The sequence below is a fragment of the Microbispora sp. H10670 genome, assembly GCF_014161385.1.
GTDB classification, from domain to species: domain Bacteria; phylum Actinomycetota; class Actinomycetes; order Streptosporangiales; family Streptosporangiaceae; genus Microbispora; species Microbispora triticiradicis.
In genome coordinates, this window is the sequence record NZ_JABBWW010000014.1 from 57,370 (window position 1) to 115,040 (window position 57,671).

The 57,671-nt window shown below is 74.1% G+C and carries 36 protein-coding genes (2 of these 36 only partly in view); 27 read left to right on the plus strand and 9 right to left on the minus strand.

Translation table 11 applies throughout. The features are described 5' to 3' along the window. Both HHX33_RS20340 and HHX33_RS20345 read left to right on the plus strand, forming a co-directional pair. Window positions 1-784 carry the final stretch of a sensor histidine kinase gene (locus HHX33_RS20340; RefSeq protein ID WP_182875994.1) on the plus strand. Its footprint begins 1,775 nt before the window's first position, so only the last 784 of its 2,559 coding nucleotides appear in the window; its start codon lies beyond the left edge, outside the window; it ends in the stop codon at window positions 782-784. Beyond that, window positions 781-1,449 (plus strand): response regulator, encoded by a 669-nt coding sequence (locus HHX33_RS20345; protein WP_111697433.1) that lies wholly within the window; start codon window positions 781-783, stop codon window positions 1,447-1,449. The genes HHX33_RS20340 and HHX33_RS20345 overlap by 4 nt, the downstream gene beginning before the upstream one ends. A 36-nt stretch (window positions 1,450-1,485) precedes the next feature. Here the strand turns inward: HHX33_RS20345 and HHX33_RS20350 are convergent, their stop codons facing one another. Next, window positions 1,486-2,100 carry a TetR/AcrR family transcriptional regulator gene (locus HHX33_RS20350; RefSeq protein ID WP_182875995.1) on the minus strand — a complete coding sequence of 205 codons (615 nt, stop codon included), beginning with the start codon at window positions 2,098-2,100 and terminating at the stop codon, window positions 1,486-1,488. Between the two features lie 84 nt (window positions 2,101-2,184). On the opposite strand from HHX33_RS20350, the gene HHX33_RS20355 reads away from it, so the two are divergent. Then, window positions 2,185-3,129 (plus strand): alpha/beta fold hydrolase, encoded by a 945-nt coding sequence (locus HHX33_RS20355; protein WP_220502007.1) that lies wholly within the window; start codon window positions 2,185-2,187, stop codon window positions 3,127-3,129. A gap of 11 nt (window positions 3,130-3,140) precedes the next feature. Here the strand turns inward: HHX33_RS20355 and HHX33_RS20360 are convergent, their stop codons facing one another. The 4 genes from HHX33_RS20360 to HHX33_RS20375 are packed head-to-tail and all read right to left on the minus strand — an operon-like array spanning window position 3,141 to window position 12,435. Beyond that, the gene (locus tag HHX33_RS20360; protein WP_182875996.1) at window positions 3,141-3,293 is read right to left on the minus strand and encodes a hypothetical protein; all 153 of its coding nucleotides are present in this window, start codon (window positions 3,291-3,293) and stop codon (window positions 3,141-3,143) included. 48 nt (window positions 3,294-3,341) lie between these two features. Then, a complete protein-coding gene (locus HHX33_RS20365; protein WP_182875997.1) occupies window positions 3,342-4,043 on the minus strand; it encodes a 4'-phosphopantetheinyl transferase family protein in 702 nt (233 codons plus the stop codon). Between the two features lie 20 nt (window positions 4,044-4,063). Beyond that, window positions 4,064-5,260, minus strand: coding sequence for an FAD-dependent monooxygenase (locus HHX33_RS20370; RefSeq protein WP_182875998.1), 1,197 nt, complete (start codon window positions 5,258-5,260; stop codon window positions 4,064-4,066). Window positions 5,261-5,262: 2 nt separating this feature from the next. After that, a complete protein-coding gene (locus HHX33_RS20375) occupies window positions 5,263-12,435 on the minus strand; it encodes an amino acid adenylation domain-containing protein (protein ID WP_220502008.1) in 7,173 nt (2,390 codons plus the stop codon). A gap of 240 nt (window positions 12,436-12,675) precedes the next feature. Here HHX33_RS20375 and HHX33_RS20380 point away from each other — a divergent pair, with 240 nt between their 5' ends. From HHX33_RS20380 to HHX33_RS20455, 16 genes are all read left to right on the plus strand, one after another. Beyond that, window positions 12,676-19,065, plus strand: coding sequence for a type I polyketide synthase (locus HHX33_RS20380; RefSeq protein ID WP_182875999.1), 6,390 nt, complete (start codon window positions 12,676-12,678; stop codon window positions 19,063-19,065). A 28-nt stretch (window positions 19,066-19,093) separates the two neighbouring features. Beyond that, window positions 19,094-27,730, plus strand: a complete 8,637-nt coding sequence (locus HHX33_RS20385; protein ID WP_182876000.1) for a type I polyketide synthase — start codon at window positions 19,094-19,096, stop codon at window positions 27,728-27,730. Further along, window positions 27,727-29,097, plus strand: a complete 1,371-nt coding sequence (locus tag HHX33_RS20390) for a cytochrome P450 (protein WP_182876001.1) — start codon at window positions 27,727-27,729, stop codon at window positions 29,095-29,097. The genes HHX33_RS20385 and HHX33_RS20390 overlap by 4 nt, the downstream gene beginning before the upstream one ends. A 620-nt stretch (window positions 29,098-29,717) precedes the next feature. After that, entirely contained in the window at window positions 29,718-31,142 is a 1,425-nt protein-coding gene (locus tag HHX33_RS36255; protein WP_259402668.1) for a cellulose binding domain-containing protein, read from the plus strand. A 324-nt stretch (window positions 31,143-31,466) separates the two neighbouring features. Further along, window positions 31,467-34,298, plus strand: coding sequence for a glycosyl hydrolase family 95 catalytic domain-containing protein (locus HHX33_RS20400; RefSeq protein WP_259402669.1), 2,832 nt, complete (start codon window positions 31,467-31,469; stop codon window positions 34,296-34,298). Window positions 34,299-34,351: 53 nt separating this feature from the next. Beyond that, window positions 34,352-36,319: a multicopper oxidase family protein gene (locus HHX33_RS20405; RefSeq protein WP_182876003.1), complete on the plus strand. Its 1,968-nt coding sequence runs from the start codon at window positions 34,352-34,354 to the stop codon at window positions 36,317-36,319. 105 nt (window positions 36,320-36,424) lie between these two features. Beyond that, window positions 36,425-36,859, plus strand: coding sequence for a hypothetical protein (locus tag HHX33_RS20410; RefSeq protein WP_182876004.1), 435 nt, complete (start codon window positions 36,425-36,427; stop codon window positions 36,857-36,859). Further along, window positions 36,856-37,770, plus strand: coding sequence for a V-type ATPase subunit (locus tag HHX33_RS20415; RefSeq protein ID WP_182876005.1), 915 nt, complete (start codon window positions 36,856-36,858; stop codon window positions 37,768-37,770). Before HHX33_RS20410 ends, HHX33_RS20415 begins: the two co-directional genes overlap by 4 nt. Then, on the plus strand, window positions 37,757-39,175 hold the full coding sequence (locus HHX33_RS20420) for a V-type ATPase 116kDa subunit family protein (RefSeq protein WP_182876006.1): 1,419 nt from the start codon (window positions 37,757-37,759) through the stop codon (window positions 39,173-39,175). The genes HHX33_RS20415 and HHX33_RS20420 overlap by 14 nt, the downstream gene beginning before the upstream one ends. Further along, entirely contained in the window at window positions 39,139-39,492 is a 354-nt protein-coding gene (locus HHX33_RS20425) for an ATP synthase subunit C (RefSeq protein WP_182876007.1), read from the plus strand. Before HHX33_RS20420 ends, HHX33_RS20425 begins: the two co-directional genes overlap by 37 nt. After that, window positions 39,489-39,725 carry a V-type ATP synthase subunit F gene (locus tag HHX33_RS20430; RefSeq protein WP_220502009.1) on the plus strand — a complete coding sequence of 79 codons (237 nt, stop codon included), beginning with the start codon at window positions 39,489-39,491 and terminating at the stop codon, window positions 39,723-39,725. Before HHX33_RS20425 ends, HHX33_RS20430 begins: the two co-directional genes overlap by 4 nt. A 124-nt stretch (window positions 39,726-39,849) precedes the next feature. Continuing rightward, the gene (locus tag HHX33_RS20435) at window positions 39,850-40,383 is read left to right on the plus strand and encodes a hypothetical protein (protein ID WP_182876008.1); all 534 of its coding nucleotides are present in this window, start codon (window positions 39,850-39,852) and stop codon (window positions 40,381-40,383) included. Further along, window positions 40,371-42,047, plus strand: a complete 1,677-nt coding sequence (locus HHX33_RS20440) for a V-type ATP synthase subunit A (protein WP_220502010.1) — start codon at window positions 40,371-40,373, stop codon at window positions 42,045-42,047. Before HHX33_RS20435 ends, HHX33_RS20440 begins: the two co-directional genes overlap by 13 nt. Next, complete coding sequence (locus HHX33_RS20445; protein ID WP_182876009.1) at window positions 42,044-43,417, plus strand: V-type ATP synthase subunit B; 1,374 nt, start codon at window positions 42,044-42,046, stop codon at window positions 43,415-43,417. The genes HHX33_RS20440 and HHX33_RS20445 overlap by 4 nt, the downstream gene beginning before the upstream one ends. Continuing rightward, window positions 43,414-44,046: a V-type ATP synthase subunit D gene (locus HHX33_RS20450; protein WP_182876010.1), complete on the plus strand. Its 633-nt coding sequence runs from the start codon at window positions 43,414-43,416 to the stop codon at window positions 44,044-44,046. The genes HHX33_RS20445 and HHX33_RS20450 overlap by 4 nt, the downstream gene beginning before the upstream one ends. A gap of 115 nt (window positions 44,047-44,161) precedes the next feature. Continuing rightward, window positions 44,162-44,395 carry a DUF1918 domain-containing protein gene (locus tag HHX33_RS20455; RefSeq protein ID WP_182876011.1) on the plus strand — a complete coding sequence of 78 codons (234 nt, stop codon included), beginning with the start codon at window positions 44,162-44,164 and terminating at the stop codon, window positions 44,393-44,395. Window positions 44,396-44,447: 52 nt separating this feature from the next. Here the strand turns inward: HHX33_RS20455 and HHX33_RS20460 are convergent, their stop codons facing one another. Beyond that, a complete protein-coding gene (locus tag HHX33_RS20460) occupies window positions 44,448-47,084 on the minus strand; it encodes a GNAT family N-acetyltransferase (RefSeq protein WP_182876012.1) in 2,637 nt (878 codons plus the stop codon). Between the two features lie 132 nt (window positions 47,085-47,216). Between HHX33_RS20460 and HHX33_RS20465 the strand changes: the two genes are divergently transcribed. From HHX33_RS20465 to HHX33_RS20480, 4 genes are all read left to right on the plus strand, one after another. Next, window positions 47,217-47,774, plus strand: coding sequence for a hypothetical protein (locus HHX33_RS20465; RefSeq protein WP_182876013.1), 558 nt, complete (start codon window positions 47,217-47,219; stop codon window positions 47,772-47,774). Window positions 47,775-47,809: 35 nt separating this feature from the next. Continuing rightward, the gene (locus HHX33_RS20470) at window positions 47,810-51,442 is read left to right on the plus strand and encodes a WD40 repeat domain-containing protein (protein ID WP_182876014.1); all 3,633 of its coding nucleotides are present in this window, start codon (window positions 47,810-47,812) and stop codon (window positions 51,440-51,442) included. A 65-nt stretch (window positions 51,443-51,507) separates the two neighbouring features. Next, window positions 51,508-52,116, plus strand: coding sequence for a ClpP family protease (locus HHX33_RS20475; RefSeq protein ID WP_182876015.1), 609 nt, complete (start codon window positions 51,508-51,510; stop codon window positions 52,114-52,116). Continuing rightward, window positions 52,113-52,703 carry an ATP-dependent Clp protease proteolytic subunit gene (locus tag HHX33_RS20480; protein WP_182876016.1) on the plus strand — a complete coding sequence of 197 codons (591 nt, stop codon included), beginning with the start codon at window positions 52,113-52,115 and terminating at the stop codon, window positions 52,701-52,703. Before HHX33_RS20475 ends, HHX33_RS20480 begins: the two co-directional genes overlap by 4 nt. Window positions 52,704-52,706: 3 nt before the next feature. Here HHX33_RS20480 and HHX33_RS20485 read toward each other — a convergent pair whose 3' ends face one another. Both HHX33_RS20485 and HHX33_RS20490 read right to left on the minus strand, forming a co-directional pair. Then, entirely contained in the window at window positions 52,707-53,078 is a 372-nt protein-coding gene (locus HHX33_RS20485; protein ID WP_182876017.1) for a helix-turn-helix domain-containing protein, read from the minus strand. A 74-nt stretch (window positions 53,079-53,152) separates the two neighbouring features. Continuing rightward, the gene (locus HHX33_RS20490; RefSeq protein ID WP_220502011.1) at window positions 53,153-53,761 is read right to left on the minus strand and encodes a class I SAM-dependent methyltransferase; all 609 of its coding nucleotides are present in this window, start codon (window positions 53,759-53,761) and stop codon (window positions 53,153-53,155) included. A 172-nt stretch (window positions 53,762-53,933) separates the two neighbouring features. Between HHX33_RS20490 and HHX33_RS20495 the strand changes: the two genes are divergently transcribed. Beyond that, entirely contained in the window at window positions 53,934-54,533 is a 600-nt protein-coding gene (locus HHX33_RS20495; protein ID WP_220502012.1) for a TetR/AcrR family transcriptional regulator, read from the plus strand. Between the two features lie 109 nt (window positions 54,534-54,642). Continuing rightward, window positions 54,643-55,338: a VOC family protein gene (locus HHX33_RS20500; protein ID WP_182876020.1), complete on the plus strand. Its 696-nt coding sequence runs from the start codon at window positions 54,643-54,645 to the stop codon at window positions 55,336-55,338. Window positions 55,339-55,378: 40 nt separating this feature from the next. Here the strand turns inward: HHX33_RS20500 and HHX33_RS20505 are convergent, their stop codons facing one another. Beyond that, entirely contained in the window at window positions 55,379-56,872 is a 1,494-nt protein-coding gene (locus tag HHX33_RS20505) for an AAA family ATPase (RefSeq protein ID WP_182876021.1), read from the minus strand. Between the two features lie 198 nt (window positions 56,873-57,070). Between HHX33_RS20505 and HHX33_RS20510 the strand changes: the two genes are divergently transcribed. Together HHX33_RS20510 and HHX33_RS20515 are read left to right on the plus strand one after the other, a co-directional pair. Next, window positions 57,071-57,445 carry a cyclic nucleotide-binding/CBS domain-containing protein gene (locus HHX33_RS20510; protein WP_182876022.1) on the plus strand — a complete coding sequence of 125 codons (375 nt, stop codon included), beginning with the start codon at window positions 57,071-57,073 and terminating at the stop codon, window positions 57,443-57,445. 83 nt (window positions 57,446-57,528) lie between these two features. After that, window positions 57,529-57,671, plus strand: partial view of a glycoside hydrolase family 65 protein gene (locus HHX33_RS20515; protein ID WP_259402684.1) — the start only. Its footprint extends 2,224 nt past the window's final position; only the first 143 of its 2,367 coding nucleotides appear in the window; it begins with the start codon at window positions 57,529-57,531; its stop codon lies off the right edge, out of view.

Below are 57,671 nucleotides of genomic sequence, written 5' to 3' on the forward strand. Positions count from 1 at the left end.
CGCCGCGGAGGCCGCCGTCGCGCTGCGCCAGCGGCGGCTGCGGGAGGAGGCCGACCAGGCCAGGCCGCTGGCCGAGGCCGACCGGATGCGCACGGCGCTGCTCGCCGCCGTCGGCCATGACCTGCGCACGCCGCTGGCGTCGGCCAGGGCCGCGGTCGAGAGCCTGCGCACCACCGGCGTCGACTGGTCACCGCAGGACCGGGAGGAGCTTCTCGCGACCGCCGACGAATCGCTGATCAAACTGAACCGGCTGGTGGACAACCTGCTCGACATGAGCCGCCTGCAGGCCGGCGTGCTGGGGCTGGCGCGTCAGCCGGTCGCCCTGGAGGAGGTGGTGCCCCGGGCGATCGACGACCTCGGGCCGCCCGGCGTCCGCGTCGACGCGGACGTCTCCGTCGAGCTCCCCGAGGTCGTCGCCGACGCCGCCCTGCTCGAACGGGTCCTGGTCAACCTGCTGTCCAACGCGGTCCGGCACAGCCCGCCCGAGGAGCGCGTCCTCGTCACCGCCAGCGCGTACGGCGACCAGGTGGAGGTCCGGGTCGTCGACCGCGGCCCCGGCATCCCCCGTGAGGCCCACGACCGGGTCTTCCTGCCGTTCCAGCGGCTGGGCGACCGGGACAGCCACACCGGCGTCGGGCTGGGCCTGGCCCTGTCGCGCGGGCTCGCCGAGGCCATGGGTGGCACGCTGGTCCCGGAGGAGACACCCGGGGGAGGTCTCACCATGATCCTCACCCTGCCCGTCTCCGCGCCGGCGCCGGCCGCACGTCCCGAGGAGCTCGCTTGACCCGTGTCCTGGTCGTCGACGACGAGCCGCAGATCCTCCGGGCGCTGCGGATCAACTTGGTCGCCCGCCACTACGAGGTGGCGACGGCCGCCGACGGCGGCACCGCCCTGCGCCAGGCCGCCGAGTTCAATCCCGATCTGGTGCTGCTCGATCTCGGCCTGCCCGACCTCGACGGCGTGGAGGTGATCCACGGCCTGCGCGGCTGGAGTGCCGTGCCGATCGTGGTGCTGTCCGGCAGGGCCGGAAACCAGGACAAGGTCGACGCGCTGGACGCCGGCGCCGACGACTACGTCACCAAGCCCTTCCACATCGAGGAACTGCTGGCCCGCATCCGCGCCGTCACCCGCCGGACCTCCGTACCCGAGGCCGAGACGGCGCGGGTCAGCGTCGGCGACCACGTCGTCGACCTGGCCGCCAAGACGGTCTCGGGAGACGTGCGCCTCACCCCGACGGAGTGGCGCATCCTGCAGATCATGCTGCGCAACCCCGGAAAGCTGATCAGCCAGCGCCAGCTGCTGACCGAGGTGTGGGGGAGCACCCACGTCAGGGAGACCCACTATCTGCGGCAGTACCTGGCGCAGTTGCGCAAGAAGCTCGAACGCGACCCCGCCCGCCCGGTCCACCTCATCACCGAGCCCGGCATGGGCTACCGCTTCACCCCCTGACCGCCGGGCGGGTCCTGGGGGTACGGGCCCGGAGCGTCACGCCGGTCGGCGTACGAGGCCGAGATGGTCGAGGTGGTAGGAGATCGCGGTCGTCGCGTTCTCGGCGGTGCGTTGACCGAGCAGAACTCCGGTGCCGAGTCCTGCGGAGAGGGCGAGCAGGATGGCGGCCTCGGTGCGGGGGTCGCGGTGCGGGGGCAGGGTTCCGTCGCGCTGGGCGCGGCGGAGCTGGTCGGCGAGGAAGTGCTCCACGGCGTCGGGGGCGCGAAGGAAGGGCTGGTCGGCCAGGGCGGGGTCGGTGGCCGCGTGGACCGCGTAGGCGGTGTACACGAGGTGGAAGGTGCGGCTGTCCTGGTCGGCCGGGAGCGCCTCGGTCAGCACGGCCTCGATGATCGTCCGGGGGTCGTCGGGGGCGTCGGCGTCGCGCACCCGGGTCTGGATCCGTTCGCGTTGGCGCCCGGCCAGGTAGTCGAGCGCGGCGAGCAGGAGTTTCTCCTTGGTTTCGAAGTAGTACTGCACCAGGCGCAGGGAGACGTCCGCCTCGGCCGCGACCGACCGCATGGTGACCGCGTGCAGGCCCTGGCTGCCGGCGATGCGGAGCAGCGCCTCCAGGATCTGGGTGTGCCGTGTATCGCGGTCGGCCAGTTTCGGCATCGCCCGTCCTCTGTGATCCCGGAAAAGTTTGGTACATGTGTATTATCTCTTTGATACGCCGGTATCAAAGATTGGGGAGGCGGCGTGACCAGAACCAAGGTGGGGCGGTTCACCGGCGAGGAGGCGAAGGAGGAGTTTCTGCGGGCGTACGAGCAGGCCATGGAGCTGTGGCCCCGGCCCCGTCGGGAAGCCGATGTCGAAACCAGCTTCGGCATCGTCCACGTGCACCGCTACGGAACCGGCGAGGGCGATCCCGTCGTTCTGCTGCACGGCGCCGGTGCCAACGCCGCCACCTGGTACCCGCAGGTCGCCGCGCTGGGCGAGCGCCACCCGGTGATCGCGGTCGACACCATCGACGACCCCGGGCGGAGCGTGCAGCACACGGTGGTGGCCGGCTCGGCCGGCAACGCCCGGTGGGTGAACGAGGTGCTGGCCGGGCTCGACCTGCGCCGCGTGCACCTGGTCGGACTCTCCTACGGCGGCTGGCTGGCCCTCAACCAGGCCGTCCACGGACCCGAACGGCTCGCCTCCGTCATCCTGCTGGACCCGGGCGGCGTGAGCAGGGTGCCCGCGAAGTTCTTCCTCAACATGATCGCCGGAGCCCTGGCGATGCTTGCCCCGCGCCGGTTCCGTCCGCGGCTCGGACGGCTGCTGGCCAACGCCGCGCTCATGTCACCCCCCGAGCTGATGAAGCCGATCATGATGGGGTATCGCACGTTCGGACCCACCCGCCCGCCGGCCCGGCCGTTCACCGACGAGGAGCTGCGCGCGGTGTCCGTACCCACATTCGCGCTGCTGGCCGGACGCAGCGCACTGCTGGACGTCTCCGCCGCCCGGCGCAGGATCCAGAACCTCATCCCCGCCGCGCAGGTCGACATCCTGCCCAAAGCCGGGCACGGACTCCCACTGGAGTTCCCCGACCTGGTGAACCAGCACATTCTCCGCTTCATCGACGCCCAGACCCCGGACGCACAGACCCCGGCGAACGAGCGACCCCAGGTCGATCTCCGAGAGCCGCCTCGTTCCTGAGACCTCCCGCGTCAGCCGGGGAAGAACTGCGGCCCCTCGCCCCAGAACGAATGCCACAGCGCCGCCAGCAGCCAGAAGACGCCCGCGCCGATCGCGACACCCAGCACGAGGACGAGAACGATCAGTTTGAGGAACGCGTGGGGAGATCGCCGGGAGACGGCCACGCCCTGATCTTCGGTTTCGCAGGAGGAACGGTCAAGGCTCGGCGGCGATCAGCGCTGGGCGAGAGCGACCGCCGCCGTGTAGCCGTCGGGGACCTCCACGTCGTCGACGCGCCACCCGGGCGGCTCTCGCCGGGGATGGAGTCCGACCCCGACGTAGTCGGCGGACAGGTCCCTGGCGAGGCCCGTGCCGAGTCCTTTGAGGTAGGCCTCCTTGCGGGTCCAGAGGCGGCCGAACGCGGCGCGCCTCTCACCGGGCGGAAGGACCGAGAGCTCGGCGGCCTCGGCGGGGTGCAGCCTGGGCACGATCCCGTCGGCCACGCGAAGCTCGGGGAGCCGCTCGACGTCCACGCCGACCGGCACCCCGGCGACGGCGAGCAGCACCAGCCCGTCGCTGTGGGAGAGGGAGAAGTGGAGCGCCGCGTCCGTCACGACGGGCCGGCCGTGCGGGCCGCCGCACAACGGGCAGGGCGCCCGCGTCAGCTCGATCTCCCCCGGGGCCCTGCCGAGACAGGCGCCGAGGAGGCGGCGCAGCGCCACGTGCGCGACGACGTAGCACTCGCGGTTCCCTTTGTGGCGGAACTCGGCCGTCCGCCTCCGCTCCTCCGCGTCCAGCACGAGGGGAGCCGCGTCCAGGGCCGCGTGACGATGCGCGGCGGCGCGCACGAGCCAGAGACGGGGCTCCTCGTCCGGCGCGGGAAGCGGCCCGGGCCCCTCGGGAGCGAGCTCACGCGGCACCAGGCTGTATGACACCGTGCTGTCGGACACCTGGGTCATCGGCCGGCCCCGGCGGGCACGGACGCCCGCGTCGGGAGATCGGCGGACATCGACGTCTCGAAGGGCTTGAAGAGCACGGACTTCGGGGCGAACCGCATGAAAGCGTCGCGGATCAGGCGCGGCACGGGCCGCTCCTCCTGCTCGATCGCGCTCATCGCGTGCGACCTCTCGACCAGCCACCTGATGTGGGCGCGGCGCCGGTCCTCGTAGGCGCGCAGGGCCCGGACCGGGTCGCCGGAGCCGGCACACGCCTGGGCGAGAACCACCGCGTCCTCCACGGCGGAGCTCCCGCCCTGCACCAGGCTGGTCATCATCGGGTGCGCCGCGTCGCCGAGCAGGGTGACCGGGCCCTCGCCCCAGCGCTCAAGGAACGGGCGGTCCTGGGCGGGGACGGGGATGACGGCCTCGGGCTCGGTGGCCTCGATGGCCGCCGTGACCTCCTCCGCCCACCCCTGGTAGGCCCGCAGGATGTCGGCCTTGGTGCCGTTCCACTCCCGGGCCGCCTCGGGCGTCATGTTCCTGGTGCCCCACCAGTAGGCGTTGCCGTGGCCGATGTCGTGGAGGCCGAAGCGCTGACCTTTGCCCCAGTAGTGCCCGTTGAATCCCCTGGTCAGCCGGGGATGGGCGAACCGGGTGACGGCCAGCCAGCAGACGTAACCGGCCTCCCGGACCGGTTCGGGGCCCGTCAGCTGCCGCCTGATCGCCGAGTGGATCCCGTCGGCCCCGATCAGCAGGTCTCCGTGTGCCTCACGGCCGTCCGCGAAGCGGACGCGTACGCCGTCCGGCCCGGCGCTGAAGCCGGTCGCGACGGCGCCGAGGCTGATGGGACAGTCCCCGGCCGCTTCGAGCAGCGCCGCCTGCAACTCGCTCCGGGAGATGCAGACACTGGGCGCTCCCAGCTTCGCGCAGTTCTCCTTGTACGGCAGGACCCGGAGGGTGCGCCCGGCCGTGGTCATCATCTCGACGTGCTCGATCACCTGGCCGCGATCCTCCAGGCCGAGATCGATGCCGAGCGTGCCCAGGGCCCTGATCGCGTTGGACATGATGGAGAGCCCGGACCCGACGGCGCGCAGCTCGCCCGCGCGTTCGTAGACCTCGACCTCCATCCCGATCCTGCGCAACGTGACGGCGGCGGCCAGACCACCGATTCCCGCCCCGACGACGACGGCCTTCGGCCGCGGAGAACCACCCATGATCATCGCTCCTGGTCAGGTCGGGTCAGCGCCGCGAGCGCGGCCGCGACGTGCTTGACGTACGGTTCCTCGACCACCTGGAGGTGATCACCGGGGACGGCGACCACCTCGACCCGTCCCGTGGTCAGCGCCCGCCACCCGTTCGTCGGGTCGTCGTACATGCTGTCCACGGCCGCGTGCAGCGGCTTGAGCACGTCGGGCAGGGGTTCGGCGGCGTGGAGCAGGGTCAGGTCCACGTCCAGGAGCCCCGGGCGATAGTCGAGCATCGCCTGGTAGTTCGCCTGGAAGACCCGATAGAGGCGGCGGACGGCGGCCGCGGAGCTCCCGGGCGGCAGGATGCCGTTGCGCTCGGCGAGTTCCCCGACGCGCGCGAAGATCTCCTCCTGCGTGCCGCACCGCTCCGCGATGGCCTCGACCGGGGTGTCGCTTCCGCTGTCGAGCCAGAGCAGCTCCCAGAAGAAGAACGTCAGCAGGGTGCCGTCGCCGACGTCGCGGGGAGCGTCGGGACGCAGCGCGATCGTGTCGAGGAGCACCAGACGCTCGACGCGCTCGCCCGCCGCGCGCAGCTGCCGGGCCATCTCCACGGCGACGAACCCGCCGAACGACCAGCCGCCGATGACGTACGGCCCGCGGGGCTGCCGCCGCCTGATCGCCTCGACGTAGATGCGGGCCAGGTCGGGGATCGTGGTCAGGGGCTCGGTGCCGGGCGTGCTTCCCGGCGCCTGCAGGGCGTGGAAGGGCTGGTCGTCCGGCAGATGCCCGGCGAGCGGCCGGTAACAGAGGACGTTGCCGCCGATGGGGTGCACGAAGTAGATCGGCGGGCGGCGCCCGCCGGTGCGGAGCGGCACCAGCGGATCGAAGCCGCCGCGCTCCCCGGCGCGCAGCCGTTCGGCGAGCCCGGCGACCGTGGGGGCCGCGATGAGATCGGACATCGGCACGGCCGTGCCGTACCGCTGCTCGATGAGCACCATCAGCCGCATCGCGGTGAGCGACGTGGCCCCCACGTCGAAGATGTCGTCGTGGACGCCCAGGTCCGGCGTGGCCAGCGTCTCGGCGACCAGGCCGGCGAGATCGCGTTCCAGGGCGTCACGCGGCGGCGTGGCGGTGTCCGCGAGCGCGGGGCCGTCGAGCGGCATCCGGCGCAGCGCCGCGTCGTCCCGCTTGCCGCTGGCGGTCAGCGGCAGCGCGTCCAGCCAGGTGACGTGCGTGGGCACCATGTAGCCGGGCAGCACCGCGCGCAGCCGTCGCCTGACCTCACGGGGATCGCTCCGCTCGCCGTCGCCCACCAGGAAGGCGGCGAGGAAGGCGTCGGCGTCCCTCCTCCTGGCGACGACCGCCACCTCGCGCACGCCCGGCAGCGCCAGCCCGGCGAGGGCGTGCTCGACCTCGGCGGGTTCGACCCGGAAGCCCCGCACCTTCACCTGGTCGTCGGCGCGGCCCGTGCCGGCGATGTCGCCGGACGGGAGGAGGTGGCCGAGATCGCCGGTTCGGTACAGGCGGGTGCCCGAAGCGTCCCGGACGAACCTTTCCGCGGTGAGCTCGGGGGAGCCGATGTAGCCGTCCGCGAGGACCACCCCGCCGAGGTAGATCTCCCCCTTCACGCCCACCGGGACGGGGCGCAGCCGGGCGTCGAGGACCCGCGCCGTCGCCCCGTCGATCGCGGTGCCGATCGGGGGCAGCGTGGGGAAGGACTCCGGGTCGCCCGACATGGTGAAGCTGGTCACGACGTGCGACTCGGTCGGCCCGTACTGGTTCTCCAGGACGACGCCGGGCAGCCGCGCGCAGAACCGGCGGATCTCCGGCGTGACCCGCAGCTGCTCGCCGGAGGAGACCACGACCTTCAGGGACCTCGGAACGAGCCCCAGGGCGTCGGAGGCGTGGGCCAGCTGCTGCAGGGCGACGTACGGCATGAAGATCCGTTCGATGCCCTCCCGGTCGAGCAGCCGGAGCAGCCCGGGCATGTCGTGGCGCCGGGCCTCCGAGACGAGGTGGAGGGTGCCGCCCGAGCAGAGCGTGGAGAAGATCTCCTGGAAGGAGACGTCGAAGCTCGTCGGCGCGTACTGCAACGTCCTGCCCCCGCAGGCGCCGCTGGCCCGGCGGTTCTGCCAGTCCACCAGGTTGTCCAGGGCGCGGTGGGGCATGGCGACGCCCTTGGGCCGGCCGGTGGAGCCGGAGGTGAACAGGACGTAGGCGGTGTCCGCGGGGCCGACGGCAGGCGGGACGCCACGGCCGCCGTCGTCCGTGAGAAGGTCGTCCACGGTGATCACCCGTGTGCCGTCGGGCACCAGGTGCGCGTGGGCCTCGTGGGCGACGACCAGGAAGGGACTCGCCTGCCGCACCATCGCGGCCAGCCGCTCCGCCGGGTAGCCCGGGTCGAGCGGAACGCACGCGGCGCCCGACCGGGTGGTCCCGAGGATCACCGCGATCATCTCCGCGGACCTGTCCATCGCGATGCCGATCCGGGCGCCCGGCGGGAGCCCCAGGCCCAGCAGCCGCCGGGCCGCGACGTCCGCCGTCCGGTCGAGATCCCGGTAGGACCAGCACCGCTCGCCGTCCCCCCGATCGCTGTGGACCACGGCCGGGGCGTCGGGGGTCCGGGCGGCCTGCGCGGCGAAGCGCGCCACCACCGTGGAGCCCTCCTCGCGGCCCGCCGTACGGACGGGAGGGCACGGCGGGGCGAGGAAGGCGAGGTCCGCCTCCTCGCCGGGGTGGTCGAGGATGCGCCCGAGGATGCCGGCGTAGGCCCGGCCGAAGATCGGGGCCCATTCGGGGCCCACGCTCTCGCCGGCGCAGTCCAGCCGGAGCCACACGCGCCCGTCCAGCGGCTCCGTCACCGCGTTGACGAGGAGTTTGAAGTTGGTCTCCTCCCAGGTCCGCACCGCGAGCAGGTCGACGGCGGGATGCCCGAGCACCGGCGCCAGGACGTGGAAGTGGATGTAGTTGAAGGCGGTCTCCACGACGGCTCCGCCCCCGTTGTCCTCCTGGATCGCGCTGAGGGGATAGTGGCGGTGCCGGTGGCCGTCCCGCTCCGCCCGGAACGCCTCGCGGACCGTGTCGAGCCAGGTGCGCGGGCCACAGCCGGAGTCTGAACCGGACTCGGGGCCGGACTCGGGGCCGGACCCGAGGCCGCAGTCGACGCGGAGGGGCAGCGTGTTGACGAAGAGGCCCGCCGTGCGGTCCCCGCCCGGCAGCTCCGGGCGTCCGTTCGCGATCAGGCCGGTGGTGACGTCGCCGGCGCCGGAGAACAGCCGCAGCGTCAGGCAGTGCGCGGCGAACAGGACGGACTTCACCGGCACGGCGTGCGCCGCGGCGAAGTCCGCGAGCCGCCGCCCGATGTCGTCCGGCAGGTCCACGCGGTGGACGAAGGGCTCCGCCGGGCCGCGGCCGCTCGGGCGGAGCGTCTCCAGGTCGACGGGCTCCGCGCCGTCCAGCGTCCGCCGCCAGTACGCCCGGTCCTCGGCCGAGGAGAGCGCGCGCAGCTCGTCGCGGACGTGGGTCGCGGGCGAGGGAAGGGGGCCGTCGGCCACCGGCCCCCAGCCGACGCCCCGCGCGTCGAGATAGTCCTGGAGGAGCTCGCCGAGCAGCCCCGCCATGCTGCCGCCGTCCAGGAGGGCGTGGTGGAAGCTGAGAACCAGCTCGACGGTGGTCTCGCGGACGTGGACCCGGAAGAGGTACAGCGGCGCCCGGGTGAGGTCGTACGGGTGGTAGCGCCGTTCCTCGACGTGCGCGCTCACCTCGGCCTCGGCGGCCTCGTCCGGGAGCCCCCGCAGGTCGGCGATCTCCAGGCCCCCGGTGACGACGGGGTGCACGATCTGGAGGGGCCGGTCCCCACCCGCCAGGTCGAACGCCGAGCGGAGCACCGGGTGGCGGGCGACGAGCCGGTCGAACGCCCGCCGGAACGCGGCCTCGTCCCAGTCCAGGCGGAAGGTGTAGCGGAACACGTCGTGGTAGACGGCCGAGCGCTCCTCGGTGGTGCTGTGGTAGATCAGGCCGAGCTGCAACCGGGTGAGGGGATAGGCGTCGACGACGTCGCCCCTCCGGTACGGCTCCGCGAGGAGGGCGAACGGCTCCGGCTCGGGGTCGGCGGGCTCGCTCGTGGTCGTGAGGGCGGCGAGCGCGGCGACGGTCGGGTTCCTGAGCAGGTCCGTGACCGAGAAACGGATGCCGAGTCGTTCGGCCGCGGCGCGGATCCGCAGGCTGACCAGGGAGTCGCCGCCCAGCGCGAAGTAGTCGTCGTCCACCCCCACGTCGTCCACGCCGAGGAACCGCGCCCAGATCGAGGCGAGGGCGGCCTCGACCGGGGTGCGCGGGGCGGTGCGCGCCGCCTGTCCGGGAGAGGGCGGAGCGGGCAGGGCGCGGCGGTCCGTCTTCCCGTTGGGCGTGAGCGGCACGCGGTCGATGCGGACCAGGTGGGCGGGGATCATGTAGTCCGGCAGAGCCCGCGCCAGATGGTCGCGGAGCACGGTGTGCTCGATCTCGGCGTCGGCGGCGTAGTAGCCGACGAGGAACGTCCCGCGCGCCTCCGAGGTGTGGTCGACGACGACCGCGTCGCGGACCCCCGGCGCCGTCGACAGCCGGTCGCGCACCTCGCCCAGCTCCACGCGGTTCCCACGGATCTTCACCTGGTCGTCGATCCGGCCGAGGTATTCGAGCGACCCGTCGGCGAGCCTGCGCGCGAGGTCGCCGGTGCGGTACATCCGTCCCGGTCCGAAGGGGTCGTCGGCGAACCTCTCCGCGGTCAGCTCCGGGCGGTCGAGGTAGCCGCGCGCCACGCCCACCCCGCCGACGCACAGCTCGCCCGCCACCCCGTCCGGCTGCGGCTCGTCCCGCTCTCCCAGGACGTACAGCCGGGTGTTGTCGATCGGACGGCCGATGGGGACCCGGTCCACGGGTCGTCCCGGGTCCGCCGGGCAGTCGTGGAAGGAGACGTCGACGGTGGCCTCGGTGGGCCCGTAGAGGTTGACGAGCCTGGGCGCCCCGCCGGGCCGTGCGGCGAAGACCCGGTTGAACTGCGTCACCCGTGAGGGCGGCAGGGCCTCGCCGCTGCAGAAGACGTACCGCAGCGACGCGGTCTCCTCCACGGCCCCCGGCGACTCCAGGAGGTCGAGGAAGGGCCCGAGCATCGAGGGGACGAAGTGCAGCACCGTGACCTTCTGCCGAGCGATGGCGTGCAGGATGGCCCGCGGGTCCTTCTCGCCGCCCGGCGGGAGCAGCGCCACCGTCGCGCCCTCGATCGCCCACCAGAACAGCTCCCACACCGACACGTCGAACGAGATCGGCGTCTTCTGCAGGATGACGTCGCCCGCGCCGATGGGGTAGGCGCGCTGCATCCAGGCGAGCCTGTTCACCACCGAGTGATGCTCGACCATGACCCCCTTGGGCCTACCGGTGGACCCCGAGGTGTAGATGACGTACGCGAGGTCGTGCCCGGCGACCGGCGGACCGGTGGGATCCTCCCCTGCGTCCTCCGCGTCGTCCACGTGCAGCACGGGGGCGGGCAGGCCGGTCGTCCCGGGCGCGGCCAGGACGACGACGGCGCCGCAGTCGGCCAGCAGGAACTCGATGCGCTCGCGCGGATGGCCGGGATCGACGGGAACGTAGGCGCCGCCCGCCTTGAGCACGCCGAGGATCGCCACGAGCATCGCCGGGCCGCGTTCGAGCAGGACGGCCACCCGGTCGCCGGGGCCCACCCCGGCGGCGCGCAGGCGCCGGGCCACCCGGCCGGCCCGGTCGTCCAGGTCACGATAGGTCAGCGGGGGTCCGCCGTCGGCGGTGAGGACGGCGATCCGGTCCGGAGTGCGGGCGGCCCGCTCCTCGACGAGCGCGTGCAGCGGGCGGTCACTCGCGTAGGGGACGTCGGGGCCGCTCGCCGCCCGCAGCCAGGAGTTCCGCTCGCCGGGTCCGAGCAGGGACAGCTCCGCCAGAGGGTCGTCGGGCCGGTCGGCCGCCTGGCGCAGCAGCGCCTGGAGGTGGGCCGCCACCGCCGTGATCGGCAGGTCCTCGTCGAACACGTCCGTGGCGTGGTCGAGGGCGACCTGGACGTCGTCGGAGCCCCGGAAGTGGACGACGCTGACGGCGAGCGCGTCCTCGTCGTGTACGGGCACGAGACCGGTGGTCTCACGGGACAGCCCGGCGACGCTCGTCCGCCTCGGCAGCGTCAGGTAGGACAGGGTGACGTCGAAGAGCCGCCGGTGCTCCTGGCCGGTCTTCCGCAGGTCGCGCAGCACGTCGCCGAGCGGCGCCCGCTCGTGCCGCTGCAGGTCCCGGGCGGCGGCCTGGACGTCGGCGCAGAGTGCGCGCATCGTCTGCCCGGCGTGGACCGGCACGCGAAGCGGCAGGGTGTTGGCGAACTGCCCGACGGTCCGCATCTCGTCGCCGGTACGGCGGTTGAGCAGCGGAATGCCCAGAACGACCTCGCCGGCGCGGTGAACCCGGCCGAGGTAGGCGGCGAAGACGCCCGCCAGGAACGGGAACATGGGCTGCCCGCGCCGCCGGAGCCGCTCGACGACGTCCTTTTCCACGGCGAAAACGAAACGCGCCCTGCCGCCGGTCGATTTCCTGGTGAAAAGCGCGGGAGAAACGTCCCGGAGGGCCTGTCGGAAGAATTCGAGATCGTTCCGGTGCTCCGCCGAACCGGTATATCCGGCCGCCGTGCGGGCGAAATCGAGATAGGAGGGCGTGCTGATTCCGGCGGACGCGCCGGTGGCGTAGTCGTCGAGGGCGCCGGTGACGAAGAGGTTCAGTCCGAAGCCGTCGGCGACGATGTGATGCGCCTTGACCACGACGTGCACCGCGTCGGCGGCCTCCCTGAGCACGGTGATCTCGGCGAGGGGTCCGCCGGTCAGCGGGAGGGCCACGCCGAGCGAGCGCTCCGCCCAGGCGTCGCAGGCGGCGCGGGGGTCGGGCTCGGCGGAGAGGTCGACCACGCCGATCGGGGGGATGCCCTCCTCGGTCCACTGGTGGGCCGTTCCGTCCCGCTCGCCGACCCGCAGCCGGAAAGCGGCGTGGGCGGCCACGGCGCGCGCCAGGCAGGACCTCAGGAGCGCGAGGTCGACCGGGCCGGTCAGTCGTTCCTGGACGAGGCAGTTGAACTGCGGAGAGTCCGCGGCGGCCGCGGCGGCCGCCCAGACGTCCCGCTGATATGGCGTCAGGGGTAATCGCGCGGAGGGGATCACAGCACCTCCAGAAACGGTGTGGCGGTGTTGACCGTTACTCCCGGAAACGGAGCCTAGGAACGGCCCGGCGCGACGGACAACCCCCTTAGGGGCCGGGTAGGGGGTGGCCCGAATTCAACAAGGGTTGTGACGCCCGAATTCACGATCCTAGGCTGCGGAAGAACCGCCGCGAGCAGGCGCCACCGAAACAGCTTCGGCCCGGAAAGGTCAGCGGAAGCTTCGGAACAGAAAAGGCAGCGCATGGACGCCGACACGGTCCACGACCTCACCTGCCCGATCGCCATCGTGGGAATGGCCGGCCGCTTCCCGGGGGCCCCCGACGCCGAGAGCCTGTGGCGGCTGCTGATGAACGGGGACAGCGCGATCGGACCCGTCCCCGCCGACCGCTGGGACGCCGCGCAGCCGCTCGATCCCGACAGGCGGATCCAGGCGGTGGGCGGCTTCATCGACGGGGTGGACCGCTTCGACGCGGCGTTCTTCGGCGTGTCGCCGCGCGAGGCCGCCGACATCGATCCCCAGCAGCGGCTCCTGCTGGAGACGGGCTGGCGGACCCTGGAGGACGCGGGCGTCCGCGCGAGCGACCTCGCGGGCAGCAGGACCGGGGTCTACGTCGGAGCCTCCTGGCACGACTACGAACTCCTCCGCGGCCGTTGGGGCGCCCATGCGACCCCGCACAGCCTGGTGGGCAACGCCCTGGACGTCATCGCCGCGCGCCTGTCGTACTTCCTCAGGCTCCGCGGCCCCAGCATGACCGTGGAGACCGGGTGTTCCTCCTCGCTGGTGGCGCTCCACCTCGCCGCGCAGGCCCTGCGTCAGGGCGAGATCGACGCCGCGATCGTCGGCGGGGTGAACCTCATGCTCGACCCGCATGTCACCGTCGGGCTCACCCATTTCGGCGCGCTCTCCCCACAGGGGCGCTGCGCGGCCTTCGCGGCCGGCGCGGACGGCTTCGTCCGCGGGGAGGGCGTCGCCGCGCTCTACGTGAAGACGCTCGACCGGGCGCTGGCGGACGGCGACCGCGTCCACGGCGTGGTCGTCCGCACCGTGGTCAACAACGACGGCGGCGGCGACAGCCTGGTCACCCCCAGTCCCGAAGGTCAGGAGGACCTGCTGCGGCAGGCCTACCGGCAGGGCGTCGTCCCCGCCTACATCGAGGCGCACGGCACCGGGACCGGGCGCGGCGACCCGATCGAGGCGACCGCCATCGGGCGGGTCCTCGGCGCCGGCCGCACCGGCGACCCGGTCCACATCGGCTCGGTGAAGACCAACATCGGCCACCTTGAGGCGTGCGCGGGCATGGCGGGCCTGTTCAAGCTGCTGCTCGCGCTGCGGCACCGGGTCGTCCCGCCGAGCCTGCACGCCGGGACGCTCAACCCCGGCATCGACTTCGAGGGGCTGGGGGTGCGCGTCGCGCGTGAGCCGCTCGCACTCGCGCCGGACGGCCCGGTCCACCTGGGGGTCAGCTCGTTCGGCTGGGGCGGTACGAACGCCCATGTCGTCGTGTCCTCCCCGCCTCCCCCGGGCACGCACCCCGAAGCCACCCCCGCAGGCGCGGTTCCGACCGGTCTGCCCGCCGTCGTCCCCCTCTCCGCCAAGGACAGCGGGGCCCTCGCCGAACTGGCCGGCCGGATGACGTCCTTCGTCCCCGAGGGGGTCACCGAAAGCGAGGAGGTCACCGGGATCGCCGAACTCGCCGGCCGGCTCGCCCATCGCCGCGACCACTTCCCGGTCCGCGCCGCGTGTGTCGCCCCCGACGCCGGGCGGCTCCGCGCCGCCCTGGAGACGCTCGCCGCCGACCCGGAGAGCGGGGTGACGGGAAGGGCCGTCGAAAGGGGACGCGTCGCCTTCGTCTTCCCGGGACAGGGCTCGCAGTGGAGCGGCATGGGGCGGTCGCTGTACCGCGAGAGCCCGCTGTTCGCCGCGGTCGTCGACCGGTGCGCCGAGGCCCTCCGTCCCCACGTCTCCTGGGACCCGCGCGGCGTCTTCTCCGGCTCCGGCGGCGAGGAGTGGACGACCCGCATCGACATGCTGCAGCCCACGCTGTGGGCCATGTCGCTGGGGCTGGCCGAGCTCTGGCGTGCCTGCGGGGTCGAACCCGACGTCGTCCTCGGCCACAGCCAGGGCGAGATCACCGCGGCGACCGTCGCGGGCATCCTCTCCTACGAGGACGCCGCCCTGGTCATGGCGCGGCGCAGCGCCATCGCCCGCCGGGCCTCGGGCCGGGGCCGGATGCTCGCCGTCGACCTGTCCCGGGAGGAGGCGGTGGAGGCGCTCGCGGGCTTCGAGGACAGCGTCTCCCTGGCCGTCCACAACGGGCCGCGCTCCTGTGTGCTCTCCGGCGAGCAGGAGGCCGTGCTGACGCTGAAGGAGATCCTGGAGGCCGAGGGCACGTACTGCAGGCTGGTCAACGTCGACTACGCCTCACACAGCCCCCAGATGGACCCCCTGCGGGAGGACCTGCTCACCGCGCTCGCCCCGGTGAGGCCGCGCGAGGGCCGCGTCGCGATGCTGTCGACGGTCCGGGGCCGGCGGGTCGAGGGCGCCGAACTGGACGCCGCCTACTGGACGGACAACCTGCGCGACCCGGTCCTGTTCGCCGACGCGATGAACGCGCTCCTGGAGGACGGCGTCACCCACGTCGTCGAGATCAGCCCGCACCCCGTGCTCGCCCCCGTGATCAACCCTGTGATCGCCCCTGAGACCGCCACCGGGACCGGAGCAGGCGACCGGCCGATCGCCGTCCTGACCACGCTGCGCCGGGACGCGGGCGGCACCGGGGACTTCGCGGCAGCCCTGGCCAGGGCGTACGTGGCGGGGCTCGAACCATTCGCCGAGCTGCCGAGGAACGGCTTCCGCCCGCTGCCCGGCCACCCCCTGCGCGCGGACCGCCACTGGGTCGCGGGCGGGACCGCGTCCGGGCCGGCCGCCCGCGGCCTCGACGTCCGCCTCGGCCCCGCCCCCGGTGAGCGCGGCGCCTGGCACGGCGCCCTGGAACTGTCGGCGCGGGCCGTCCCCTGGCTGGGCGACCACAAGGTGTACGGCACGGCCGTGCTGCCGGGCGCCGCGATACTCGGCGCCGCCGTCGCCACCGCGCGGGCCCGCGCCGGCCGGCCGCCGCTGGCCGCCCGGAACGCGGCGGCCACCGAGAGCTCCCTGACCTTGGAGAACGTCGTCTTCCACAAGGAGGTGGCCCTCGACGACGAACGGCCCGCGCGCCTGACCGCCGAGTGGCGAGACCACCCGCGGGGCGGCGCCTTCCGTCTGCTGTCGCTGCCCGAGGGGGCGGACGAGTGGACCGTCAACGCCGTCGCCGAGGCCGCCGCGGATCCGGGGCCGCTCCCCGTGCCCGGGTTCCCCGAGTGGCACGCGGGTGTGGAGCCCACCGGCGTGAGCTCCTTCTACCAGGAGTGCGGGGACCGGGGCCTCGACTACGGCCCGGCCTTCCAGGGGGTGCGGACGCTGTACCTGGACCCGGCGGGCGGGCGCGCCCTCGGGCGGGTGGTCCTCGCCGAGCGCCTGAGCGGGAGCAGCCGCGCCGGCTCCCCCCTGCACCCCGCCCTCTGGGACGGCTGCCTACAGGTCGCCCTCACCCTGTACGGCGGAGCCGACGCGCTGGTGCCCACCGCGGTCCGGCGCGTCCGGGTCCTGGCCGATCCGGACCAGCCCGTCGCCGCCTGCTGGTCGCACGCCGTACGCGACGGCGACGACCGGGTGGACGTGTTCGTGTTCGGCGAGCGGCACGAGCCGCTGCTGACCGTGGAGGGCCTCGAAATGCGGCCGCTGCCGGGCACCGCGGCCGTGACCGCCGACACGGCCCGGCTGCACCACGTCGGCTGGACCGAGGTGCCTCCCCCCGCCGGGACGCCCGCCGAGCCGGGCCGCTGGGCCGTGTACGGCGGCGCGACGCCGGCCACCGACCGGCTCGTCGCGGCCCTCACCGCAGCCCTCACGGCGGCCGGCGCGCGGGTGACGGACGAGGCGGCCGCGGCCGACGCCGTGCTGTTCGTCGCACCGGGGGCGGACGCCGGGCACGAGGCGCAGATCGAGGGCCTGAACCGGCTCACCGGCATCGTGAGGGAGTGCGTCACGGCGGGCGCGTCGCCGCGCCTGACCGTCGTCACCACCCTGGCCCAGGGCATCGGCACCACCGCACCCCCCGACCCCGGGGCCGCGCTCTACTGGGGCTACACCAGGGTGCTGCGGCGCGAACACCCGGAGCTCGAACCACGGTTGGTGGACGTCGACCCCGCCGACATCGACTCCGCCCACACCGACCCGGCCGACTCCGCAGGCTCCGACTGGACCGGCTCCGGCTGGGCCGCCCGGTGCGCGGCCGAACTGCTCGGCCCGGACGCCGAGGACCAGATCGTGCTGCGCGGCTCCACCCGGCTGGCGGCCAGGATCACCCGAGGCGAACCCGAGCCGGACCCCACGCTTCCCGCCCCTCGCACCCGACCGCAGCCCTTCCGGGCCGAGGGGCGGGACCACGTCCCCCTGGAGCGGCGCCCGCCGGAGGACGGCGAGATCGAGATCGAGGTCACGGCGGCGCCGTCCACGGGGAACGCCGTCGCGGGCAGAGTCGTCGCGACCGGGCCGGCCCGAGGGGCCCGGATGGACGGGGAGGACCGGCCTGACGGAGAGGACCGGGCGGACCGGGTAAACCGGGGGGACCAGGTGAACCGAGGAGACTGGGTGGACCCGGGAGACTGGGGGGACCGGGTGGTGGCCCTCGCCGCGGGTCCCCCGGCCAGCCACGTCGTCGTCCGGGCGGAGCACGCCCGGACGATCCCGGACGCGCTCACCGACGCCGAGGCGGCCGGGATCGCGCTCCCGGCGGCCGTCGCCTGGCACGCCCTCACCGAGATCGGCCGCGTCCAGCCGGGCCAGACCGTGCTGGTCCTGTCCGGGGACGGCGCTCTCGGACAGGCCGCCGTACGGCTGGCACTGCGCCTGGGCGCGCGGGTCGTCACCGCGGCGCCCGGCCCGGCACCGCACGAGCATGACCGGATCGACCCGCATCCGACCGACTCGCATCCGGCCGAAGCACCTCAAATCGAAGCACCTCGGATCGACCCGCTCCCGACCGACCCACATCCGACCGACCCACATCCGGCCGACCCGCAGCGGATCGACCTGCGCGACCCGTCCTGGCCCGACGCGGTACGGCGGGTCACCGGCGGCAGGGGAGCCGACGTCGTCGTGGACTGTCTCGGCGGATCGACGCTGCCCGCCGGCCTCGGCGCGCTCGCCCGGGGCGGCCGGTTCGTCGACGTAAGAGGCCCCGGGGGTGAGCCGTACCAGCGGGTGGACCTGGGCCTGTTCCGCGAGGGCGTGATCTACGCTGTCGTCGACCCCGCCGAGCTCGCCGGGCGCGCGCCGGAGACGCTCGCCCGGGTCTGGGACCTGGTCACGGCGGACGAACTCGGCCCCCTGCCGATCGGCACCCGCCCCTTCGCCCATCCGCCGGAGGACGGCGACGAGGCCGTGCTCACCGCCCCGGAGACGGTCGGCCGGGTCGCCTGTGTGCCGCTGCCCGGCGGGCGTTTCCGCGCGGACGGCACCTACCTCGTCACCGGCGGCATGGGGGCGCTCGGCCTCTCGCTCGCGGAGTTCCTCGCCGAGAACGGCGCGGGCTGCCTGGTCCTGCTGGGGCGCTCGGAGCCCGGCCCCGGGCCGGCCCGGCGCGTCGCCGCGCTCCGGGACGGCGGGACGCGGGTGCGCACGGTCGTGTGCGACGTCGCGGACCGGGCGGCGCTGTGCGCGGCGCTGGACGACGTACGGCGGGACCTGCCGCCGCTGCGCGGGGTGTTCCACGCGGCCGGAGTGCTCGCCGACACCACGGTCACCCGCATGACGCCCCGGCACCTCGCCGACACCACGCGCCCCAAGGTGGACGGCGCCCGCAACCTCGACGCGGCCACCGAGCACGACCCGCTGGACCTCTTCGTCCTCTTCTCGTCCGCGGCGGCGCTCGTCGGCACCGCGGGACAGGCGGCCTACGCGGCGGCGAACTCCTTCCTGGACGCGCTCGCCGAGTCCCGGAGGCGGCGCGGCCTGCCGGGGCTGAGCGTGCAGTGGGGTCCCTTCACCGAGGTGGGCCTGGCCGCCGGGGACGCCAGGCGCGGCGCCAGGCTCGCCGACCTGGGCATGGGAGGCTTCCCCACGTCCGAGGCCTGGCCGGCGCTGGTCCGCATGCTGGACGGCGGCGCGGCCGTGCAGGGCTACGTGGAGCTCGAACCACGCCGGTGGTTCGACGCGTACCCGGCGACGGCGGCGCTGGGAAGCTGGCGCCACCTGCGGGAGGCGGCCCGGGACCCGGGCGCCGGGCAGGGCGGCGAGTTCCGCGCCCGTCTCTCGGAGCTGCCCGAGCAGGCCCGGCTGGCCCTGGTGGAGACCAAGATCCGGGAGCTCGCCGGACGCGTCCTGCGCCTGGCGCCCGAGCACATCGAGAGCGAGGTCCCCTTCAAGGGGCTCGGGCTCGACTCGCTGATGAGCCTGGAGCTGCGCAACCGCCTGGAATCGGCGTTCGGTCTCAGGCTCTCGCCCACGCTGCTGTGGGCGCACACCAATTCGAAGGCGCTGTCGCGGGCCCTCTGCCACCAGCTGTCCCCGGCCGCGAACAGCGCCTGACCCGTCCACCCACCCCGAGGGATCCGCCATGGAAGAGGCCACCAAGCCGACCCCGCTCACCCGTGCCCTCGCCACCATCCGCACGTTGCGGCGGCAGCTCGACGAGCAGGGGGGAAACCAGCCGATCGCGATCGTGGGCGCCGGGCTCAGGCTGCCCGGAGGCATCACCGACCTCGACGGCTACTGGGCGGCCCTCGCCGCGGGCCGCGACCTGGTGCGCCCGATGCCGCGCGAGCGCAGGGGCCCCTTCGGCGACGCGTGGGAAGGCCTGCCCCAGCGCGGCGGGTTCCTCGACGACGTGCTCGGTTTCGACGCGGAGTTCTTCGGCATCAGCCCCCGCGAGGCCCGTCATCTCGATCCCCAGCACCGGCTGCTGCTGGAGGTGGTGTGGGAGGCGATGGAGAACGCGGGCCTGCCGGCGGAGCGGGTCGCGGGCACCCGCGCCGGCTTCTACCTCGGCGTCATGTGGCAGGACTACCGCGACTGGCTACGGGACGAACCCGACGCCTACGCCACCACCGGCAACGGCCACAACTTCGCCGCGGGCCGCGTCGCGTACGCGCTGGGGCTGACCGGGCCCACGCTCGCGGTCGACACCGCCTGCTCCTCCTCGCTCGTCGGCGTACACCTGGCCGTGCAGGCCCTGCGCCGCGGAGAGTGCGAGATCGCCTTCGCCGCCGGCACGAACCTCATCCTGTCGCCCACCTCGGCGCGGCTGGTGCGGGAGACCCGATCCCTGTCGCCGGACGGCCTGTGCCGGCCGTTCGACGCCAGGGCGAACGGCTTCTCCCGGGGAGAGGGGTGCGGGGCGGTCGTCCTCAAGCGGCTCGACCACGCGCTGCGCGACGGCGACCGGGTCCACGGGGTGATCCGGGGCACGGCCGTCAACCAGGACGGCAGGTCCGGCGGCTTCACCGCGCCCAATCCGCTCTCCCAGATCTCCCTCCTGCGGGCGGCCCTGGAGGACGCCGGCCTCCGGCCCTCCGACATCGGGCACGTCGAGGCGCACGGCACGGGCACCGCCCTCGGCGACCCGATCGAGATGGAGGCCCTGGCGGCGGTCATCGGCCGGGACAACGGCGGCCTGCCGCTGCACGTCGGGTCCGTCAAGAGCAACTTCGGGCACCTGGAGGCCGCCGCGGGCATCGCGGGGCTGATCAAGGCCCTCCTGTGCGTACGGCACCGCCAGGTGCCCCCGGTGGTCCACTTCCGGACGCTCAACCCCAGGATCGACCTGTCCGGCACCGGCATCGTCGTGCCGGACACGCTCACCGGCTGGGCCGAGGGCGGCGGGCCGTACGCCGGGGTGAGCTCGTTCGGGATGAGCGGCACGAACGCCCACGTGATCGTGGGCCCGCCCGACCCCGTGACGCCTCCCGCGGAGGGCGTCCCCGTCAGGGGCTTCACCGTGTCGGCCAGGACGCCCCGGGCGCTGCGGGCACTCGCCGCCCGCTACGCGGAACGAGTCGTCGCGCTGGGTCCCGAGCGCTACGCGGCCTTCGCCTACACGGCCACGCACGGGACGACCCGGCACCCCGTCCAGGCCTGGATCGACGCCGCCGATCCGGAGGCGGCGGCCGCGGCCCTGCGCCGCCTGGCCGACGAGGGCCCGGCGACGGACTCGCCCGGGGAGGTCGCCGAACCGGCCCGGAACGCCGCCGGCCTGCCGCGGCAGGTGACCGACCTGCCGGCCTACCCCTGGCAGCGGCAGCGGTACGCCCCCGGCCGCCCCTCCACGTACGAGATCGGCTGGGCCGTCCGGGAGGTCACGGCGTCGGTCGACACCGCCGCCGTGACGCTGACGGGAGACGACCGCGAACTCCTCGGCCTGATCGAGTCGGCGTGTCCCGACGCCGTCGGCGCCGACGCCGGCGGACCCGTGCTCCTGGCGATGCGGGCGTCGCCGATGCCGGCGGGGGCCGATCTCTGCGCCGCGGTCACCGCCGAGGTGCGCGAGCTGGCGGCGCGACGGCCGGGCCGCCGGGTGTACGTGGTGACCCGCGCCGCCCTGCGCACGAGCGAGCGCGACCACGTCCCGGCCACGGACCACGGTCTCCTGCACGGCCTGGCGCCCGTACTGGGGCTGGAGTTCGGCGACGCCTGGGGCGGCGTCGTGGACCTGCCCGGCGAGCCCACCCCCGAGGACGCGCGGGCCCTGGTCGAGTTCGCCGCCGCCGGCGGCGACGAGGACCTCGCGGCCGTCCGCGACGGACGCGTCCTGGTGGCCCGGCTGCGGCCGGCGGACCGGCAGCCGTCGCACCTGACCGTCCGGGACGACGCCACCTACGTCGTCACCGGCGGGCTCGGCGCCGTGGGCCGGGAACTGGTCGGCGACCTCGTCCGGCGCGGCGCCCGGCATCTCCTCGTCGTCGGCCGCCGCGCGCCCGGCGAGCTGACCGGGGAGGGCTCGGCCCTGCTGGCCCGGCTGCGGCGCGACGGGGTGCGCGTCGTCTACCGGGGCGGAGGTTGCGACACCCCCGAGGCCCTGGCCGCGGCCTGCGCGCCGCTGGGCGACATGCCCGCCGTGCGGGGAGTGGTCCACGCGGCCGGCACGCTCGGCCGCGCCCCGGCGGCCGACCTGCGGGCCGCGGACTTCGAGGCGGCGCTGCGGCACAAGTACGGCGGAGCCTGGTGGCTGCACCAGGCCGCCCGCGTCTGGCCGCTGGACTTCTTCGTCCTGGTCTCGTCGGTCTCCGCCGTGTGGGGCACCAAGGGCTGCGCCGCGTACGCCGCCGCCAACGGCGGCCTGGACGCCCTGGCCGCCCACCGGCTGTCCATCGGGCTGCCCGCCGTGAGCATCGCGTACGGCCCGTGGGCCCTTGACGGCGCCGGGCTGGCGGACGACGTCACGCGTGAGCGCTCGGCCCGGGTGGGAGTCGGCGAGCTGGACCCGGGGGCGGGCTGCGCGGCGCTGGCCGACCGGGTCTCCGGGCTGGCCGGGCACCTGGTGGCCTGCCCGCTCGACGTGGACCGCTTCGGGCGCACCATGTCGGGCCTGCGCCCGCGCGGCCTGTTCGCGGAGCTGGCCGGGGGCGCCGCCCGGCGGGAGGCGGCCTCCGGACCGGCGCCGGAGACTTCGGAGGCACCCGAGACAGCGGAACCGGAGGAGGCGCGGAGGGCGGGGAGCCTGCCGGACCTGCGCGGCCTGCCGGAGCGTGAACGGGAGAGCGTGGTCCGGGCCCACGTCGCGCGGCTGCTCGCCGTACAGCTCGGGCACGACGACCCCGCGGCGCTCCGGGAGGACGCCGGGTTCCTCTCCCTCGGGCTCGACTCGATCATGGCGGCCGACCTGGCCGTCACGCTGTCGCGGGTGTTCGGGACGCCGGTGCGCCCGGCGGACCTGTTCGACCACCCCACCATCGCCGAACTGTCCGGCTTCATCCTCGGCGACGGTGACGGCGACGGCCGGTCCGCCGCGGACCAGGCGCCCGCACCCCGGGACGTACGGCCGCACCCCGTCATCCATCCCGCCGCCGTCTCCACCGAGCCGGATCCGGTCACCGAGCCCATCGCCATCGTCGGCATGGCGGGACGCTTCCCGCAGGCCGACTCGGTGGACGAGCTGTGGGAGCTGCTGCGCGAGGGGCGCGACGGCGTCACCACCGCACCCGAGGACCGCTGGGACGCGGCCGCGCGCGGCCGGATGACCACCGACCAGGGCGGCTTCCTGCGTGACATCACCCGCTTCGACGCGGCGTTCTTCGGCATCCCGGCCCGGGAGGCCGACAACCTGGACCCGCAGCAACGGCTGCTGCTCGAGTCGGCCTGGCATGCCCTGGAAGACGGCGGCATCGACCCGCGGACCCTGCGGAACACCCGCACCGGCGTGTTCGTCGGCATCAGCTACGGCGACTACGCGCGCGTCCTGGCGGCGGGTGGCGCCGAGGCGGTGGACGCCTACTACGGCACCGGCACGGCGCTGAACGCCGCGGCCGGGCGCGTCGCCTACACGCTGGGGCTGACCGGGCCCGCCCTCGCCGTCGACACGGCGTGTTCCTCGTCCCTGGTGGCCGTGCACCTCGCGGTCAGGTCCCTGCGCTCCGGAGAGTCCGACACGGCCCTCGCGGGCGGCGTCAACGTGCTGCTCGATCCCATGTCCTCGGTCGCGGTGAGCCAGGCCCACATGCTCGCGCCGGACGGCCGCTGCCGGTCGTTCTCCGCCGACGGGAAGGGATTCGTCCGGGCCGAGGGATGCGGCGTCCTCGTCCTCAAACGGCTGAGCGACGCGCGGCGCGACGGCGACCCGGTGTACGCCGTGATCCGGGGCACGGCGGTGAACCAGGACGGAGCGTCGTCCGGGCTGACCGCGCCGAACGGAACGGCGCAGGAGGCGCTGCTGACCGCGGCCCTCGCCGACGCCGGGACCGACGGCGCCGACGTGTCCTATCTGGAGGCGCACGGCACCGGGACGCCGCTGGGCGACCCCATCGAGCTGGGCGCGGCCTGGCGGGTCCTCGGACGGCGGCGGTCCGGTCCGCTCCACGTGGGCTCGGTGAAGAGCAACATCGGCCACAGCGAGTCGGCCGCCGGTGTGATCGCCGTCATCAAGACCGTCCTCGCCCTGCGGCACGGCACCATCCCCGCGAACCTGCACTTCAGCGCGCCCAACCCGCAGATCGCCTGGTCGGAGACGGACCTGCGGGTCGTCGCGGCCCCGACCCCGTGGCCCCGCGGAGAGCGCCCGAGGGTGGCGGGGATCTCGGGTTTCGGCTTCACCGGGACCAACGCGCACGTGATCGTCTCCGACGCCCCGCCGGACGCCGGGCCCGCCCCGCTCCCGTCGTCCGGCCCCCATCTGATCCCGCTGTCCGCGCCGGACGCGGCGGGCCTCGCGAGGCTGTCGTCGCTGTGGGAGCGCCGCCTGTCGGCCGCGGCCGACGGGGAACTGCCCGCGCTCGCCGCGGCGGCGGGCGCCGGGCGCGCCCACTTCCCCCACCGCCGCGTCCTGCTGGGCGGCGGCCCGGAGGAACTCCTCGCGGCGCTCCGGGAGGACCCGCCCGCCGCGCCGGCCACCCGGCCGCCCCGTGTCGCGTTCCTCTTCTCGGGGCAGGGCAGCCAGTACTTCGGCATGGGCCGCGACCTCTACGAGACCGAGCCGGTCTTCCGGCGCGTCTTCGACTCCTGCGACCGCACCCTGCGGCCGGTCCTCGGCGTCTCCCTCGCCGAGGCGATGTTCCACGGTGACGACCGGCGGCTGCTCGACGAGACCAGGATCACCCAGCCCGCCCTCGTCACCCTGGAGCTCGCCCTCGCGGCGCTGTGGGAGTCCTTCGGCGTCACCCCCGCCGTGGTCATGGGACACAGCGTCGGGGAGATCGCGGCCGCCGTCCACGCGGGCGTGCTGGAGCGCTCTGCGGGCCTGCTGCTCGTCGCCGACCGCGCCCGGCTGATGCAGGCGACCCCGCGTGGCGCGATGCTGTCCGTCGAGGCCCCCGCCGACCGGGCCGCCGCCTGGGCCGACGACTTCGGTCTCGACCTCGCCGCCCGCAACGGCCCGCGGGCGAGCGTGCTGTCCGGCGCTCCGGAGTGCGTGGACGCGCTCGAGGCCGCCCTGCGCGCCGAGGGCGTACGCCATCGCCGGTTGAACGTCTCGCACGCGTTCCACTCCCGCCTGCTCGACCCCGCCGTCGAGGAGTTCGCCGGGCTGCTCGCCGGGATGGAGTTCCACGACCCCGAGGTGCCGATCATCTCGAACCTCACCGGGTCGCCCGCCGGTCCCGGGACGTACGACGCGGAGTACTGGTGCCGGCACGCCCGCGAGCCCGTCCGGTTCCACGACGGCCTGCGATGGCTGACCGCGCTCGACGTCGACGTCTGCCTGGAGATCGGCCCCGACCGGACCCTGGTGAACCTGGTCCGTGCCGGGGGCTTCGCCCCGGGCGCGGTCTCCTCCCTGCGCAGGGGAGCGCGCGACCACGCCTCCCTGCGCGCCGCCCTCGCCTCGCTCTACCTGCTGGGCCAGGACGTCCGCTGGCGGGCGGCCCGGGGACCGGGCGGCGTCCCCCGCTCCGGCGCGCCGCTCTATCCGTTCGCGCCCACCCGGCACTGGGCGCGGGCCAGGACGGCGGCGCCCCCCTGGGGCACCCCGCTGCGCTCACCCGCCTTCCGCGGCCGGGTCTTCCGCACCGAGCGCACCACGGACTACCCGCCGCACCTCGACGACCACCGCCTCTACGGCACGGTCTCGGTGCCGGGCGCCTCCCAGATCGCGACGGCCCTGTCGGCGCTGGCGCCCCAAGGAGCCCCCGTCTCCCTGGAGGACCTGCACTTCCCCCGGGCGCTGGTGATCCGCGAGGGCGAACGCTACGAACTGCAGACCGTCGAGACCGAGGCCGGCGACGGCAGGCGGACCGTCAGCGTGCAGAGCCTGGTGGAGGCCGACCGCTGGCAGGAGCACCTGACGGCCAGGCTCGTCCCCGGCGCCCCCGCTCCCGCGCGCGGCGCGCCCGACCCGGACGCGTTCATGGCCGGGGCCGGGACGCACCTCACCGGCGAGGACTTCTACCGGCACCTGCGCGGGCTCGGCTACCACCTCGGCCCGTCCTTCCGCTGGATCGACCAGGTGTGGATCCGCGGCGCCGAGGCGCTCATCCGCTTCACCCGGCCGCCCGCGATGAGCGAGGACCCCGGGGACTACGAGATCCACCCCGGGCTGCTCGACTCGTGCCTGCAGTCCGCCGTCGTCTTCGCGGTCGCCGGCGCCCGCGGGGACACCGCGACGGAGGGGCAGGACCTCGCGATCCCGTTCGCGGCCGCCGCCCTGTCCTTCCCCGGCCGTCCCGCACCGGTCGGGGACCTGTGGGGACACGTCAGGGCCACCATCGACGGCGAGACGGGCCCGGACGGCGACTTCCGGCGGATCGCCTCCGCCGACCTCCACATGTTCGACGAGCACGGCGCGACCATCCTCACCGTGGACGGCTTCCGCTTCCGCATGGCGCCGCGCGCGCTGCTGCGCCGGTCGCTGCGGGCCGGCGCGGCCAACGCCTACGAGCTGACCTGGACCGGCTGGACGGCGACGGCCGCGCCCGGCGGCCGGGTCCGACACATCGCCGTCCTGGGCGCCGGCGGCGGGATCGGCGAGGCGTGCGAGCGGCTCGGGCACCGGACGCGGGCGCTCGGCCGCGACGCCGCGCTTCTCCATCTTTCCTCCGACCTGCCACCCGGCCTGGCAACCGATCTGATCCTGGACGCCCGGTTCCTCACCCCGCCCCCGGAGCCCGCCACGTCGGACGACGCGCTGACCGCCGTCCAGGCCCTCGCGGACTCCCTCAAGGCCGCCCCGCCCCACGTTCCCTACGTGGTCGTGGCGGCGGCGGACCACCGCGTGGCACCGGTCCGCGAGGCGCTGTGGGGCATGCTCTCGTCCCTGGAGGCCGAGCAGCGGGATCGGCGGCTGATCAGGGTGACGCTCGACGCCGGCTGGGAGCCCGCCCACGTCGCCGCCGCCCTCACGCGACTGCTGGACGAGGGCGTCCCGGAGACGAGGCTCGCCGTCGGGCCGGCGGGCGTCCGGGCGGCGCGGCTGACGCCCCGGCGGCGCGAGCGGACCGACTCTCCGCCGGCCGGCGTCGCGGCCCTGATCACCGGAGGACTCGGCGCGCTGGGCCTGAGCGCCGCCGCGATCCTGGCCCGCCACGGCGTCCCCGCCGTCACGCTCATGGCACGCTCGGCCCCCGGCGCCGCCGCCCGCGCGGTCATCGCCCGCCTGACCGCCGAAGGCGTCCGGGTCCGCGTCGTCCAGGGCGACGTCACCGATCCCGCGGCCTGCCGCCGGGCCGTCGCCGAGGCGGGACGGGACGCCCCGCTGGGGATCGTGCTCCACCTCGCGGGCACGACGGACGACCGGGCCTTCGACCGGCTGACCGGCTCCTCCTTCGGCGAGGTCTTCGCGGCCAAGGCCCGGGGCGCCGACACCCTGGCGGCGGTCCTGGACCCGCGTACCCTCAGGTCCTTCGTGCTGTTCTCCTCCGCCTCGGCCGTGCTCGGCTCCGCCGGTCAGGCCAACTACGCGGCGGCCAACGGTTACCTCGACGGCCTCGCCGAGTCGCTGCGCGCCCGCGGCGTCCCCGCCACGAGCATCGGCTGGGGACCCTGGATCCCGGAGGACGCCGGTGGGCTCGCCGCCTCGGCTGCGACGGAGCGGGCCTCCGCGAGAAGCGGGGTGAGCCCGCTCAGCGACCGTGAGGCGGAGGACCTGCTCCTGGAGGCCCTGGCCGACCGTCCCGCCCGGCTGGTCGCCGTACGCCTGGACGAGGAGCGCCACGCCTCCCACCTGGACGGGCATCCGGCCGCGGCGCTCCTCCCCGGCGCGTCGCCTCGTCCCGTCCCCCCGCCCGCCGGTCCGGTGGTCTCCCGGCGCCGTCCGCGTGGCTGGCTCCGGGACGAACTCGCCACCCTCGACCCCGCGTCGCGGGACGGGCTGCTCAGGGAGACCGTCCGCGCCGCGGCCGCCGGCGTGCTCGGCGAAGGCGCGGAGATCGACGACGAGCTCGAGTTCGCCGTCATGGGACTCGACTCGATCATGGTCATCGACCTGCGCACCGTGCTCTCCGAGGCGCTGGGCGCCGACCTCCCCTCCACCGTCGCCCTGGACCACCCCTCGGTGGCGCTGCTGTCCGCCCACCTCTCCGGCCTCTTCGCCCTCGAAGGAGTCCCCTCATGACCACGGCAGCGGACCACACCGCCATCGCCCCGGTCCTCGACGGCCCGCGCGGGCTGCCGCTCCTCGGCAGCCTCCCGGAGTTCGCCAGGGACCCCCTCGCGTTCCTGAGCCGCCTGGCCTCCTACCCCGCCGACCAGGTGCGGTGGCGGCTGGGCCCGACCCCCGTCGTCTTCCTGAACAACCCCGAGATGATCCACGAGGTGCTCGCCGGCCGCGAGTTCACCTTCCGCAAACCCGACCTCGGCTACGCCTTCAGGCACCTGCTGGGCGACGGGTTCATCACGTCCCGTGGCCCCGAATGGCGGCGTAAGCGCGGCATGGTGCAGCCCGCCGTACGTCCCCGGCAGGTCCGCGCGTACGCGGAGATCATGAGCGCGGCGGCGCAGGAGCTCGCCGCGCGGTGGGCGCCCGGCCGGCGCGTCGACGTCACGGCGGAGATGCTCGCGCTGAGCCAGCGCATCACGGTCCGCACGATCTTCGGCACCGACGCGGGGGTGCGCGAGGAGGTCATCGCCGACTCCATGCTCATCGCCCAGCACCAGATCGGCGTCGAGTTCCGCGGTCTCGGGCCGATGATGCCCGACTGGATGCGCACGCCCGGACGGCGCCGCCTCAAGCGCGCGGTCGACGTCCTCGACACGGAGGTGCGCCGCCTGGTCACCCTCCGGCGTGAGTCGCCGACCGAACGGGACGACCTGCTCACCAGGCTCCTGGCCGCGCGGGACGCCTCGGGCGCGCACCTCACCGACAAGGAGATCCGCGACGAGTGCGTCACCATGTACGTCGGGGCGCACGAGACCACCGGCACCGCGCTGACGTGGGTCTGGTATCTGCTCTCCCGCCACCCCCGGGTCCGGGAGAGGCTCACCGATGAACTGCGGCGGGTCCTGAACGGCCGTGTCCCCGGCTACGAGGACTACGCGCGCCTGCCGTACTGCGAGCAGATCGTCAAGGAGGCGCTGCGGATGCGGCCGCCGGTCTGGATGATCTACGCGCTGGCGGACGAGGGAGCGACGCTGGCGGGCCGGCCCCTACGGAAGGGCACCCAGGTGTGGATGAGCCCGTGGGCCACCCACTTCGACCCGCGCTGGTTCGGGAACCCGCAGGAGTTCTCTCCGGAACGGTGGGCGCGGGACGCCTCGTCGGCCGAAACGGTCACCGAGAGTGCCTGGTTCCCCTTCGGCGGCGGCACTCGCGTGTGCATCGGCGTGCGTTTCGCCATGGTCGCCTCGGTCCTCGTCCTGGCCACTATCGCCCAGCGCTTCCATCTGGAGGTCGAGCCGGGTGAGTTCGCACCGAAGATCGGCCTCACTCTCCAGCCCGAAGGCACCATGCACGCGTCGCTGCGCCCGGTGACGACGGACTGACGGCGGCGTGACCCGCCCGTCTCCGAAAGGCCTCCGCCATCGGCGGTCGCGGGGCCTCGACGTGGTGTCCGCCGGGGTCCCGGGGACGAGCCGGACGCAGGCATGCCCCTCGGATGATTGTTAACGCTAACAATCCGTCCTCGTCTTCACCCTCCTCCACATCGACAGACCAACCGGTGGTGGTGGGGCGGAGCAAAGCCGAGGCGGGGGCACGGTGTCAAGTGGCGCTGTGCGTCCGGCCGCGAACGCGGAAGGGCGCGGAAGCGGCCGAACTGCCGCATCAGAGGCTCCGCGGGGCTCGCCCGAGAAGACGCCGGGGTGAAACGTTCATCCGATGACTTCGCTCCCGGACCACCGGCCGGCTGTGACGATGCCGGGATCACAAGGCGGTTTGCATAGATCGGGGGTTTCGCTGCGTCACCCTACCCTTGACACATTTCGGTGAGGTTTCCACACTGAGCCCCGAGGCGGTCTCCCGCTGTCCGGTGGTGGTGCGCGGGGCGGAGGGCCGCCCTTCGCGACGCCCTCATGGTGTGCGCTCCCCTGCCCGGGAGCACGGCGTCCAGCGCTGAATGCCCCGCGTTCCCCCTTTCTCTGGTTGCAGTCATGGAGGCTCAGGCATGGGCGCACACGTCGTTCCGCCGCCGGGAACCCGGCGACCATCCACGCCCGCGTCCGGACCCGGCTCGCGGAGCCGGTCGCTCCGGCGCGCGATGGGCCGGGCGATGGCGGCGGCGGTGGCCGTCATCGGGCTGTTCTCGGCGGCCATCGCGACCCGGCCGGCATCGGCCGCGGACAATCCCTACCAGCGCGGGCCGAACCCGACCGTGGCGAGCGTCGCGGCGACCAGGGGGACCTTCGCGACCGCGCAGACCAGCGTGCCGGCCGGCAACGGCTTCGGCGGCGGAGTGATCTACTATCCGACCGACACCAGCCAGGGGACGTTCGGCGGGGTCGCGATCGTGCCGGGCTACTCCGCCCTGTTCGCCAACGAAGAGGCCTGGATGGGCCCCTGGCTCGCCTCCTTCGGCTTCGTGGTGATCGGCATCGAGACCAACAGCCGCACCGACAGCGCGGACGCCCGGGGGACCCAGCTGCTCGCCGCGCTGGACTACCTCACCCAGCGCAGCTCGGTACGCGACCGGGTCGACCCCAACCGGCTGTCGGTCGTCGGCCACTCGGCGGGCGGCGCGGGGGTCCTCAGCGCGATCCTCCGGCGGCCCACCCTCAAGGCCGGGGTCGGGCTCGCGCCCGGCTCGCCCGTCGGGGACTACGGCCTGGCCAACGACCGGGTGCCGACGATGTTCATCTCCGGCCAGCGGGACACTACGGTCACGCAGTCGTACCTCAACGGGCTGTACACCACGATCCCGGCCTCGACGCCGAGCGCGTGGGTGGAGATCACCGGGGTGGACCACCTGTTCGCGACGCGGGCCAACACGACCGAGATGCGGGTGCTGATCCCCTGGCTGAAGATCTGGGTGGACAACGACACCCGGTACACCCAGTTCCTGTGCCCGCTGGCGGACTCCAGCAACATCTCGATGTACCGCAACAAGTGCCCGTACGTGCCGCCGGGCCAGTCGTCGCCGAGCGCCTCCCCCTCGGCCAGCCCGTCGCAGTCGCCCTCGCAGTCGCCGTCACAGTCCCCGTCGCAGTCCCCGTCGCAGTCCCCGTCGCAGTCCCCGTCGCAGTCGCCCTCCCAGTCGCCCTCGCAGTCGCCGCACACCAGTCCGTCGCCCCCGCCGCCGGGCGCCTGCGTGGCCGAGTACCAGCCGCAGAACTCGTGGCCCGGCGGCTACCAGGCGCTGGTCACGGTGAAGGCGGGCAACTCGGCGATCAACGGCTGGACCGTCAGGTGGACGCTCGGCAGCGGTCAGACGATCACCCAGGCGTGGAACGGCACGCTGAGCACGAGCGGTTCCTCGGTGACGGTGAAGAACGCCTCCTACAACGGCTCGCTCCCGGCGGGCGGCTCGGCCGCCTTCGGGTTCCTCGCCACCGGCACGCCGTCGACCCCCACCCTCACCTGCACCAGCCCGTGACCGTTCGCGGCACGGTGTGCCGACCGATGTCCCGTTGACTCCGGAGAGGGCCGCACACACGATCCTCTCCGGGCTCCGGCAGGGCCTCTTATGGCGGTGGGAGGCCCTGCCGGAGAGAACTTCACCCCTACCGCCGCCTCCCTCAGAGCCTTCGGGCCGCAGGTCATCCCCCCGGACACCCACCGCGTCTCGCCCGGAGCCGAACTCCTGGTCGAAACGATTCCGACGTGTCCGTACCCGCCGTGGACTTGGAGAAGTGAATTGTCTGATTTCACCCGAAGGCAAGCGCTGCGATTCGGCGCGGCCGGAGCCGGAGCCGCGCTGTTGCCCCTGCAGTGGACGGCGGCCGCGCGAGCCGGGTCGGTGGCGCCGGCGCAGGTGCTCGCCGCGAACGATCTGGCGCTGTGGTACGACGAGAGCGCCGGGACGGACTGGCTGCGCGCGCTGCCGATCGGCAACGGGCGCCTGGGCGCGATGGTGTTCGGCAACGTCGACGTCGAGCGGCTCCAGCTCAACGAGGACACCGTCTGGGGCGGCGGGCCGTACGACCAGAGCAACACGCGCGGCGCGGGGGCGCTGGCGCAGATCAGGCAGCTGGTATTCCAGAACCAGTGGAGCCAGGCCCAGACCCTGATCGACCAGAACATGCTGGGCAGCCCCGCGGGCCAGCTCGCCTACCAGACCGTGGGCAACCTGCGGCTCACCTTCAGCGCCGGCTCCAGCGGAGTCTCGGGGTACAACCGGCTGCTGGACCTGACCACGGCCACCACGGTGACGACGTACTCGCAGAACGGCGTCAACTACCGGCGTGAGACGTTCGCCAGCGCGCCCGACCAGGTCATCGTCGTCCGCCTGACCGCCGACCGGGCTGGATCGATCACCTTCTCCGCGACGTTCGACAGCCCGCAGCGCGTCACCCGCACCAGCCCCGACGGCACGTCGGTGGGTATCGACGGCATCTCGGGCAACTTCGAGGGCAAGACCGGCTCGGTCAAGTTCCTGGCACTGGCCAAGGCCGTCACCGACGGCGGCACCGTCAGCAGTTCCGGCGGCACGCTCCAGGTGCGGGGCGCCAACAGCGTGACGCTGCTGATCTCCATCGGCTCCAGCTACGTCAACTACCAGAACGTCGGCGGCGACTACCAGGGCATCGCCCGCAACAACCTCAACTCCGCCGTCGCCCGCACCTTCGACGACCTGCGGTCCCGGCACGTGGCCGACTACCAGAACCTGTTCGGGCGCACGACGCTCGACCTGGGCCGGACGTCCGCGGCCGACCAGCCGACCGACGTGCGCATCGCGCAGCACGCGAACACCACCGACCCGCAGTTCTCGGTGCTGCTGTTCCAGTTCGGCCGCTACCTGCTGATCTCCTCCTCGCGCCCCGGCACCCAGCCGGCCAACCTGCAGGGCATCTGGAACGACTCGCTGGCCCCGCAGTGGGACTCGAAGTACACCATCAACGCGAACCTGCCGATGAACTACTGGCCGGCCGACACGACGAACCTGTCGGAGTGCTTCGACCCGGTGTTCAAGATGATCAACGACCTCTCGGTGACCGGCGCCCGCACCGCCCGGGTGCAGTACAACGCCAGTGGCTGGGTCACCCACCACAACACCGACGCGTGGCGGGCCACGTCGGTCGTCGACGGCGCGTTGTGGGGCATGTGGCAGACCGGCGGCGCGTGGCTGTCCACCCTGATCTGGGAGCACTACCAGTTCACCGGCGACGTGAACTTCCTGCAGCAGTACTACCCCGCCATGAAGGGCGCCGCGCAGTTCTTCCTCGACACCCTGGTGACCGAACCGAGCCTCGGCTATCTCGTCACGAACCCGTCGAACTCCCCGGAACTGCCCCACCACTCGGGCGTCAGCGTGTGCGCCGGCCCGACGATGGACAACCAGATCCTGCGCGACCTGTTCAACGCGTGCGCGCAGGCGAGCCTGGTGCTCGGCACCGACTCCGACTTCCGCACCCGGGTCCTCGCGGCCCGCGACCGGCTCGCGCCGATGAAGGTCGGCTCGCGCGGCAACATCCAGGAGTGGCTCTACGACTGGGTGGAGACCGAGCAGAACCACCGGCACATCTCCCACCTGTACGGCCTGCACCCCAGCAACCAGATCACCAAGCGGGGCACCCCGACGCTGTACAACGCGGCGCGCCGAACCCTGGAGCTGCGCGGAGACGACGGGACCGGCTGGTCACTCGCCTGGAAGATCAACTACTGGGCGCGAATGGAGGAGGGCGCCCGCGCGCACAACCTGATCCGCCTCCTGGTCAGGACGGACCGGCTCGCGCCGAACATGTTCGACCTGCACCCGCCGTTCCAGATCGACGGCAACTTCGGCGCCACCTCCGGCATCGCCGAGATGCTGCTGCAGAGCCACAACGGCGAGCTGCACGTGCTGCCCGCGCTGCCCTCGGCGTGGCCGAGCGGGAAGGTGCAGGGCCTGCGGGGGCGCGGCGGCTACACCGTCGGCGCGACCTGGAGCTCCGGTGTGGCCACCGAGATCCTCGTCAAGTTCGACCGCGCCGGCACCGTCAAGGTGCGCAACCGGATCTTCACCGGGACCTACCAGGTCGTCGACAGCGAGACCGGTGAGGCCGTCACCGTCACCAAGCCCGAGGCCGACGTCGTCGCACTGACCGGCCAGGCCGGCCGCACCTACCGCCTGACCGGGTCCGGCAGCACCTCCTCGCCGTCGGCGTCACCGTCGGCCTCGGCGTCACCGACGCCGCCGTCGACCTACGTGCGGATCGTCAACGCCACCACCGGCCTGGTGCTGGACAGCGGCGGCAACGTGGCGTCGGGGTCGAACGTCAAGCAGTGGAACTGGGACGGCAGCAACAACCTGCAGTGGCAGCTGGTCGACCTGGGCGGCGGTTGGTACCGGATCGTCAACCGCACCAACGGCATGGTCATCGACAGCTGGGGCAACAACGCCAACGGCGCCATCGCCAGGCAGTCGGCCTGGAACGGCGGCAACAACCAGCAGTGGCGCCTCAACGACGTCGGCAACGGCCGCTCCCAGATCATCAACCGCGGCACCGGGACCTCCCTCGACGGCATGGGCTACACCAGCGCCGGCTCCAACGTCGGCATGTGGACGCCGAACAACAGCACCAACAACCACTGGACGATCACCGGCGTGTGACCCGGCCGATCCGGGCATGATGGAAAGGAGTGTCGGGGCGGCGGGGGATCGCCATGAACACACGACGGGGCATACGGCGGGTCACACGACGGCTGACCAGGCGGGACTTCCTCAAAGGATGCGCGGCGGTCACGCTCGTGGGGGCGCGCGGCCCGGCGGGACCCACCCGCCGGCCGGCGCCCGCCGGGCCCCCGCTGCTCGACGCCGCGTCCGTGCCCAAGTACGTGGCCGCGCTGCCCGTTCCCGCCGTGATGCCCACGGTGATGCCGGCCGCGCCCACGGGTGACGGCTCGCTCGACCGCTACGTCATCGGCGTGCGCCGGTTCCGGCAGCAGATCCTGCCGCCCGGCGCACCGCCCACGACCGTCTTCGGCTACGGCTCGGCCCCGCACCGGGGCACGTTCGCCGTCCCGGGACGCACGATCGAGGCCCGGGTGGACCACCCCGTCCAGGTGACCTGGGTGAACGAGCTGGTGGACCGGTGGGGTGATCATCTTCCGCACCTGCTGCCCGTCGATCCGACGCTGCACTGGGCGAACCCGCCCGGCGGCCCGCCGGGCCGCGACGGCAGGCCCGCGTTCGCCACGACCCCCGAGCCCTACCGGGGGCCGGTCCCGGTGGTGACCCACCTGCACGGCGGGCACAGCCCGGACGACAGCGACGGATACCCCGAGGCGTGGTTCCTGGCCGCCGGGGACACCCCGGCCGGCTACGCGCGGGAGGGGTCCCGGTACGCGGCCTTCGCCGCCGCCTTCGAGGGCCGGACGGGCGTCGCCTGGTACACCGGGTCGGCCGTCTACCGGTACGGCAACGACCAGCACCCGGGCACCCTCTGGTACCACGACCACGCGCTCGGGGTGACCCGGCTCAACGTCTACGCCGGCATGGCCGGGTTCTACCTGCTCCGGGGCGGCCCGGCCGACCTGCCGTCCGGCGTCCTACCCGGGCCGGCGCCGGGGGCGGGCGACCGGGCGGGGACCCGCTGCCACGAGATCCCGATCGTGATCCAGGACAGGACGTTCACCGCGGACGGCTCGCTCCACTACCCCGGCAGCCGGGCGGCCGGCGGGTACGGCGGCCCGTACGTCCCGCGCACCGACGTCCCGCCCATCTGGGTGCCGGAGTTCTTCGGCGCCACCATGACGGCGAACGGCCGGACCTGGCCGCTGCTGGAGGTCGAGCGGCGCCGTTACCGGTTCCGCTTCCTCAACGGCTGCAACGCCAGGGTCCTCGCCCTCGGCATCGCCGGCTCGCCGGTGGCCCGGCCCGTCCGATCGGCGCTGCCGTTCTGGCAGATCGGCGCCGACGGCGCGTTCCTGCCCGCGCCGGTCGCGCTCGACCGGCTGCTGCTGGCCCCGGCCGAACGCGCCGACGTGGTGGTCGACTTCACGTGCGTTCCGCCGGGCACCCCACTCTACCTGGTGAACGAGGGGCCCGACGGGCCGTACCGGGGGGAGACCGCGGCCCCGCCCGCCGATCCCGCCACCACCGGGCAGGTGCTGAAGTTCCTGGTACGGCCGGCCTCCGGCCGTGACCTCAGCGTGCCGCCCGACCAGCTGGAGCTCCCCCAGGCCGCCCGGCTCGGCCCGGCCGTACGGACGAGGAGGCTCGCCCTGCTGGAGCAGGGCTCCGCCGTCCGGGGGGCGGGTCCCGTCACGACGCTGCTGGGCGACGCCGCCGGGCAGGGATGGGCCGCGAGAAGGTGGCACGACCCGGTCACGGAGAACCCGGGCGTCGGCGACGTCGAGATGTGGGAGTTCCACAACCTCACGCCGGACGCGCATCCCATCCACATCCACGAGATCCTTTTCGAGGTGGTGGACCGCACGCCGTTCCACGGTCCGGCGCGGCCGGCGCGGCCCTGGGAGCGGGGACGCAAGGACACGGTCATCGCCCTGCCCCGTGAGGTGACCCGGGTCAAGGCCCACTTCGACCGGGCCGGGCTCTTCGTGTGGCACTGCCACATGCTGGAGCACGAGGACAACGAGATGATGCGGCCCTACCGCATCGGCGGCCGATAGCACGACCGGGACAAAGATTGGCGGGAGAAGCACCAGGTCAGGGGTGCCGATCTGCACGATGGGGCCGCTGCCGGGGCATCACTCCATGCGGGTGGAGGTGAGCGGATGGCTCGATTGCGTGACTTCCTCCAGCGGTTCCGTCCGGCGGGCGCACCCGGCGCCGCGGCGCCCGCCGGGGTGCCGGCGGACTACGCGGCCGACCCGGCCACCGAACTGGAGGCGGTCTTCTCCTTCCTGGAGGAGACGCGGGAGCGGTGCGCCCGTGAGCGGCGCGCCGCCCGCCGGCGCGCCGAGGAGACACGGGACCACGCGCGGGCCCGGGCCGCCGACGTCCTGTCCGCGGCGCGGGTCGAGGCGACGGCCGCGCGGGCGCGGGCCGCGTCGTCGGCGCGGTGGAGGTCGGAGGAGGAGGCCGCGGCCCTCCTCCGGGACGCGGAGGCCGCGGCCGAGCACGTCCGCGGACGCGCCGCCGAGCGGATGCCGGACATGGTCGCCCTGGTCGTCGCGGAGGTCCGGGCCCTCGCGGGTGATCCGCCGTGACCGCCGCCTGGGTCTCCGGATCCACCCGGGCGAGGGCGCTCCTCCGCCGCGGGCTCGGCCCGCGGCGGGCCCGCCGTCTCGCCGCCTGCGGCTCCTGCGCCGAGGCGGTGGCCGTGCTGGCGCGCTCCTCCTACGGGCACGACGTACGGCCCGGCCAGAGCCTCGCCGACGCCCAGTGGGCCGTGCTCGCCACGCTCCTGTGGCACCTGCGCGTCCTGGCCGGTTGGCTCCCGAGCGAGGGCGGCCAGATGATGCGGCTGATCGCCCGATGGTTCGAGATCGCGAACGTGGACGAGCTGATGTGCCGCCTCGGCGGCCGGCCCGCCGAGCCCGAGTTCGTCCTCGGGTCGCTCACCACGACCTGGCCGCGGCTGCGGCGGTGCCGGTCGCTGACCGAGATCCGGGCGACCCTGGCCGCCTCCCCGTGGGGCGATCCCGGTGGCGCGGCCCGCCGGGAGATCCAGCTGGGCATGCGCCTGTCCTGGGCGGAACGCCTCTCCGCGACCCTTCCGCAGGCCGCCCGGTGCTGGGTCGCCGGCGCGACGGCCCTGCTGGTCGCCCGGGAACGGCACGCGGAGCGCCGTGAGCTCCCGGCCGGGGCGGGTGACCGCTCCCGGGCCCTGCTCGGGCCGGACGCGCTGGCGGCGACGTCCGTCGCGGACATGGTGCCGCGCCTGCCCTCCTCCGCGCGCTGGGCGCTGCTGGAGGTCGGTGATCCGAGCGGGCTGTGGACCGCCGAACGGCGCTGGTGGAGGCGGGTGGAGGAGGACGGCCGCGCCCTGCTCGCGGGCTCCGCCTTCTCGGCCGGGCCCGTCCTGGGGGCCGTGGCCGTGCTCGCCGCGGACGCCCGCCGGGTGCGGGCCGCGCTGGAGCTGGCCGCGCGGGGAGGCGGCGGCGATGTCCTCCTCTGACGCCGGCCGCCCGCACACGCCTCGTTCGAACCCGGCCGACCCGCGCTCCGCCGCCTCGAACCACGCCGCCTCAAACCCGGCCGGGCCGCATCCGGCCGGCCCGCGCCCGGCCTGGCGGGACGCCCTGCGGCCGGTCCGGATGGAACGGGTCGCGATCGTGGCGCCCTCGCGCGTGCTGACGAACGTGCTGCGGCGGGTCGGAACAGCGGGGACGGTCGAGCTGTCCACACCCGCCGACGCCTCCCTGGATACGGTGGCGCAGGCGGCCGTCGTGCGGGACGAGGTCGCGGCGCTCGCCGGCTGGATGCCCGCCCCGGCGGTGCCCGAACTGGCGGGCCGTCTCTCGGCCCTCGGCGGCGCGGTCGTCGTGATCTCCCGGCCGAGGGGCGTCGAGGCGCCGTCGCTGCTCCGGCCCGGCGGGCTGCGCGGGTCGCTGTCCCCGGTCGTCTCCACGTACGGGACGGTGCCCTACCGCGACATCGATCCCACTCCGCTCGCGGCGGGGGCGTACGTGGTGATGTTCGGCATGATGTTCGGCGACGCCGGTCACGGAGCGCTGCTGCTCGTCGCGGCGGCGGTGCTGTACCGCGCGCACCGGACGGGCCGTCCCGGGGCGCTGGCCCGGTTCGGCCGGGGGTGGCCGTTCGCCCTCGGCGCGGGGGTGACGAGCATCCTGTTCGGCCTCGCCTACGGCGAGTTCTTCGGGCCCACCGGCCTGGTGCCGGTGCTGTGGCTGGCACCGCTCGCCCGGCCCGGCCGGCTTCTGCTCGCCGCGCTCGGCGTGGGCGTGCTGCTGCTCGGCGGCGCCTACGCGCTCGGCGTCGTCAACCGATGGCGCGAGGGCGGCTGGCCGGTGGCGCTCTACTCCTCGGCCGGGATCGCCGGCGCGGCGCTGTTCCTAGGGGCCGGTCTTGCGGTCGCCGGATGGTTCGCCGGCCTCGATCTCCTCGCGCTGGCCGGCGGCTCGCTCGCCGCCACGGGACTGATCCTGGCGTTCACCGGCTTCCTGGCCGACGCCGGCGGTGGCCCGAGCGGGGTCGCCCAGGCCGTCATGCGGCTGTTCGACGTGGTCGTACGGCTGGGCGCGAACCTCGTGTCGTTCGCCCGGCTCGCGGCGTTCGGCCTCACCCACGCGGCCATCGGCTCCATCGTCTGGATGGGCACGACCACGCTGTGGGCGGTCCGTCCGGTCGCCGCCGTGGTGGTCTTCGTCGTCGGCAACGCGCTCGCGTTCGCGATCGAGGCGCTGGTGGTCGGCGTCCAGGCCCTGCGGCTGGAGTACTACGAGCTGTTCTCCCGGCTCTTCCAGGCCGAGGGGCGTCCGTTCCGTCCGTGGCGTCTTCCACCGACATCCGGGGAGGCGAGGTCATGTCCGTCTGGATCAGGAGAGGCCTGCAGGCCGTGAACGCCGTCGTCGTGCTCACCGCCCTCGCCGTGCTCCTCTCGGCGCTCACCGCGGCGGGCGCCCCGAGGGCGGACGCGGGCGGCGCCCAGGCCGCCGCCGCGGCCGTGAACGGGACGGCGCTGCTCGGCGCGGCGATCGCCGTCGGAGTCTCGGCGATCGGCGCGGGCATCGCCGTCGCCTACACCGGGGCCGCCGCCCTCGCCGCGATGAGCGAACGGCCCGAACTCTTCGGCCGGGCCATCGTCATCGTCGGCCTCGCCGAGGGAATCGCGATCTACGGCCTCGTCGTCGGCGTCATCCTCATCCAGAGGGCGTGACGGGCGTGGGATCCGTGGCCGTGATCGGGGAGGCGGTCCGCGTCGCCGGTTTCGGCCTGGCGGGCGCGCTGGTCCTCGTGGCCGAGGACGCCGCGGAGGTCCGGACGGCCTGGCGGAGCCTGGGGCCCGGGGTGGCGGTCGTGGTCCTCACCCCTCGGGCCGCCAAGGCCCTGGACGCCGCCGCGCCGGGGGAGACGCCCGGCGGGCCGCTGACGGTGGTGATGCCGGGATGACGCCCGTGCCCCGAGCGAGCCGGAGGGGCGCGCCGGCGGCCTGGACTGAGGAGCGAGGGACGAGCGACGAGGGCTGGATTCCTCGCGTGCCTCCGGGCACGAACAGCCGGGTACGAGCGCCCCGATGAGCGAAGCGGGAAACACGGTGATCACGATGCGGGACGCGCTCGCGCCCGTGACCGAGGCGCTGCTGCGACAGGCGCGGCTGGACGCGGACGCCGTCGCCGGGGCGGCCGAACGCGAGGCCGCCCGTACGGCCGCCGACGCCCGGCGGGAGGCCCTGGCCGTCGTCGCCGACGCCACCCGGCAGGGGGAGGCGAAGGCGGCGGCGCACGCGGCGGCGGCGCGAGCGCGGGCCCGCCGGGAGGCGCGCGGCAGGGAACTGGCCGCCCGGCGGGAGATCCTGGCGGACCTGCGCGGGCGGGTCGTCGCGGCCGTGCGGGCGCTCCGCGACGACCCCTGCTATCCCCGGCTCGTCGAACGCCTGGGCGAACTGGCCCGCGAGGCGGGCGGCGACGACCTGGTGGTGCGCGAGCACCCCGACGGCGGCGTCGTGGCCGAGGGGCCGGGCCGCCGCGTCGACTGCTCCCTGACGGCACTCGCGGAACGGGCCGTGGACGCCCTCGGTGCGGAGGTGGAACGCCTGTGGGCACCGTGACCAGGGTGGACGGCCCGCTGGTCGAGATCGAGGGCCTGACCGGTGCGGCGATGTTCGAGTCGGTCGTCCTCGGGCCGCACCGGCTGCCCGGTGAGATCATCGCCCTGCGTGGCGACCGGGCCACCGTCCAGGCGTACGAGTACACGGGCGGGCTCGCCCCGGGCCAGCCCGCCGAGCGACGGGGCGGGCCGCTGTCGGCCCGGCTGGGCCCCCATCTGCTCGGCGGGGTGTTCGACGGGCTGCTCCGCCCGCTCGGCGGCGCGGGCATGTGGCTCGACCCCACCGCGCCGCCCGCCCGTACGGAGGCCCGCCCGTGGCGCTTCACGCCGCTGGCCGGAGAGGGGCGCGCGGCGGCGCGCGGAACGCCCCTGGGCAGCGTCGAGAGCGGATCGTCGCCGCCCTACCTGGTGCTCTCGCCCGGCGGGCAGGTGTCACGGATCCGGCCGGCCGGCCCCTGCCCCTCCGGGGAGCCGGTCGCGGTCGTCGGAGGCGCCGAGGTGACCCTCGAACGCGAGCAGCCGGTGCGGCGGGCCCTGCCGTACGCCGCCCGGCTCCCGGAGCCGGTCCCCCTGACGACCGGGCAGCGGGTCGTCGACCTGCTGCTGCCGGTGTCCCTCGGCGGCACGGTGGCCGTGCCCGGAGGGTTCGGCACCGGCAAGACCGTGCTGCTCCAGCAGATCGCCAAGTGGTGCGACGCCGACGTGGTGGTGTACGTCGGCTGCGGGGAGCGCGGCAACGAGATGGCGGACGTCGTCGCCGAGCTCGGCCGGCTGGCCGACCCGCGCACCGGCGGGCGGCTGGCCGACCGGACCGTCGTGATCGCCAACACGTCGAACATGCCGATGATGGCCCGCGAGGCCAGCGTCTACACCGGCGTCACGGTGGCCGAGCACTTCCGCGACATGGGCTACGACGTGGTGGTGATCGCGGACTCGACCTCCCGGTGGGCGGAGGCCCTGCGGGAGCTGGGCTCGCGCCGCGGAGCACTCCCGGCCGAGGAGGGCTATCCCGCCGATCTGGCCTCCGCCCTCGCGGCCTTCTACGAAAGAGCGGGCCGGGTGACCACGCTCGGCGGCGTCACCGGGTCGGTCACGATCATCGGCGCGGTCTCCCCGCCCGGCGGCGACATGACGGAGCCGGTCACCGCGCAGACCCAGCGGTTCGTCCGCACCCTCTGGGCGCTGGACCGCGACCTCGCCTACGCGCGGCACTACCCCGCCGTGTCCTGGCCGGGCTCCTTCGCCCGGGACGCGGACGCGATGGCCGCGACGGTCCCGGGCGGCGCGCGGCGGAGAGGGCTGGTGAGCGGCCTGCTCGCGGAGGCCGAGCGCGTGTCCGCACTGGCCGAACTGGTCGGTGCCGGGACGCTTCCCCCGCAGGAACGGGTCGCCCTGCTCGCCGGACGGCTGATCGCGGAGGGCTTCCTGCGGCAGAGCGCGCTCAGCCCCCGCGACTCCTTCTGCCGGCCGGATCGCACCGCCCTGCTCGCCGACGCGCTGCTCGCGGTCGTCGACCGCTGCCGGAGCCTGGTCGAGAGTCAGGTGCCGGTCGCACGGCTGGAGCAGCAGGACTTCACGCCGATCCTGCGGGCCAAGGAGGCGCCCGAGGAGGAGATCGCGGCCCGGCGCGACGCGGTGCTCGCCGCGCTGGAGGGATCGCGATGACGGTCTGGGCCCCTGTGGAGTACACGGACGTGGTGGAACTGCGCGGGCCGCTGGTCGTGGTCCGCACCACCGGGGGCGTCGGCTGGGACGAGCAGGCGTCGATCGAGCTGGAGACGGGGGAGCGCCGGCAGGGTCTCGTCCTGGAGGCCGACCACGACCTCGCCGTCGTCCAGGTCTTCGAGGGCACCGCCGGAATCCGGGCCGAGGGCACCCGCGTCGCCTTCGCCGGACATCCCATGCGGATCCCCGTCGGCCCGGGCTGGCTGGGCCGGGTCTGCGACGGGCGCGGCCGGCCGCTGGACGGCGGCCCTCCGGTCTTCGGGACGGCGGACGCCGCGGTGAACGGCCTCCCCCTCAACCCCACCCTGCGCGAGCCTCCGTCGGACCCGGTGCTGACCGGCGTCTCCGCCGTCGACCTGCTGACCACCCTGGTCCGGGGGCAGAAGATCGCCCTGTTCTCCGCCGGAGGGCTGCCCCACCTGGAGCTGGCCGCCCAGATCGCCGCGCAGGCGAACGCCGGAGGCGAGACGTTCACCGTCGTCTTCGCCGCGATCGGGCTGACCCACGCCGACGCGGCGACCGTACGGGACACGCTGGAGGAGCGCTCCGCCGCCGGCGAGCTGACCCTGTTGCTGAACCTCGCCGACGACCCCGTCATCGAGCGGATCCTCACCCCGCGGCTCGCCCTGACCATCGCCGAGCACCTCGCCTTCGCCGTGGGACACCACGTGCTGGTGGTGCTCGCCGACATGACCGGCTACTGCGAGGCGGTGCGGGAGGTGTCGGCCGCACGCGGCGAGATCCCCGCCCGGCGGGCCTACCCCGGCTATCTCTACAGCGACCTCGCCTCCCTGTACGAACGGTGCGGCCGGGTGCGGGGACGTCCCGGCTCCCTCACCGTGCTGCCCGTGCTCACCATGCCGGCGGGGGACATCACGCATCCGGTGCCCGACCTCACCGGTTACATCACCGAAGGCCAGATCCTGATGACCAGGGACGTCGCCCCCTATCCGCACATCGACCCGCTCTCCTCCCTGTCGCGGATGATGCGGGCGGGCGTGGGGCGGGGCCGTACGCGGCCGGAACACGCCGACCTCGCCGCGCAGATCGTCGCCGCCCTCTCCCGCGCCCGGCAGGCGAGGGAACTGGCCGAGCTCGTCGGGGAGAGCGCCCTCGGCGAGGGAGACCGCCGTCACCTCGCGCTGGCGGAGGCGTTCACGCGGCGGCTGCTCGCCCAGCGCGGCGACGAGTCCCGCTCGCTCGCGGAGACCTTCGACCGTGCCTGGCAGGTCGTCTCCGTGCTCCCCCGCCGGGATCTGACCATGCTGTCGCCCGAGGCGCTGGACGCGGGCTACCGGGAGAAGGCATGAGAATCCGCGTCCCTCCCGGGCGAGCCGGGCGGCTGTGGCTGCGGCACCGGCTGGCCGTGCTGCGCCACGGACTCGCCGTGCTCGACCGCAAGCTGCGGATCCTGCGGCAGGAGCGGGACCGCCTCGCCCGCGAGGCCGCCCGCACCGGCCGGGAGTGGGAGGAGGCCTGCCGAGCCGCCGACGCGTGGTCGTCACGCGCCGCGCTGCTCGGCGGACGGCGCGCGATCCGGCTGGCCGGCGACGGCCGGCTCGCCGAGGTGCGGGTCGACTGGGCCGACGCGATGGGGACGCGCTATCCCCGCCGGGCGGTCTTCCGCGCGCCGGCCGAGCCCGGTCCGTCGGCCCCGCTCCCGCTCACGGCCGCGCTCGTCCCCGCCCGCGAGGCCTGCCACGCCGCGCTGCGTGCCGCCGTGGACCACGCGGTCGCCGCGGAGGCCGCCCGCGTCGTGGCCGCTGAGGAGGAGGCGACCGGCCGCCGCATCCGCGCGCTCCGCGACCACGTCCTCCCCCGCATGGAGGCGGCGCTGGCCGAGGTCGAACTGTCGCTGGACGAGGCGGAACGCGCCGACGGCGCCCGGGTCCGCCGCGCCGCCGCCACCCGCGAGGCCGAGCAGGACCCCGGAGGCTGACCCACCCGCGGTGACAGGGCACGAGGTCCCTCGGTTACGGGACCTCCTGCCCTAAGCGGGAGGCGCGGCCCCGGCCACGCTGGAACTGCGGCGACGGGGTGAGAAGGGGGCGTACATGAAAGCGGCAGTCGGCGACCGGCTGATCATCGAGAGCCTGCACCTGGACGGGCCTCGCCGTAAGGGCGTCATCACGGCCCTCCACCACAGCGACGGGTCCCCGCCGTACGTGGTCAGATGGCTGGACGAGGAGCACGAGACCCTCATCTTCCCGGGCCCGGACGCCCACGTGGAGCCCCGCCGGGAGCATGGCGAGCACAGGGAGAAAGAGACCCGGCCGGCCGGCCGGTGACGGAGCGCGGCACGCGGGTCAGCGCAGCCGGTGACGGAACGCGGCACGCGGGTCAGCGCAGCCGGCGCCGGAAGGGCGAGGGGAGCGGCGGCGCGGGCGCGAGCCGTACGCGCGCGTCCACGACCACCGCTCCGTACGGCGTCACGACGACGGGGCCGAGGTCGATCCCGGCGATGCCGGGATGGTCGTCCATGAGGCGGCCGACGCGGACGATCTGGTCCTCCAGCGCGCGGACGCCGGCCTCCGGCCGTCCCCGATGGCCGCGCGTAAGTGGCATGCGGCCCAACTCGCCGATCATCCGCCGGGCCTCGGCCCGGTCGACCGGCGGCACGCGGAAGGAGTGGTCGCCGGGCCGCCCGGAATCCGCCCCGCCGGCCCCCACCATGACCAGCGGGCCGAACGTCTCGTACGCGACGCCCTTGACGACCACCTCGACGCCCTCCGCGCCGGAAACCGGGCCAACGATGTGGACGCCGTAGGCCGCCAGCAGCCGGGCCGCCGTACGCTCGTCCAGCAGGCGTCCCCCGGGATGGGCGGCCAGGTCGGCGGCGACGAGGCGGCGGGCGAGCGGCGGGTCGACTCCCGGGAGCTCCTCCAGCGGGGCCACCGGCCGGGCGCGCCAGGCGGCGTACCCGGCCGCCTGGGCGAGAGCGTGCACGGCCTGCCCGGGGGAGGCGTACGCCGGCACCCGGCCGTCGATCAGCCCGTCCCGCCCCACACAGGCGAGCACGGGCTTCGCCGCTCCCCTGGTCGCGGCCGCGATCGCCTCCCTGGTCGTCTGCCTGGTCCTTTCCGGGTCCGGGCCGGACGGCGGGGCGGACACGACGAGCACGGCGTCGACTCCCGGGTCCGCCAGAACTGCCGTGATCGTGAGGACGAGGTCTCCCGCGTCCGCCGGAGCAGCCGTGACCGCGGCGAATTCGCCCGCGTCGGCGTCGGCGGTGAGATCGAGGGGGCCGCCGGGGGCCGCGGCCGGGCGGAGCCGGGCGCGGAGCGCCGCCACGGTGGCGGGGGACAGGTCCGGCACGACCAGGCCGGCCCGCGCACAGGCACCGGCGATGATCGCCCGCGCACTGCCGGATTCGCCCACGAGTGCCACCCGAGGGCCGTCCGGCAGCGGCTGGAAGGCCAGCAGCCGGGCGGTGTCGAGCAGGTCCCGCACGCTGTCCTCCCTGATCGCGCCGCACGCGCGCAGAAGGGCGTCCACAGCGGCGTCCATGCTCACCGCACTGGGGCCGGTGGCGGCCGAGCCTGCCGCATCGGACGCGGCGATGATCGCCCCGCTGGGGCCGATGACGGCGGAGCCTGCCGCACCGGACGCGGCGGCAGTCCTTGCCGCGCCGGTGGCGGCTGCCGCGTGGGCGCGGACTTCTTGGCCTGCCGAGAGGTCGCGCCCGCCCTGCACCACGACGACGGGTTTGCGGGAGCCGATCCTGCGGGCGATCCGGCCGAACCTGCGCGGGTTGCCGAACGATTCGAGGTGCAGGGCGATGACCCGTGTGGCGGGATCGTCCTCCCAGTATTCGAGTAGGTCGTTGCCGCTGACATCCGCCTTGTCCCCGACCGCGGCGACGGAGGAGACGCCGAGGCCGAGCCGTCCGGCCCGTTCGAGCAGGGCGACCGCGGCCGTGCCCGACTGCGCCATCAGGCCCAGCGGTCCCGTGGCGAGGCGTGCGGGCAGGAGACCGGCGTGCAGGCGGGCGGCCGTGTTCACGACGCCGAGGCAGCCGGGCCCGACGAGGCGCATGCCCGCCTCGCGGCAGACGCGAAGCAGTTCCCGTTCCGCCTCGCGGCCGTCCGCTCCGGCGACCCCGCCGGTGAGGACCACCAGGGCGCGCACCCGGTGGCGTGCACACTCACGGGCGACGCCGAGCACGGCGGGGGCCGGGACGGCGACCACGGCCAGGTCGATCGGCCCCGGCACCGCGCTGACACCGGGATGGACCGGCAGGCCGCACACCTCCACCACGGGGGACACCTCGTCCGCGCGGGGAGCGACGGCGTGGATCGGGCCGGGGAAGCCTCCGGCGACCAGGTCGCACAGCACGCGGCGGCCCACGCCGGCCGGGTCGAGAACGTCCCCGATCACGGCCACCGAGCCCGGGGTGAACACGTGCGCGAGCGACCCGCGCTCCGCCTCGTGCGCCCGGGCCTCGATCTCGGCCACGAGCCTCTCGGTGGGCCGCGCGGCGATGCGGATCTCGACCTGCCCCCGCTCGTACCGCTGCTCCACCGGGAGGCCGAGATCGTGCAGGACGCGCAGCATCGCCCGGTTCTCGGGCAGGACGGTGGCGACCAGGTCCTCGACGCCCGCGTCCGCCGCGTCCAGCGCGACGTGCTCCAGCAGGAGCGTGCCAAGGCCCTGGCCGTGCACCCGGTCGTCCAGCAGGATCCCCACCTCGGCCTCCGCCCCGCCGAGACCGGGGATGTACTCGGCCACGCCGATCACGACGCCGCCGGCCAGGGCGACCAGGGCGTGCCCGCGGTAATCCGGACCGGTGACCAGGTCCATGTACGCGTGGGCCGAGGCGGTGCCGCCGGCGAAGAACCGCAGGTACGCCGAGCGCGGGGACGACCGGGCGATCAACGCGTGCAGGGCCTCGCGGTCCGACGGCCGCAACGGGCGGATGTGCGCCATCCCGCCGTCACGCAGCAGGACGTCGCACGCCTCGGCGGCACTTCGAGCCATGGTCCCAGGGTCCGCCGTCACCGGACCCGGCCCCAGGGGCCTCCTCCCCTGTCAGCAGTGACCGTGGTCCCGAGCGACCGCCACGGCGTAACGACACGTCTCCCCCGGCCGACAGAAAGGCGACGGGAGGCGATGGGATTGACGGACTCGTTGAGTCTCGCGGCGCTGGGGGCGGTGGCGCTCAGCGAGGGGATCACGTTCCTCTACGACGAGGCACGGGAACTGCTGAAACGGTGGCGGGAGAGACGGGACCGCGAGGTGGTCGAGGTGCCCGGCTCCGCCGCCGGGGTGCTGGACGCCCCGCTGTCCGCGGCCGAGGTCGCGGACAGCGTCGTCGCCCGGAACGCCGAGTCCCTGACGTCGCTCCGCCGCGCGCTGATCGAGTACGCCGAGGAGGGGCGCGTGCCCGACCCGGGCGACCGCGGCCTGCTCGACACGGTCGACGCCCTTCGGCGGGTGCTGGAGGTCGCGTACGGCCAGCGGATCACGTTCAGGGGCGAGCGGCGGGAGCCGACGGGCTCGGCGATCGACGTGGCCGTCGAGGCGGATGTGGTCGAGGGATATCTGGCGGGTCTGCGGGCGCGGGGCGGCCTCCACCCCGGCGCGGAGGTCCGTGCCGAGATGAGGATCGGCCGGGTGTCCGCGGGCGGCGAGGCGGTCGGGGTCGACCTGGACGGCCGGAGCGGTTGAGCGCCGGGCCTGCCGCGGCGCCCGGGCGTTCCCCCGTGCCCGACGTCGCCGGGCTCGTGCCCCGGCCCTGGATCACGGCCCGGCTGGACCGGTGGCTGCGCACGGAGGACACGCGGATCTTCCTGGTCACCGGTCCGCCGGGCACGGGGAAGACGGTGTTCGCCGCCCGGCTCGCGGCGCCGGAGGACGAGCACGACGCGCCGGGCGGAGGGGGCACCCGCCCGGGACGGCCGGACGTGGTGCTGGCCCACTTCTGCGACGCGAGCGACGAGCGCACACTCGACGCGCTGGACTTCGTCCGCGCGTTGTCGGGCGCGCTCGCCCGCCGCATACCCCGGTTCGCCGACGCGCTGGCCGCGTCGGCCGCGGGCGCGGCCGCGGTCATCACGATCAACAGCACGCAGACCATCGGCACGGTGGAGGCGGGTGCGCGGGTCGCCAACGTCCAGATACGCGTGTCCGGGAGCGTGCCGACCCGGCAGGCGTTCGCGCACCTGGTCCGGCGCCCTCTGGAAGCCGCCGTGGCGGACGGGTGGGACGAGCGGCTTCTGGTGGTCGTGGACGACCTGTCCGCCGGGTACCGCTACGACTCCGAGGACACGATCGCCCACCTGATCGGCGTCGTGGCCGGCAATCCGGCGGAACTGCCCGACGTGCTGCGCTTCGTCGTGACCGGCAGGCCGGATCCCTGGGTGCTGCGCGACCTGCCGCCGCCGGCTCTGGACCTGCGGGCCGACCGGCCCCCCGGCGAGGACGACATCCGGCGGTACGTGCGCCGCCGGCTGCCCGCCGCCGGGGCGGCGTGGCGGCTGTGGGCCGATCGCATCGTGGCGGCGGCCGACGGCAACTTCCTCTACGCCCGGCACGTGGTCGAGCGCCTGCCCGCCGGAGGCGAGGTCCCGCCGGATCCGCCCGCCGACCTGCCCGAAGGGCTGACCGGCCTGTACCGGGCCTGGTTCAGGGCGGACATCGCGCGTTCGCGTGACCTCTGGTGGGACCTGTACGAGCCGGTGCTGGCCGCCCTCACCGTGGCGCGCGGTGCGGGGCTCACCCACGAGCAGCTGTGCGGCATCACCGGCCTGCCGCGCTCGCGGGTGCGCCGTGTGCTGGAGGAGTGCGCGCAGTTCCTGCTCGGCGCCCCCCGGTCGGGGCCCGTCCGCCTCTACCACGACTCCTTCCGTGACTATCTCGCCGAGGAGGAGGTGCAGGTCGAGGAGGCGCACCACGCCGTGCTGCGCTACTTCGTCCGCCGCCACGGCGACGACTGGCTCGGCGCGGCGGAGTACGCGTGCGACCACCTCGCCACCCACGCCGCGGCGATCGGCGAACTCGTGGTCCTGGTGAACCGGCCGGACTTCCTGGTCGCCGCCGAGCCCGGGGGCGTACTGCGCGCGCTGTCCAGGCCCGGCGTCACGGGCCGGTACGCCGAGGTGTACCGGCGTGCCGGCCGGCTGCTCGCGGACCGCGACCGGGGCGAACGCGCGTCCTACCTGCAGATGGCGGCGTACGAGCTGGGCGAGGCGGAGGCGGCGGAGGCGTTCGCCGGGCTCCCGCCGGAGCGCCGGTGGACCCCGTTGTGGGCCTCGATGCTCCGCCATCATCCGGGACGTGTCGTCGGCGCGCACCCGGGCGGTGTGCTCGCCATGCTGTGGTTCCCGCGACCGGACGGCACGACCGTCGTCACCGCGGGCCCGGACGGCACGGTGCGGTTCTGGGACCTGCGCACCCACACGGTGCTCGGCGTGCTGAAGCTGCCGTCGGCCACGCCGGCCGCCCGGCTCGCGCTCCTCGGCACCGGAGACGAGGCAGTGCTGGCGGTGGCGGCGCTCCACCAGGTGTGGCTGGCCGACCCGGAGCGGATGGAGGTGACCGGCTCCGTGGCCGCACGTCCCGGCTCGCCGGTGACCGCGATGTCCCCCACAGTGCTGGAAGATCGGGCGGTCGTCGTGCTCGGATACGCCGACGGGGTCGTCCAGGCGGTCGACCCGTTCACCGGCGAACCGGTCACGGAACCGGTGCCCGCCCACGAAGGCCCGGTGCTGTCGCTGACGGGAGGATTCGACGACGGCGTGCTGTCCTGCGGAGCCGACGGCGCGGTGATCCTCTGGGGGCTGCGCGGAGAGATCGACCGCCAGCCGGTGATCCGTCCGCCGGATCTGCCCGCCTGGTGCGGCGCGAGCGCGTTCCTGAGCGGCGACACCGGACGCTTCGCGCTCGCGGCGGGCTACAGCGACGGTATGACGGACCTGATCGTCGTCGGTGACCACGACTCGGAGATACGTACCGGCATCGGCGGCCACGAGCCGGCCGCCTGGCAGCTCGACACCGCCTTTCTCTCCGAGGGCCTTCTCTGGCAGTCGAGGATGCACCGGCGGGGCCGGAACGGCTATGCGGACGCGCTGCGGGAGGTACGCGAACTGCACCTCCGCGGGCTCAATCCCGACGACGGGCCGCCCGAGTCCCGCCAGATCGTCCTGCTGTCCGGCGGGGTGACCTCCGTCGATCTCCTGGAGGTGGACGGCCGCCTCCACCTGGCGACGGGCGGGCAGGACGGCAAGGTCAGCCTGGTAGGCCGTCCCGACGAGGACGAGCCCGCGGTGGAGTCCCTGTTGCCGTGGGGGGAGCCGGTCTCCTCCGTCATGTTCTCGGAGCTGGACGGAGGCCTCGTGCTGGTGTCCGGGGAGTCGGCGGTGGGCGGCATGATCCGGGAGTGGCCGTTGCGATCCGGAGCGGACCTGCTCCCGCCTCCGGTCGGTGAGCTGGCCGCCCCGGCGATCGACGTCGACGCGCTGGCCGACGAGTCCGGCCGGCTGGTCGTCGCGGCCGTGCTCGCCGACGGCTCCGTCGTGCTGCGTGAGGAGGGTCGTACGCGACCCCTGGAGACGGGAGAGCTGATCACGGCGGGTGTCCGGCTGTGGCGGTGGAGGCACCGGACCTGCGTGGCCGTCTACGGGCAGCGAGGGCCGGAGGCCGCCCTGCGGTTGTGGACGCCCGGCTCCTCCGGGGAGACGGTCGTGACCGATGTGCGCCTCGGCCGTCCCGGCGCCGTCCACGAGGTCACGGTGGTGGGTGACGGCGGCCGGTTGCTCGCCGCGGGCGACTGGGAGGAGCCCGTGCTGTGGACGCTGACCGCCGACGAGGACCGGTGGGGCGGCGACCCGCTGCCGGTGCCCGGCGTGCACCCCCTCGCGGTCGGCACGAGCAACGTCGTGCAGTGGATGACGCCGGTGGCCGGTTCGCAGGGCCACGAGGTGTTCGTCGGTGGTGTGGCGCTCGTCCACCACCTCTCCGCCCAGGGACAGCGGATCACCGGGCACCTGCTCGTCGTCCAGACGAACGCCGTCTCGATCCTGCACGAGGGCGGGCGGGCGCTGGTCGTCGGAGCCGGGCCCTCCGTGCGGGTGGAGAACCTGGACGACGACGAGGCTTCCACGAACCTCGACGCCCCACCGGACAGCGAGGTCCTGGCGGTGGCGGCTCTGGAGGACGGCTCGCTCCTCGCCGCGGGCACGGGCGACGGCCGGCTGCTGGTGTGGCGCGGGCAGGACCATCCCGAACATGTCGTACAGTTCGGCTCCCCGATACGTCAGATCGCCGTGCCCACGCCCGGCGTCGCCGTTGTCCGTACCGACATGGGACTCCAGGCCGTCCGGTTCTCGCACTCATAAGTGCCGCATCTGCTGTCAGCAGACAAACCGGCGGTTCGCGGGGGTGGGGCGGATACAAAGGCGGCATGCCTGTTTCAGCGAGCACGAGTTACCGGGATCGGCTGAACGAGAAGCTGTTCCAGCAACGGACACTGCTGTTGACCGGAGAGGTCGACGACGAGATGGCTGAGCGGGTGTGCGCCGAGATGGTGCTGCTGGCCTCGGCGGACCCCGAACGCGACATCATCCTGTACATCAACTCACCCGGCGGGTCGGTGCTGGCCGGCCTCGCGATCTACGACACGATGAAGCTGGTCCCGAACGACGTGGTCACCGTCGCGCTCGGGATGGCGGCGAGCATGGGGCAGGTGCTGCTGGCGTCCGGCACGCACGGCAAGCGGATCAGCCTCGCGCACAGCCGGATCATGATGCACCAGCCGTCGGCCGGGATCGGCGGCACGGCGATCGACATCGCCATCCAGTCCGAGAACCTCAGGTACATGAAGCGGCAGTCCGAGGAGATCCTCGCCGCCGAGACGGGCCGGAGCGTCGAGGAGATCGCCGCCGACAGCGACCGGGACCGCTGGTTCACCCCGGAGCAGGCCCGCGACTACGGGATGATCGACGAGATCGTCGGCTCCTTCCACATCCTCGCACCGTACGCCGCGCCCAACCGGACGGGGTTCTACTCATGAGCCAGTACACGATCCCGTACGTGATCGAGAAGACGCCGGTCGGGGAGCGGTCGTTCGACATCTTCAGCCGCCTGCTCAACGAGCGGATCATCTTCCTCGGCACCGAGATCGACGACGGCGTCGCCAACGTCGTGATGGCACAGTTGCTCCACCTGGAGGCGGACAGCCCGGACCAGGAGATCAACCTGTACATCAACTCCCCCGGCGGGTCGTCGACCGCGATGCTGGCGATCTACGACACCATGCAGTTCATCCGCGCCAAGGTCGCGACGTACTGCATGGGCCAGGCGGCCTCGGCCGCCGCGGTGCTGTTCGCCGCCGGAGCCCCCGGACGGCGGTTCGTGCTGTCGCACTCCCGCGTGCTGCTGCACCAGCCGTCCACCCAGGGGCAGGGGACCATCTCCGACCTGGCGTTGCAGGCGGCCGAGGTGATGCGGATGCGCATGCAGACCGAGGAGATCCTCAGCCGCCACACGGGGGTGGACGTCGAGCGGCTGCGCAGGGACACCGACCGGGACCGGATCTTCAGCGCCCGCGAGGCCATCGAGTACGGCCTGGCCGACGAACTGATCGCGACCCGCGGGTAGCGCTCAGGCCGCCAGCAGCAGCGTCGTGCCGGACGCCCCGTGCCCGGCGATCCGGCGCGACGCCGTGATCCGCCGTACGGCGCGGGTGAGCAGGTGCTCGATCGGCAGCCCGAGCGCGTCGCACACCGAGTGCAGCATCTCCGACGACGGCTCCTTGCGGCCGCGCTCGACCTCCGACAGATACTGCTTGGACATCCCGACCGCACGCGCCACGTCGTCGAGCGTGCGGTCCTGGTCCAGCCGCTCGTCGCGGAGGATCTCGCCGTACACGCTGCGCAGCAACGGGTCGGGGCCGTCGGGGATCTCCGGGCCGCGCTTCTCGCCTGCCCGGCGCGTCCGGATGTCGACGACGACTGGTCGGCCGGAAGCTGCCATGCCTGGAAGTCTGACACGGCCGGATCTCCGGCGACACGCCTGTTCGCGCAGAGAGGAGCGGCCTCCTCTGGAATTCAGGAGTCGGTGGCGGGAGGGCGGACGGCGTTCACGTAGTAGAGCACCGGCCCCACGGTGCCCGTGCTCTCGACGCGGAGACCGGCGCCGGGCACCAGGGTGGCGAGCAGTTCCGGCATGGTGGGCCGTACCGCCGGACCCGCCACCATCTCGGCCAGGCGGGCGGCGAGCGGGTTGACCGGCGGGCGGAACTCGGCGATCAGCAGCCGTCCGCCCGGCCGCAGGACGCGGAACATCTCCCGCACGGCTGCGCCCCGGGCCGAGCCCGGCATGTGGTGCACCGCGAAGCTGGAGACCACGATGTCGAACGAGACGTCCGGGAAGGGCAGCGCCTGCCCCTCGCCCACCTCGTAGGAGCAGTTGCCGGGTGAGCGCCGGCGCGCGTGTTCGAGCATCTGCGGCGACGGGTCGACACCGATCACCCGCCCTTCGGGGCCCACGAGAGGAGCCAGCATCCGGCTCCAGTAGCCGGTGCCGCAGCCGACGTCCAGAATCCGATCGCCCGGCCCCGCGCCTGACAACGCGGCCAGACGGGCGAAAACGCCGCGGCGACGCCCGGCGAACCCGATTTCGGCCAGAATCTCATAACCCTGCGGATAATTGATCACGCCACCCCCGTCATCGTTTTCCGAGTGACGGTGCATGAGCTTTCCCCTGGCCACAGGCCTCCCCCTTCTTGTTTCGGAACAACCTGTTCGGTTATAAATGATCGATTCACCGGCCCGGAGTGGTCAACAAGCAAATCGATCAGGCTGTGCCGTACTGGACAGAAGGGGAAACGTGTTCGGAAACCAGCGGCGGGAGAGCACCGACCGCCGGGTACGGCGCACCCGGAAGGCCGTCCAGCAGGCGTTGATCGAGCTGGTCCTGGAGAAGGGCTACGAGGCGGTGACGGTCACTGATCTGATCAACCGCGCCGACGTCGGCCGCTCGACCTTCTACGCGCACTTCGCCGACAAGCAGGACGTGCTGTTCAGCAACCTCGACGAGCTCCACGGCCTCCTTCGCCTCGCCCCCGCGGCCAGGCCGGGCACGTTGTTCGCCTTCAGCCTGCCGATGTTCGAGCACCTTCACGAGCAGCGCCGGCTCGCGCGTGCGTTGCTCGGGCGTCGAGGGGGCAGCGCCGTGATCGCCCGCGGAGAGCAGATCCTGGCCACGGTCGTACGCGACGAGCTGCTGACGGCCCTCCCTCCGCGAAGCACGCCGCCGCCCTCGCTCGACCTGATGGTGACCTGCGTCGTGGGGGCGTTCATGGCGCTGCTGCGGAAGTGGGCGGACGGCGAGATCAACGCCACCCCCGCCGAGATGGACGCGGCGTTCCGCGCCGTGGTGACGCCGGGCGTGGAGACCGCCCTCGCGGCAGGCACCGGCCGGCCGTAGCGCACCACCGTCTCCAGCGCACCACCGTCTCCAGCGCTCCCGGCTCCTCACCGCCGAAGGCGCGTGACCGGGCCGGTGGATTGTCGGATGTGGTCGATACGCTGACCGGATGAGCGACGCCACGGAGAAGATCGAACGGATCAGGCCGCAGCAGTTCCACGAGATCGGCGGCCTGGAGGACTGGCGGGTGCTGGGTGAGGGGGCGTGTGCCTACTTCCGTACCGGGTCGTTCGCGGCCGGGGCCGCGCTCGTGCAGGCGATCAGCGAACTGCCCGGCGTGGGCAGCGGTCACCCCGACGTCGACCTGCGCCACGAGGGCGTCACGGTACGGCTGATCACCATCGCGGACTTCTACGGGCTGACGGATCGGGACGCCGAACTGGCCCGGCGGATCTCGGCGGTGGCCCGCGCGCTCGGCGTCCCCGCCGACCCCTCGGCCGTGCAGAGCGTCCAGGTCACCGTCGACGCCCTCTCCGGTGCCGAGGTGGTGGCGTTCTGGCGGGCCCTGCTCGGCTACGAGGACCGGGCGAACAGCCCCGAAGACCTGATCGACCCGCACCGCCGCGGCGCGGCGTTCTACTTCCAGCAGATGGACGAGCCGCGTCCGCAGCGCAACCGGGTCCACGTCGACGTCTGGGTGCCGTACGACCAGGCCGAGGCGCGGATAGCGGCGGCGATCGCCGCCGGCGGCCGCCTGGTCTCCGACGCGTACGCGCCTTCGCACTGGGTGCTGGCCGACCCCGAAGGCAACGAGGCGTGCGTGGGCGCGGCCGGCTGGATCGGGCCCGACCCGCGCACCCGGTAGGAGTCGTCCGCCGTCGCGCCCGGGTACCCGCGGTCGTGGTTCAGCCCGGTGCCATCCGGGGACGCCGGAACCGCCGTGGCACGCCGGCCCAGCGGGCGTGGATCGCCGTCATCGCCCGCTCCAGTGTCCGTTCCGGGGGCGCATCGGTGTCGATCTCGGTCGCGCCGGGCCAGGGGGTCGCCGTCGCCGTCATCGCGGCGGAGATCACCCGGTCCGCGTCCGATATCCCGCCGGTGCGGCGTGCGAGGCGTTCGGCGGTGACGCGGGGAGGGGCGACGCAGCGCAGCGCTGTGAGATGGGTGGAGGTACGCCGGGCCAGGGACGCCGCGGCGGCGCGGTGCGCGGTGTCCGTCCAGGACGCGTCCACGACGACCGGCTCGCCGAGACCGAGCAGCCGCTCGGCCCTGGACAACAGCTCGGCGTAGGTCCGTTCCGTGGACTCCGCACAGTAGATGCCCTCGCCGAAGGGGGCGGCCGCGGGCTGGTGCGGCGATATGCCGGCGAGCTCCTTACGGAGACGGTCGCTGGTCAGCAACGTGCAGCCGAGCCGGTCGGCGACGGCGGCGGCCAGGGTCGACTTTCCGGTCCCCGGGAGCCCGCCGACGAGGACCAGGGTGACCGCACCCGCCTGAAGGTGGCCCAGCGTGAGCTCGGCCAGGCTCCGGGCCTCCCACGCCGCCGCGGAGTCTCCCTGTCCATGGCGCAGGCAGGCGACCTTGGCGCGGACGAAGGCCCGGTAGGCGACGTAGTGATGCCACAGCGAGGGCGGAGAGGGGTCGCCGGAGAACTCGGCGTACCAGCGCAGGAAGAGCTCCGCCAGGCGAGGAGCGCCCAGTCGCTCCAGGTCCATGGCCAGGAAGGCGGCGTCGTCCAGGCCGTCGACGAAGCGGAGCCGGTCGTCGAACTCCAGGCAGTCCAGAATCCGGGGCCCGTCGTCCAGGCAGAAGATGTCGTCGGCGAGCAGATCGCCGTGGCCGTCCACGATCCGGCCTTCCGCGATCCGGACGGCGAAGAGCGGTTCCCGGCCGTCGAGATAGCGCAGCGTGAGCCGTTCGACGTCGCCGAGGATCTCGGTGTCGAGGACCGCCTCGGGCAGCGCCCGCACCTCACGGAAGCTCGCGGTCCAGCGAGATCGCAGCGCCTGCCCGCTCCCCTGTTCGTCGATGCGCGGGCTGTGCGGGGATCGGGCGTGCATACCCGCGACCACCCGCGCGACCCGGCACAGGGCGTCCTCCACCGGTGCTCCCGACCGGACCAGCGCGGACAACCGGCGTTCGTCCGGCATCCGCCGCATCACCACGAGGTGCTCCCGGACCCGTCCGTCCGGGCCGGACACGTCGGCCACTCCTTCGTAGACGTCCGGCGCCAGCCGGCGGTTGAGCTCGACCTCCTTGTGGCACATCGCCCGCCGGGCCTCCAGCGTCGTGAAGTCCAGGAAGCCCAGATCGACGGGCTTCTTCAGCTTGAACGCGTGATCTCCAAGGAGGATCACCACCCCGGCGTGCGTCTCCCTGACCTGCGCCCACGGCCTCATCGAGGTGCCCCCGTCCCCCGTCGGTGCCAGGAGGCGGCAAGGAGCCGCCGGACACCGTCTCCACGTCCGCTTCCTGGAGACATTCCCGCGCGCGGACTCCTCCCCTCGCAGGTTCGGCCTGCCCGTCACGCCCAGCGGCCGACGGGCGTCCCGTGGCGGTGTGGTTGGCTGGAAGTGCTGGTGAGGAGGGGAGGACGCATGCGTATCGCCAACGTTTACCGTCCCCTGGTGTTCGGATGCCCGGTGACCGCGAAACTGCCCGAGGTGGCGCGCCAGATGACGGAGAAGAACATCGGGGCACTCGCCGTGCTCGAAGCGGACCGGGTCACGGGAGTGATCACAGAACGGGACCTCGTGACGGCGCTTGCCACAGCCGCCGACCCCGCCGCCCTGAGCGCGGGGATGTGCGCGTCGTCGGACATCAAGACCGCCACTCTGGACGAGGACACGCGCGAGGTGGCCCGGCGCATGCTCGACCACGGCATCCGTCACATCCCGGTGGACCAGGACGGGCGCCTGATCGGCATGGTGTCGATGCGCGATCTTCTCGCGCTGGAGACGCTCACGCCTTGACCCGCCCTCTCGACGCCGGCGATCCGCGCCGATCGGATCGACCGGGGGCCGGTTCAGGAGGAGCCGCGTCGAATCCGTGGTCGCTGACTTACGAAGGGTTCGATCCCGGTCACGAGGGGCTGCGCGAGGCGCTGTGCACGCTGGGCAACGGCCGGTTCGCCACGCGAGGCGCGGCACCGGAGGCCGGGGCCGGCGCCGTCCACTACCCGGGGACCTACGTCGCCGG

Bases quoted from the DNA above. Each gene is read 5' to 3' on its own strand.
- HHX33_RS20500 (WP_182876020.1), top strand. From the start codon at position 54,643: ATGAGCGACGCCACGGAGAAGATCGAACGGATCAGGCCGCAGCAGTTC.
- HHX33_RS20390 (WP_182876001.1), top strand. From the start codon at position 27,727: ATGACCACGGCAGCGGACCACACCGCCATCGCCCCGGTCCTCGACGGC.
- HHX33_RS20510 (WP_182876022.1), top strand. From the start codon at position 57,071: ATGCGTATCGCCAACGTTTACCGTCCCCTGGTGTTCGGATGCCCGGTG.
- HHX33_RS20445 (WP_182876009.1), top strand. From the start codon at position 42,044: ATGACGGTCTGGGCCCCTGTGGAGTACACGGACGTGGTGGAACTGCGC.
- HHX33_RS20505 (WP_182876021.1), bottom strand. From the start codon at position 56,872: ATGAGGCCGTGGGCGCAGGTCAGGGAGACGCACGCCGGGGTGGTGATC.
- HHX33_RS20410 (WP_182876004.1), top strand. From the start codon at position 36,425: ATGGCTCGATTGCGTGACTTCCTCCAGCGGTTCCGTCCGGCGGGCGCA.
- HHX33_RS20420 (WP_182876006.1), top strand. From the start codon at position 37,757: ATGTCCTCCTCTGACGCCGGCCGCCCGCACACGCCTCGTTCGAACCCG.
- HHX33_RS20405 (WP_182876003.1), top strand. From the start codon at position 34,352: ATGAACACACGACGGGGCATACGGCGGGTCACACGACGGCTGACCAGG.
- HHX33_RS20475 (WP_182876015.1), top strand. From the start codon at position 51,508: ATGCCTGTTTCAGCGAGCACGAGTTACCGGGATCGGCTGAACGAGAAG.
- HHX33_RS20425 (WP_182876007.1), top strand. From the start codon at position 39,139: ATGTCCGTCTGGATCAGGAGAGGCCTGCAGGCCGTGAACGCCGTCGTC.
- HHX33_RS20385 (WP_182876000.1), top strand. From the start codon at position 19,094: ATGGAAGAGGCCACCAAGCCGACCCCGCTCACCCGTGCCCTCGCCACC.
- HHX33_RS20370 (WP_182875998.1), bottom strand. From the start codon at position 5,260: ATGGGTGGTTCTCCGCGGCCGAAGGCCGTCGTCGTCGGGGCGGGAATC.
- HHX33_RS20455 (WP_182876011.1), top strand. From the start codon at position 44,162: ATGAAAGCGGCAGTCGGCGACCGGCTGATCATCGAGAGCCTGCACCTG.
- HHX33_RS20465 (WP_182876013.1), top strand. From the start codon at position 47,217: ATGGGATTGACGGACTCGTTGAGTCTCGCGGCGCTGGGGGCGGTGGCG.
- HHX33_RS20480 (WP_182876016.1), top strand. From the start codon at position 52,113: ATGAGCCAGTACACGATCCCGTACGTGATCGAGAAGACGCCGGTCGGG.
- HHX33_RS20380 (WP_182875999.1), top strand. From the start codon at position 12,676: ATGGACGCCGACACGGTCCACGACCTCACCTGCCCGATCGCCATCGTG.
- HHX33_RS36255 (WP_259402668.1), top strand. From the start codon at position 29,718: ATGGGCGCACACGTCGTTCCGCCGCCGGGAACCCGGCGACCATCCACG.
- HHX33_RS20350 (WP_182875995.1), bottom strand. From the start codon at position 2,100: ATGCCGAAACTGGCCGACCGCGATACACGGCACACCCAGATCCTGGAG.
- HHX33_RS20435 (WP_182876008.1), top strand. From the start codon at position 39,850: ATGAGCGAAGCGGGAAACACGGTGATCACGATGCGGGACGCGCTCGCG.
- HHX33_RS20450 (WP_182876010.1), top strand. From the start codon at position 43,414: ATGAGAATCCGCGTCCCTCCCGGGCGAGCCGGGCGGCTGTGGCTGCGG.
- HHX33_RS20460 (WP_182876012.1), bottom strand. From the start codon at position 47,084: ATGGCTCGAAGTGCCGCCGAGGCGTGCGACGTCCTGCTGCGTGACGGC.
- HHX33_RS20485 (WP_182876017.1), bottom strand. From the start codon at position 53,078: ATGGCAGCTTCCGGCCGACCAGTCGTCGTCGACATCCGGACGCGCCGG.